General features: G+C 58.6%; 63 protein-coding genes (2 of these 63 only partly in view). 40 read left to right on the top strand and 23 right to left on the bottom strand.

The features are described from left to right. The 6 genes from B30_RS08065 to B30_RS08040 all read left to right on the top strand — a co-directional run. Positions 1 to 75, top strand: partial view of a LysR family transcriptional regulator gene (locus B30_RS08065; protein ID WP_009571553.1) — the end only. 828 nt of this gene lie to the left of the window's left edge; only the last 75 of its 903 coding nucleotides appear in the window; its start codon lies off the left edge, out of view; the stop codon is at positions 73 to 75. A gap of 90 nt (positions 76 to 165) precedes the next feature. Beyond that, on the top strand, positions 166 to 660 hold the full coding sequence (locus tag B30_RS08060; RefSeq protein WP_009571552.1) for a formate dehydrogenase subunit gamma: 495 nt from the start codon (positions 166 to 168) through the stop codon (positions 658 to 660). Then, positions 657 to 2,174 (top strand): formate dehydrogenase beta subunit, encoded by a 1,518-nt coding sequence (locus tag B30_RS08055; protein ID WP_009571551.1) that lies wholly within the window; start codon positions 657 to 659, stop codon positions 2,172 to 2,174. The genes B30_RS08060 and B30_RS08055 overlap by 4 nt, the downstream gene beginning before the upstream one ends. Continuing rightward, the gene (gene fdhF / locus B30_RS08050) at positions 2,171 to 5,104 is read left to right on the top strand and encodes a formate dehydrogenase subunit alpha (protein WP_009571550.1); all 2,934 of its coding nucleotides are present in this window, start codon (positions 2,171 to 2,173) and stop codon (positions 5,102 to 5,104) included. Before B30_RS08055 ends, fdhF begins: the two co-directional genes overlap by 4 nt. Beyond that, positions 5,101 to 5,874 (top strand): formate dehydrogenase accessory sulfurtransferase FdhD, encoded by a 774-nt coding sequence (fdhD, locus tag B30_RS08045; protein ID WP_009571549.1) that lies wholly within the window; start codon positions 5,101 to 5,103, stop codon positions 5,872 to 5,874. Before fdhF ends, fdhD begins: the two co-directional genes overlap by 4 nt. Next, complete coding sequence (locus tag B30_RS08040) at positions 5,871 to 6,074, top strand: formate dehydrogenase subunit delta (protein WP_009571548.1); 204 nt, start codon at positions 5,871 to 5,873, stop codon at positions 6,072 to 6,074. The genes fdhD and B30_RS08040 overlap by 4 nt, the downstream gene beginning before the upstream one ends. Before the next feature lie 15 nt (positions 6,075 to 6,089). On the opposite strand, the gene fghA is transcribed toward B30_RS08040, so the two are convergent. Both fghA and B30_RS08030 read right to left on the bottom strand, forming a co-directional pair. Next, positions 6,090 to 6,929: an S-formylglutathione hydrolase gene (fghA, locus tag B30_RS08035; RefSeq protein WP_009571547.1), complete on the bottom strand. Its 840-nt coding sequence runs from the start codon at positions 6,927 to 6,929 to the stop codon at positions 6,090 to 6,092. After that, complete coding sequence (locus B30_RS08030; RefSeq protein WP_009571546.1) at positions 6,929 to 8,038, bottom strand: S-(hydroxymethyl)glutathione dehydrogenase/class III alcohol dehydrogenase; 1,110 nt, start codon at positions 8,036 to 8,038, stop codon at positions 6,929 to 6,931. The genes fghA and B30_RS08030 overlap by 1 nt, the downstream gene beginning before the upstream one ends. A 294-nt stretch (positions 8,039 to 8,332) precedes the next feature. Between B30_RS08030 and mnmH the strand changes: the two genes are divergently transcribed. Further along, entirely contained in the window at positions 8,333 to 9,382 is a 1,050-nt protein-coding gene (gene mnmH / locus B30_RS08025; protein ID WP_009571545.1) for a tRNA 2-selenouridine(34) synthase MnmH, read from the top strand. Between the two features lie 5 nt (positions 9,383 to 9,387). On the opposite strand, the gene selD is transcribed toward mnmH, so the two are convergent. Beyond that, positions 9,388 to 11,583, bottom strand: a complete 2,196-nt coding sequence (gene selD / locus B30_RS08020) for a selenide, water dikinase SelD (RefSeq protein ID WP_009571544.1) — start codon at positions 11,581 to 11,583, stop codon at positions 9,388 to 9,390. Between the two features lie 154 nt (positions 11,584 to 11,737). Here selD and B30_RS08015 point away from each other — a divergent pair, with 154 nt between their 5' ends. Both B30_RS08015 and B30_RS08010 read left to right on the top strand, forming a co-directional pair. Next, positions 11,738 to 13,036, top strand: a complete 1,299-nt coding sequence (locus tag B30_RS08015; RefSeq protein ID WP_009571543.1) for a glycerate kinase type-2 family protein — start codon at positions 11,738 to 11,740, stop codon at positions 13,034 to 13,036. 163 nt (positions 13,037 to 13,199) lie between these two features. Continuing rightward, complete coding sequence (locus B30_RS08010; protein ID WP_009571542.1) at positions 13,200 to 13,826, top strand: YdeI/OmpD-associated family protein; 627 nt, start codon at positions 13,200 to 13,202, stop codon at positions 13,824 to 13,826. A gap of 129 nt (positions 13,827 to 13,955) precedes the next feature. Here B30_RS08010 and B30_RS08005 read toward each other — a convergent pair whose 3' ends face one another. From B30_RS08005 to B30_RS07990, 4 genes are read right to left on the bottom strand one after another with little or no spacing between them, the layout of a single operon-like run. Beyond that, a complete protein-coding gene (locus B30_RS08005; RefSeq protein WP_009571541.1) occupies positions 13,956 to 15,008 on the bottom strand; it encodes a YeeE/YedE family protein in 1,053 nt (350 codons plus the stop codon). A 35-nt stretch (positions 15,009 to 15,043) separates the two neighbouring features. Continuing rightward, on the bottom strand, positions 15,044 to 15,373 hold the full coding sequence (locus tag B30_RS08000; RefSeq protein WP_040402083.1) for an ArsR/SmtB family transcription factor: 330 nt from the start codon (positions 15,371 to 15,373) through the stop codon (positions 15,044 to 15,046). A gap of 54 nt (positions 15,374 to 15,427) precedes the next feature. Next, positions 15,428 to 15,934: a GlcG/HbpS family heme-binding protein gene (locus B30_RS07995; protein ID WP_009571539.1), complete on the bottom strand. Its 507-nt coding sequence runs from the start codon at positions 15,932 to 15,934 to the stop codon at positions 15,428 to 15,430. A gap of 19 nt (positions 15,935 to 15,953) precedes the next feature. Beyond that, positions 15,954 to 16,346 carry a regulatory protein gene (locus B30_RS07990; RefSeq protein WP_009571538.1) on the bottom strand — a complete coding sequence of 131 codons (393 nt, stop codon included), beginning with the start codon at positions 16,344 to 16,346 and terminating at the stop codon, positions 15,954 to 15,956. Between the two features lie 158 nt (positions 16,347 to 16,504). Between B30_RS07990 and B30_RS07985 the strand changes: the two genes are divergently transcribed. The 11 genes from B30_RS07985 to B30_RS07935 all read left to right on the top strand — a co-directional run bounded on the left by B30_RS07985 (position 16,505) and on the right by B30_RS07935 (position 25,678). Further along, entirely contained in the window at positions 16,505 to 17,260 is a 756-nt protein-coding gene (locus B30_RS07985; protein ID WP_009571537.1) for a cytochrome c biogenesis CcdA family protein, read from the top strand. A gap of 5 nt (positions 17,261 to 17,265) precedes the next feature. Next, the gene (locus tag B30_RS07980; protein WP_414632328.1) at positions 17,266 to 17,862 is read left to right on the top strand and encodes a thioredoxin family protein; all 597 of its coding nucleotides are present in this window, start codon (positions 17,266 to 17,268) and stop codon (positions 17,860 to 17,862) included. Between the two features lie 159 nt (positions 17,863 to 18,021). After that, positions 18,022 to 18,495, top strand: coding sequence for a sulfur oxidation c-type cytochrome SoxX (soxX, locus tag B30_RS07975; protein ID WP_009571535.1), 474 nt, complete (start codon positions 18,022 to 18,024; stop codon positions 18,493 to 18,495). A gap of 37 nt (positions 18,496 to 18,532) precedes the next feature. Continuing rightward, positions 18,533 to 18,949, top strand: coding sequence for a thiosulfate oxidation carrier protein SoxY (gene soxY / locus B30_RS07970; protein WP_009571534.1), 417 nt, complete (start codon positions 18,533 to 18,535; stop codon positions 18,947 to 18,949). A 27-nt stretch (positions 18,950 to 18,976) separates the two neighbouring features. Continuing rightward, on the top strand, positions 18,977 to 19,306 hold the full coding sequence (gene soxZ, locus B30_RS07965) for a thiosulfate oxidation carrier complex protein SoxZ (protein ID WP_009571533.1): 330 nt from the start codon (positions 18,977 to 18,979) through the stop codon (positions 19,304 to 19,306). 67 nt (positions 19,307 to 19,373) lie between these two features. Next, positions 19,374 to 20,240 carry a sulfur oxidation c-type cytochrome SoxA gene (gene soxA, locus B30_RS07960; protein ID WP_009571532.1) on the top strand — a complete coding sequence of 289 codons (867 nt, stop codon included), beginning with the start codon at positions 19,374 to 19,376 and terminating at the stop codon, positions 20,238 to 20,240. Between the two features lie 121 nt (positions 20,241 to 20,361). Beyond that, positions 20,362 to 22,059: a thiosulfohydrolase SoxB gene (gene soxB, locus B30_RS07955; protein WP_009571531.1), complete on the top strand. Its 1,698-nt coding sequence runs from the start codon at positions 20,362 to 20,364 to the stop codon at positions 22,057 to 22,059. A gap of 75 nt (positions 22,060 to 22,134) precedes the next feature. Next, positions 22,135 to 23,421, top strand: coding sequence for a sulfite dehydrogenase (soxC, locus tag B30_RS07950; protein ID WP_009571530.1), 1,287 nt, complete (start codon positions 22,135 to 22,137; stop codon positions 23,419 to 23,421). Then, on the top strand, positions 23,402 to 24,475 hold the full coding sequence (locus B30_RS07945) for a c-type cytochrome (protein ID WP_040402008.1): 1,074 nt from the start codon (positions 23,402 to 23,404) through the stop codon (positions 24,473 to 24,475). The genes soxC and B30_RS07945 overlap by 20 nt, the downstream gene beginning before the upstream one ends. A 77-nt stretch (positions 24,476 to 24,552) precedes the next feature. Beyond that, positions 24,553 to 24,990 (top strand): DUF302 domain-containing protein, encoded by a 438-nt coding sequence (locus B30_RS07940; RefSeq protein ID WP_009571528.1) that lies wholly within the window; start codon positions 24,553 to 24,555, stop codon positions 24,988 to 24,990. 31 nt (positions 24,991 to 25,021) lie between these two features. After that, positions 25,022 to 25,678: a Crp/Fnr family transcriptional regulator gene (locus tag B30_RS07935; protein WP_009571527.1), complete on the top strand. Its 657-nt coding sequence runs from the start codon at positions 25,022 to 25,024 to the stop codon at positions 25,676 to 25,678. Positions 25,679 to 25,682: 4 nt separating this feature from the next. Here B30_RS07935 and B30_RS07930 read toward each other — a convergent pair whose 3' ends face one another. Continuing rightward, positions 25,683 to 25,886 (bottom strand): YgaP family membrane protein, encoded by a 204-nt coding sequence (locus B30_RS07930; RefSeq protein WP_009571526.1) that lies wholly within the window; start codon positions 25,884 to 25,886, stop codon positions 25,683 to 25,685. A gap of 183 nt (positions 25,887 to 26,069) precedes the next feature. Then, entirely contained in the window at positions 26,070 to 27,569 is a 1,500-nt protein-coding gene (locus B30_RS07925; RefSeq protein WP_009571525.1) for a CoA-acylating methylmalonate-semialdehyde dehydrogenase, read from the bottom strand. Positions 27,570 to 27,749: 180 nt separating this feature from the next. On the opposite strand from B30_RS07925, the gene B30_RS07920 reads away from it, so the two are divergent. The 3 genes from B30_RS07920 to coaD all read left to right on the top strand — a co-directional run bounded on the left by B30_RS07920 (position 27,750) and on the right by coaD (position 29,760). After that, on the top strand, positions 27,750 to 28,643 hold the full coding sequence (locus B30_RS07920) for a LysR family transcriptional regulator (RefSeq protein ID WP_040402080.1): 894 nt from the start codon (positions 27,750 to 27,752) through the stop codon (positions 28,641 to 28,643). Between the two features lie 70 nt (positions 28,644 to 28,713). Then, positions 28,714 to 29,148: a CBS domain-containing protein gene (locus B30_RS07915; RefSeq protein ID WP_009571523.1), complete on the top strand. Its 435-nt coding sequence runs from the start codon at positions 28,714 to 28,716 to the stop codon at positions 29,146 to 29,148. 117 nt (positions 29,149 to 29,265) lie between these two features. Further along, complete coding sequence (gene coaD / locus B30_RS07910) at positions 29,266 to 29,760, top strand: pantetheine-phosphate adenylyltransferase (protein WP_009571522.1); 495 nt, start codon at positions 29,266 to 29,268, stop codon at positions 29,758 to 29,760. A gap of 108 nt (positions 29,761 to 29,868) precedes the next feature. Here coaD and B30_RS22365 read toward each other — a convergent pair whose 3' ends face one another. The 7 genes from B30_RS22365 to tkt form a co-directional block, all read right to left on the bottom strand. After that, positions 29,869 to 30,027, bottom strand: coding sequence for a hypothetical protein (locus B30_RS22365; protein WP_193217567.1), 159 nt, complete (start codon positions 30,025 to 30,027; stop codon positions 29,869 to 29,871). Positions 30,028 to 30,184: 157 nt separating this feature from the next. Further along, positions 30,185 to 30,835 (bottom strand): MarC family protein, encoded by a 651-nt coding sequence (locus B30_RS07905; protein ID WP_009571521.1) that lies wholly within the window; start codon positions 30,833 to 30,835, stop codon positions 30,185 to 30,187. Positions 30,836 to 31,001: 166 nt separating this feature from the next. After that, a complete protein-coding gene (gene gap / locus B30_RS07900) occupies positions 31,002 to 32,003 on the bottom strand; it encodes a type I glyceraldehyde-3-phosphate dehydrogenase (protein WP_009571520.1) in 1,002 nt (333 codons plus the stop codon). 173 nt (positions 32,004 to 32,176) lie between these two features. Further along, complete coding sequence (locus B30_RS22360; protein ID WP_040402006.1) at positions 32,177 to 32,320, bottom strand: hypothetical protein; 144 nt, start codon at positions 32,318 to 32,320, stop codon at positions 32,177 to 32,179. Between the two features lie 139 nt (positions 32,321 to 32,459). Next, positions 32,460 to 33,458 carry a type I glyceraldehyde-3-phosphate dehydrogenase gene (gene gap / locus B30_RS07890; protein ID WP_009571519.1) on the bottom strand — a complete coding sequence of 333 codons (999 nt, stop codon included), beginning with the start codon at positions 33,456 to 33,458 and terminating at the stop codon, positions 32,460 to 32,462. Between the two features lie 238 nt (positions 33,459 to 33,696). Further along, on the bottom strand, positions 33,697 to 34,239 hold the full coding sequence (locus B30_RS07885; RefSeq protein ID WP_009571518.1) for an NADPH-dependent FMN reductase: 543 nt from the start codon (positions 34,237 to 34,239) through the stop codon (positions 33,697 to 33,699). 108 nt (positions 34,240 to 34,347) lie between these two features. Beyond that, positions 34,348 to 36,369, bottom strand: coding sequence for a transketolase (tkt, locus tag B30_RS07880; protein ID WP_009571517.1), 2,022 nt, complete (start codon positions 36,367 to 36,369; stop codon positions 34,348 to 34,350). 361 nt (positions 36,370 to 36,730) lie between these two features. On the opposite strand from tkt, the gene B30_RS07875 reads away from it, so the two are divergent. From B30_RS07875 to B30_RS07865, 3 genes are read left to right on the top strand one after another with little or no spacing between them, the layout of a single operon-like run. Continuing rightward, complete coding sequence (locus B30_RS07875; RefSeq protein WP_009571516.1) at positions 36,731 to 37,288, top strand: hypothetical protein; 558 nt, start codon at positions 36,731 to 36,733, stop codon at positions 37,286 to 37,288. Position 37,289: 1 nt separating this feature from the next. Further along, positions 37,290 to 37,697, top strand: coding sequence for a cell division protein ZapA (locus B30_RS07870; protein ID WP_009571515.1), 408 nt, complete (start codon positions 37,290 to 37,292; stop codon positions 37,695 to 37,697). After that, positions 37,687 to 38,049 carry an MliC family protein gene (locus tag B30_RS07865; protein ID WP_009571514.1) on the top strand — a complete coding sequence of 121 codons (363 nt, stop codon included), beginning with the start codon at positions 37,687 to 37,689 and terminating at the stop codon, positions 38,047 to 38,049. Before B30_RS07870 ends, B30_RS07865 begins: the two co-directional genes overlap by 11 nt. A 95-nt stretch (positions 38,050 to 38,144) precedes the next feature. Here the strand turns inward: B30_RS07865 and grxD are convergent, their stop codons facing one another. From grxD to B30_RS07840, 5 genes are all read right to left on the bottom strand, one after another. Then, a complete protein-coding gene (gene grxD, locus B30_RS07860; RefSeq protein ID WP_009571513.1) occupies positions 38,145 to 38,504 on the bottom strand; it encodes a Grx4 family monothiol glutaredoxin in 360 nt (119 codons plus the stop codon). Positions 38,505 to 38,551: 47 nt separating this feature from the next. Then, on the bottom strand, positions 38,552 to 38,782 hold the full coding sequence (locus tag B30_RS07855) for a BolA/IbaG family iron-sulfur metabolism protein (protein WP_009571512.1): 231 nt from the start codon (positions 38,780 to 38,782) through the stop codon (positions 38,552 to 38,554). 77 nt (positions 38,783 to 38,859) lie between these two features. Then, complete coding sequence (locus B30_RS07850; protein ID WP_009571511.1) at positions 38,860 to 39,342, bottom strand: hypothetical protein; 483 nt, start codon at positions 39,340 to 39,342, stop codon at positions 38,860 to 38,862. A gap of 70 nt (positions 39,343 to 39,412) precedes the next feature. Then, positions 39,413 to 41,572 (bottom strand): phosphoribosylformylglycinamidine synthase subunit PurL, encoded by a 2,160-nt coding sequence (gene purL / locus B30_RS07845; protein ID WP_009571510.1) that lies wholly within the window; start codon positions 41,570 to 41,572, stop codon positions 39,413 to 39,415. Between the two features lie 456 nt (positions 41,573 to 42,028). Further along, the gene (locus tag B30_RS07840; protein WP_009571509.1) at positions 42,029 to 42,937 is read right to left on the bottom strand and encodes a LysR family transcriptional regulator; all 909 of its coding nucleotides are present in this window, start codon (positions 42,935 to 42,937) and stop codon (positions 42,029 to 42,031) included. A 267-nt stretch (positions 42,938 to 43,204) separates the two neighbouring features. Here B30_RS07840 and B30_RS07835 point away from each other — a divergent pair, with 267 nt between their 5' ends. From B30_RS07835 to B30_RS07785, 13 genes are all read left to right on the top strand, one after another. Next, on the top strand, positions 43,205 to 44,161 hold the full coding sequence (locus tag B30_RS07835; protein WP_009571508.1) for a lysophospholipid acyltransferase family protein: 957 nt from the start codon (positions 43,205 to 43,207) through the stop codon (positions 44,159 to 44,161). 28 nt (positions 44,162 to 44,189) lie between these two features. After that, complete coding sequence (locus B30_RS07830) at positions 44,190 to 45,002, top strand: glutamate racemase (RefSeq protein ID WP_009571507.1); 813 nt, start codon at positions 44,190 to 44,192, stop codon at positions 45,000 to 45,002. A 123-nt stretch (positions 45,003 to 45,125) separates the two neighbouring features. Further along, positions 45,126 to 46,154, top strand: coding sequence for an N-acetyl-gamma-glutamyl-phosphate reductase (gene argC, locus B30_RS07825; RefSeq protein ID WP_009571506.1), 1,029 nt, complete (start codon positions 45,126 to 45,128; stop codon positions 46,152 to 46,154). Between the two features lie 31 nt (positions 46,155 to 46,185). After that, entirely contained in the window at positions 46,186 to 46,629 is a 444-nt protein-coding gene (gene ccmE, locus B30_RS07820) for a cytochrome c maturation protein CcmE (protein ID WP_009571505.1), read from the top strand. Positions 46,630 to 46,731: 102 nt separating this feature from the next. Beyond that, entirely contained in the window at positions 46,732 to 47,343 is a 612-nt protein-coding gene (locus tag B30_RS07815) for a holin-associated N-acetylmuramidase (RefSeq protein ID WP_009571504.1), read from the top strand. Next, positions 47,334 to 47,930, top strand: a complete 597-nt coding sequence (locus tag B30_RS07810) for a holin family protein (protein WP_009571503.1) — start codon at positions 47,334 to 47,336, stop codon at positions 47,928 to 47,930. The genes B30_RS07815 and B30_RS07810 overlap by 10 nt, the downstream gene beginning before the upstream one ends. After that, a complete protein-coding gene (locus B30_RS22355) occupies positions 47,923 to 48,099 on the top strand; it encodes a hypothetical protein (RefSeq protein WP_176832808.1) in 177 nt (58 codons plus the stop codon). Before B30_RS07810 ends, B30_RS22355 begins: the two co-directional genes overlap by 8 nt. A gap of 4 nt (positions 48,100 to 48,103) precedes the next feature. Further along, positions 48,104 to 48,241, top strand: a complete 138-nt coding sequence (locus B30_RS22130) for a hypothetical protein (protein ID WP_157789798.1) — start codon at positions 48,104 to 48,106, stop codon at positions 48,239 to 48,241. Beyond that, a complete protein-coding gene (locus B30_RS07805) occupies positions 48,238 to 48,660 on the top strand; it encodes a hypothetical protein (protein ID WP_009571502.1) in 423 nt (140 codons plus the stop codon). Before B30_RS22130 ends, B30_RS07805 begins: the two co-directional genes overlap by 4 nt. 157 nt (positions 48,661 to 48,817) lie before the next feature. Continuing rightward, positions 48,818 to 50,794 carry a heme lyase CcmF/NrfE family subunit gene (locus B30_RS07800; protein WP_009571501.1) on the top strand — a complete coding sequence of 659 codons (1,977 nt, stop codon included), beginning with the start codon at positions 48,818 to 48,820 and terminating at the stop codon, positions 50,792 to 50,794. Continuing rightward, positions 50,791 to 51,240, top strand: a complete 450-nt coding sequence (locus B30_RS07795; protein WP_009571500.1) for a cytochrome c-type biogenesis protein — start codon at positions 50,791 to 50,793, stop codon at positions 51,238 to 51,240. Before B30_RS07800 ends, B30_RS07795 begins: the two co-directional genes overlap by 4 nt. Before the next feature lie 232 nt (positions 51,241 to 51,472). Next, complete coding sequence (locus B30_RS07790) at positions 51,473 to 52,033, top strand: DUF2087 domain-containing protein (RefSeq protein WP_009571499.1); 561 nt, start codon at positions 51,473 to 51,475, stop codon at positions 52,031 to 52,033. Between the two features lie 102 nt (positions 52,034 to 52,135). Beyond that, on the top strand, positions 52,136 to 52,912 hold the full coding sequence (locus tag B30_RS07785; protein WP_009571498.1) for an enoyl-CoA hydratase-related protein: 777 nt from the start codon (positions 52,136 to 52,138) through the stop codon (positions 52,910 to 52,912). On the opposite strand, the gene B30_RS07780 is transcribed toward B30_RS07785, so the two are convergent. Further along, positions 52,909 to 53,349, bottom strand: a complete 441-nt coding sequence (locus B30_RS07780) for a MarR family winged helix-turn-helix transcriptional regulator (protein ID WP_009571497.1) — start codon at positions 53,347 to 53,349, stop codon at positions 52,909 to 52,911. The two genes, B30_RS07785 and B30_RS07780, sit on opposite strands and share 4 nt — an antisense overlap. A 70-nt stretch (positions 53,350 to 53,419) precedes the next feature. On the opposite strand from B30_RS07780, the gene B30_RS07775 reads away from it, so the two are divergent. Then, positions 53,420 to 53,863: a hypothetical protein gene (locus B30_RS07775; protein WP_009571496.1), complete on the top strand. Its 444-nt coding sequence runs from the start codon at positions 53,420 to 53,422 to the stop codon at positions 53,861 to 53,863. A gap of 86 nt (positions 53,864 to 53,949) precedes the next feature. On the opposite strand, the gene gltA is transcribed toward B30_RS07775, so the two are convergent. Further along, a protein-coding gene (gene gltA, locus B30_RS07770) for a citrate synthase (RefSeq protein WP_009571495.1) crosses the window boundary here: on the bottom strand, positions 53,950 to 54,058 show its 3' end. The gene runs 1,187 nt beyond the window's last position; only the last 109 of its 1,296 coding nucleotides appear in the window; its start codon lies off the right edge, out of view; its stop codon occupies positions 53,950 to 53,952.

The raw sequence follows: 54,058 nt of genomic DNA, 5'->3' as shown, positions 1-54,058 counted from the left end.
GCGCCCCACACACCAGTGATCGAGGCACTTTTGGCCGAGGCGCGGCGGATGCGGGGGGAAACAGGGGCACGTTGATAGGAAGTTTCTATCAGTTAACGGAATAGCGATATTGACCTTTTGTGTGTCGCTCGGGTTTTGTGGTGGAAATGACCAAAGAGGCCAGCCATGCGCACCCGAATGCCAGCCCAGTCCGATCTGACGCCGCCTGACGTGACAGACATCGAAGCCGTGATCCGCCCGTTTTTGGCGCTCGAAGGCCCGCTCTTGCCAATGCTGCACGCGCTGCAAGAGGCCTATGGTTATGTCCCCGAGAGCGCTTACGCGCCGCTCTGTGCCGCGCTGAACATCACCCGCGCCGAACTCAAAGGCGTGCTGTCGTTTTACCATGATTTTCGCACCCGCCCGTCGGGCAAACATGTGTTGAAAATCTGCCGTGCCGAGGCCTGTCAGGCGATGGGCGCGACGGCCATGGCGGATCGGTTGTTGAAAAAACTGGGTCTGGAGTGGCACGGCACCACCGCCAATGGCGCGGTCACCGTTGAGCCGGTCTATTGCCTTGGTCTTTGCGCCTGCGCCCCCGCCGCGATGGTGGACGGCAAGGTGATCGGTCGGGTCGGTGACGCGCGTTTGGATACGGTTTTGGCGGAGGTTGGTGCATGAAAATCTATGTCCCCATGGACAGCGCCGCCAAGGCGCTGGGTGCCGATGACGTGGCCGGGGTGTTGGCTGCCGAGGCGCAAAAGCGCGGCCTTGAGGTCGAGATCATCCGCAACGGTACGCGCGGCATGATCTGGCTTGAACCGCTTGTTGAGATTGAGAAAGACGGCGTGCGTCAGGCCTATGGTCCGATTGCCCCCACCGATGTGGGCGCGCTTTTGGACGGTCGCGTTGACACGCATGGCTCGGTTGAAGACATCCCGTTTTTCGCCCGCCAAACCCGCCTGACCTTTGCTCGCTGCGGCCTCACCGATCCGCTTTCCATCGCGGATTATGAGGCCCATGGGGGGCTTGAAGGTCTCAAACGTGCGATTGCCATGTCGCAAGACGCGATCATTGATGAGGTCAAACTCTCCGGTCTGCGCGGACGTGGCGGCGCGGGCTTTCCGACCGGGATCAAATGGGACACCGTGCGCTTGGCCCATGCGCCGCAAAAATACATCGTCTGCAATGCGGACGAGGGCGACAGCGGCACCTTTGCCGACCGGATGATCATGGAAGGCGACCCGTTCACCCTGATCGAAGGCATGACCATCGCCGGGATCGGCTGTGGCGCCACCAAAGGTTATATCTACATTCGCTCCGAATACCCGGACGCCATCGCCGTCATGTCCCGTGCGGTCGAGATTGCGCGCGCCGCGGGCGTTTTGGGCGTGGACATTCTGGGGTCGGGCAAGGCGTTTGACATGGAGGTCCGCACCGGGGCCGGAGCCTATGTGTGCGGCGAAGAGACCTCGTTGCTCAACTCGCTCGAAGGCAAACGCGGCGTGGTCCGCGCCAAGCCGCCTTTGCCCGCGTTGGAGGGGTTCCTCGGTCGCCCCACTGTGGTGAACAACGTAATTTCTCTGGCAACTGTGCCAGTGATCTTTGCCAAGGGCGCGGAGCATTACGCGAGCTTCGGTCTGGGGCGCTCAAAAGGCACGATGCCGATCCAGATTGCAGGAAATGTGAAATTTGGTGGCCTGTTTGAGACCGCTTTCGGCATGCCGTTGGGCGAATTGGTCAACACAGTCGCGGGCGGCACCGCCACTGGGCGGCCTGTCAAAGCGGTGCAAGTTGGCGGACCTTTGGGGGCCTATCTGCACCCGGATCAGTTTGACACGCCCTTTGGCTATGAAGAATTCGACGGGCAAAAGGCGCTCATCGGTCATGCCGGGATTGTGGTGTTTGATGACAGCGCCGACATGTTGTCGATGGCACGGTTTGCGATGGAATTTTGTGCGGTGGAAAGCTGTGGCAAATGCACGCCCTGCCGGATCGGTGCGGTGCGCGGTGTTGAGACGATTGACCGAATTGCCGAAGGCGACACAGGCGCAATCGAATTGCTCACCGATCTTTGCGAGGTGATGACCGATGGCTCGCTGTGCGCCTTGGGCGGGTTCACGCCCTTTCCGGTGATGTCGGCACTGCGACATTTCCCCGAAGATTTCGCCCCGCAAAAGGAGGCCGCAGAATGAAAGATTTCATCATCCCCGGACAGAATGACGCGTGGGGCAATGGCATTCAGGATGAGACAGATCGCGGCACTCCGGCGCACACCGGCGCGCCCGTGACGCTGACCATCGACGGTATGGAGATCACCGTGCCTGCGGGCACATCGGTGATGCGCGCGGCCTCCGAACTGGGCATCCAAGTGCCGAAACTTTGCGCCACCGACAGTCTTGAGGCCTTTGGCTCCTGCCGTCTTTGCGCGGTCGAAATCGAAGGGCGTCGCGGCACACCCGCGTCGTGCACCACACCGGTTCACGCCGGGATGACGGTCCACACTCAGACCCCGAAACTGCGCAAGCTGCGTAAGGGGGTGATGGAGCTTTACATCTCGGATCACCCGCTCGATTGCCTGACCTGTGCCGCCAACAATGATTGCGAATTGCAGGATATGGCCGGGGCCGTGGGCCTGCGCGATGTGCGCTATAAAGCACCGGAAAGCGCGCCACTGGCCAACCATTTCGAAGCGCGCGACACCTCAGGCGCGGCCAATCCCGAATGGTTGCCGAAAGACGACAGCAACCCGTATTTCACCTATGACGCCTCCAAATGTATCGTCTGCAACCGCTGTGTGCGGGCCTGCGAAGAGGTTCAGGGGACATTTGCCCTGACCATCGAAGGGCGCGGCTTTGACAGCCGCGTTGCGGTCGGGGCGGAAAATTTCATGGCCTCCGATTGCGTGTCCTGTGGCGCCTGTGTTCAGGCCTGCCCAACCGCGACCTTGCAGGAAAAATCCGTCATTGAACTCGGCACGCCGGATCGGTCCGTTGTCACCACCTGCGCCTATTGTGGTGTTGGCTGTAGCTTTAAGGCGGAGATGCAGGGCGATCAATTGGTTCGCATGGTGCCCTATAAACATGGCAAGGCGAACCGGGGTCATTCCTGTGTCAAAGGCCGGTTTGCCTATGGCTATGCCTCGCATTCGGACCGCATCCTCAACCCGATGATCCGCGACAGCGTCGATCAGCCGTGGAAAGAGGTGTCTTGGGAGGAGGCGCTTGACTTTGCCGCCAAGAAACTCGTCGGGCTTCAGGCCAAATACGGCCAAAAGAGCATTGGCGTGATCACCTCGTCGCGCTGCACCAATGAGGAAACCTATCTGGTGCAAAAACTCACCCGCGCGGTGTTTGGCAACAACAACACCGACACCTGCGCGCGCGTCTGCCATTCACCGACAGGCTATGGGTTAGGCCAAACATTCGGCACCTCCGCCGGGACACAGGATTTTGATTCCGTTGAGAAATCCGATGTGATCATCGTCATTGGCGCGAACCCGACGGATGGCCACCCGGTTTTTGCCTCGCGCCTGCGCAAACGCTTGCGTCAAGGGGCGAAACTGATCGTGGTGGACCCACGCCGGATCGACCTTTTGCACACGCCACATATGGGCGAGGGCCATCATTTGCCACTCAAACCCGGCACCAATGTTGCCGTGGTCTCGGCCCTCTCGCATGTCATCGTGACCGAAGGGCTGATGGATGAGGCGTTTATCAAAGCGCGCTGTGATCTCGACGCGTGGGAGGATTACAAAGCCTTTATCAGTGAAGATCGACACGCACCCGAAGCCACAGAGGCGCTCACCGGCGTGCCGGCCGCGACCCTGCGGGATGCGGCGCGGGCCTTTGCGACGGGGGGCAATGGCGCGATCTATTATGGGCTTGGCGTTACCGAACACTCTCAGGGTTCGACCACAGTGATGGCCATCGCCAACCTTGCGATGATGACCGGCAACATTGGCCGCGAGGGCGTGGGCGTGAACCCGCTGCGCGGTCAAAACAACGTCCAGGGGTCATGTGATATGGGCTCTTTCCCGCATGAATTTCCGGGCTACCGCCATGTGCACGGCGATGAGGTGCGGCAGATGTTTGAACAGGTCTGGGGGGTGTCTTTGGACGCGGAACCGGGCTTGCGCATTCCGAATATGTTGGACGCGGCGGTCGATGGCACCTTTAAGGGTCTGTATTGTCAGGGCGAAGACATCCTGCAATCCGACCCCGACACCAAACATGTGGCGGCTGGTCTGGCGGCGATGGACTGTGTCATCGTGCACGATCTGTTCCTCAATGAGACCGCCAATTACGCCCATGTGTTCTTGCCGGGATCGACGTTCTTGGAAAAAGACGGCACATTCACCAACGCCGAACGCCGGATCAACCGGGTGCGCAAAGTCATGGCACCGAAAAACGGCTATGCCGATTGGGAAGTCACCCAAATGCTGGCCAATGCCGTGTTAAAAGAAACCGGCGGCGCGCGCTGGACCTACACCCATCCGGCGGAAATCATGGATGAGATCGCCGACACAACACCGTCTTTTGCCGGTGTGGACTATGCGCTTTTGGAGGCCGAAGGCTCGGTGCAATGGCCCTGTAACGAGGAGCATCCGATTGGGACGCCCCTGATGCATGTGGATGGGTTCATGCGCGGCAAGGGGCGGTTCATCGTCACCGAATATATCCCGACCGACGAGAAAACCGGACCGCGCTTTCCGCTGTTGCTGACCACCGGGCGGATTCTGAGCCAATATAACGTTGGCGCGCAAACCCGGCGGACGGAGAATTCGCTTTGGCATGACCAAGACCTGTTGGAAATCCATCCGCATGACGCCGAAAATCGTGGACTCAAGGATGGCGATTGGGTGCGCTTGGCGTCGCGGTCGGGCGAAACGTCGCTGCGCGCCAAAGTGACGGATCGGGTTAGCCCCGGCGTGGTCTATACCACCTTCCACCACCCCGACACACAGGCCAATGTCATCACCACGGAGTATTCCGATTGGGCGACCAATTGCCCGGAATACAAGGTGACGGCGGTGCAGGTCGCGGCGTCCAACGGACCGAGCGACTGGCAGCAAACCTATTCGGCTCAGGCGGAAAAATCCCGTCGGATTGCGGCGGCTGAATGAGCGAAGTCACCATCTCCAAGTCCGGGGCCGCCATGGCCGTAGACGCCCTGCCGGAGGAGCAACCCGTGGCGCTGGTGTTCAATGGCTCGACGGCGGCGGTGATGATGGCATCGCCCTTTGATCTGCCGGATTTTCTGCGCGGATTTGCCCGTTCTGAAGGCATCGTGAAAGGGGCGGGTGAGGTCACGGAGGTGGTGGCCCTCCGCCATGAGACGGGCTTTGAGGTCCGTGGGCGCATCCCTGAAGATCGCTCCGAGGCGATGGATGCGCGCCGTCGTGCGGCGGTTGGTCCCGTTGGCTGCGGCCTGTGCGGCATCGACAGTCTGGCGCAGGCGAGTGCCTTTCCCGGACAAGTCGCACCGATGGAACCGGGGCTGATGGATCACGCCCGCGCGGCGCTTACGGCGTTGACTGCCGGACAGAAACGGCGCGAAGACGTGGGCGCGATGCATGCGGCGGGGTTTTTTGATGCCTCGGGATTGGTGGCGCTGCGCGAAGATGTTGGGCGGCACAATGCTTTGGACAAACTGATCGGTGCGCTTGAAACCCGCGATCTCACCAAAGGCGCGGTGTTGATCACCTCGCGGCTTTCGGTCGATTTGGTGCAAAAATGCGCGCGCGTCGGCGTGCCCGGATTGTTCAGCCTCTCAAGCCCGACCCGCGCAGCGGTCAATTTGGCCGGGCGTTGTGGCATGACGCTTTGCGTGATCCGGCGCGAGGCGATTGTGACCTATTCCACTGCGCAGACAGGAAAGGAAACCGTGCTGTGACCAATGATAAAATGATCTTGATGGCCAATCAAATTGCTGCGTTTTTCAACACCCAACCGGGGGCGGATCAGTCCAAAGGCGTGGCGCAGCACATCAAAGATTTTTGGGAGCCGCGGATGATTGCGCAACTGCGCGCTTATCTGGCCGAGGGCGGGCAGGGGCTTGATCCGTTGGTGATTGAGGCCGCAACACAGGTGTGATGCGGCCCCCAAATATTACATCCGCGCGGCGTGCCAGGCGACGTGATCGGCCAGAAAGGTGGAGATAAAATAGTAGCTGTGATCATAGCCCTCCTGCATCCGCAGGGTGAGCTTTTGACCTTTCGCGTCACAGATCGCTTGCAGCAACTCGGGCTTCAACTGGCCTTCCAGGAAATTATCCCCGGTACCTTGATCGACCAAAATATCCGGCACAGAGGCACCATCTTCGATCATAGCGCAGGCATCATACTGACGCCAAGTGTTCCGGTCCGCACCGATATAGCCGGTCAACGCCTTTTCACCCCACGGGCAATTCAGCGGCGAGACGATCGGCGAAAAGGCCGAGACGGATTTGAACCGATCCGGGTTGCGCAGCGCGATGGTCAGCGCGCCGTGCCCGCCCATCGAGTGACCCGTGATGCCCTGACGCGCCATGTCGGCGGGGAAATGCGCCGCGATCAGATCGGGCAATTCACTTTCGATATAGGCCTGCATCCGGTAGTTTTTTGCGAAAGGCTCCTCGGTCGCATTGACATAAAACCCCGCGCCCAGACCAAAATCATAGGCCCCATCGGCATCGTCCGGCACCCCCTCGCCACGAGGCGAGGTGTCGGGGGCGACGAAAATCACGCGATGTTCGGCACAAGCCGCACGAAACTCGCCTTTTTCGGTAACATTGGCATGGGTGCAGGTCAGGCCCGACAGGTACCAAAGCACCGGGAGTTTTTCTCCCGGCGCGTGATCTGGCACGAAAACGGAAAAGGTCATTTCCGTTCCGGTCTCGGTGGACGGGTGGGTGTAAACCCCCTGCGTGCCACCGAAGGCCTTGTTGGTTGAAACGGTTCCAAGCGTCATCAGAACACCACGACGGAACGGATCGACTTGCCCGCATGCATCAGATCAAAGCCTTTATTGATCTCATCCAAGGTCAGAACATGGGTGATCATCGGGTCGATTTCGATCTTGCCGTTCATGTACCAATCGACGATTTTCGGTACATCGGTCCGGCCTTTCGCGCCACCGAAGGCGGAGCCTTGCCACACACGACCGGTGACCAATTGGAACGGGCGGGTTGAGATTTCCTTGCCTGCTTCCGCCACGCCGATCACGGTCGACACGCCCCAACCCCGGTGACAGGCCTCAAGCGCTTGGCGCATCACGGTGGTGTTGCCGGTGCAGTCAAAGGTGTAATCCGCGCCGCCGTCGGTCAGCTCAACAAGGTGTTGAACGATGTCGCCTTCGACTTTGAGCGGGTTGACGAAATGGGTCATGCCAAAGCGTTTGCCCCATTCCTCTTTGTCGTCATTGATGTCGACGCCGATGATTTTATCTGCGCCAACCATCCGCGCCGCTTGCAACACGTTCAGGCCGATACCGCCCAAACCGAACACGATCACGTTCGATCCGACTTCGACCTTGGCCGAATTGGTCACAGCGCCGACACCCGTGGTCACGCCGCAGCCGATGTAACAGGCTTTGTCAAACGGGGCGTCTTCGCGGATTTTCGCCAGCGCGATTTCCGGCAGAACGGTGAAGTTCGAAAACGTCGAACAGCCCATGTAGTGATACAGCGTTTCGCCTTTGTAGCTGAACCGCGAGGTGCCGTCGGGCATCAGGCCTTTGCCTTGGGTGGCGCGGATCGAGGTACAGAGGTTGGTTTTGCCTGAGAGGCAAGATTTACATTCGCGACACTCGGGCGTGTAGAGCGGGATGACGTGATCGCCGGGCTTTACGGACTTAACCCCCGCGCCGACTTCGCGCACAATGCCCGCGCCTTCGTGACCCAAAACGCAAGGGAACAATCCCTCGCTGTCCAGCCCGTCGAGGGTGTAGGCGTCGGTGTGGCAAATGCCGGTCGCCATGATTTCAACCAAAACCTCGCCGGCCTTCGGGCCTTCAAGGTCAAGTTCTACGATTTCCAACGGTTTTTTGGCCTCAAAGGCCACGGCTGCGCGCGTTTTCATGGGGTCTCCTTACGGGGCGAAGTGTCTATCGCGTTATATCACAAGGGCACGATGCGTGAGCTTTGGCCCGCACATCGGAAATGAGAAGATTTCCCCATATTTCATGGGAAAATCGTCCTGTTTACGTTGCGGCAAAAAGCCTCTGAGGTCAAACGCTTGGGGGTCATTTTTTGCACAAAAGGGGTGTGTTTTTTCACCCCTATTTCGGCCTTGACCCCAGGTGATCCGGTAGAGGTCAAAAGCCGCGCGATCTTGTTGCTGTTCTCGGCTTTGATCTGGCGTTAAAAGAGGGGGATGAATGACCCATTTTCCAGTCTCAAGACGCTTTTGGACACGCCGTTTGACACGATCATCGACGTGCGCGCGCCCTTGGAATTTGCCGAGGATCATATCCCCGGTGCGATCAATTTGCCCGTTTTGAACGACCGTGAACGCGCCGAAGTGGGCACGATTTACAAACAAAAATCGCCGTTTTTGGCCCGCAAACTTGGTGCTGCCATGGTCGCGCGCAATGCCGCCACTCATATCGAAGGGCCGCTTGCGGACAAGAATGGCGGCTGGCAACCGCTGGTTTATTGTTGGCGCGGCGGGCAAAGATCGAACTCGTTTGCCTCGATTTTAAAGCAAATCGGCTGGCGGGTTGAGGTGTTGGAGGGTGGCTATAAAACATGGCGCAGGCTGGTGGTGGAGGCGCTTTATGATCACGCTCTGCCCTATCGGATCGTCTTGTTGGATGGCAATACGGGGACTGCAAAAACGGATATTCTTCAAAGGGTTGCCTCAAAGGGTGGGCAGGTTTTAGACCTCGAAGGACTGGCCCGTCATCGCGGGTCTATTTTTGGCGCGATGGGCACGCAGCCGTCGCAAAAAGGCTTTGAAACCGCGCTGGCCACTGCGCTCGCTGCGCTTGACCCGAGCCGCCCGGTTTTGGTCGAGGCGGAAAGTTCACGCATCGGGGCGCGCAACCTGCCCTCCATGCTTTGGGCCGCCATGTGTGATGCCCCGCGGATCGAGGTAAACGCCACGCTGGCCGCGCGGGCCGGGTATCTGGCCGAAGCCTACGCCGACCTTGTCGCGGATCGCGATCAGATGGATCAGCGCCTGGATCAGCTTGTGCCGTTGCAGGGCTATGAGCGCATTGATGCGTGGCGGGCGATGGCGCAGACCGGGGCCTTTGTCGATTTGGCGGAGGCGTTGATGGCGCATCATTACGATCCGCGCTACGAAAAAGCCCGTGCCCGCTATGCCCATGAGGTTTTGGAGCAGGTCGATCTTTTGGACATGAGCGAGACCGCACGGCAGGCGGCGGCCGAGCGGATCATCGCGAGGCTCAATACGCTCTGAACGGCTCACTCTGTCACAGACAGCAGCCCCGAAGTCTCTGTGATTTCTCCAATGATCGCTGAGGGATAGCCTGCATCGCGCAATGCACTGAGGAGTTTCTCGGCCCGCATTGGCGACACGGTGGCCAACAGTCCGCCCGCCGTTTGCGGATCAAACAACAGATCGGCGCGGGCGGTTTCTGGCCCTTGATATTCTGCGGCATAGGCGCGGTTGGCGGGAAAAATGGTCGAGCGCATCCCGGATTTCGCCAGCGTCAAAGCCCCCGGCAATAGCGGTACATCCACGAGGCGCAAATGCGCGCCAACCTGTGAGGCGCGGCAGATCCCAAGCAAATGCCCAGCCAATCCAAATCCGGTCACATCGGTCATCGCATGGGCCGCATTTAAAATCCGCGAGGCGGCGCCCGAGCTTTGCACCATCGAGGCATAGGCCCGTTCCATGTCGCGGCCATGGGCCTGCATCGCCATGTCCGCCGCCAACATCACACCCGTGCCAATCGGTTTGGTCAGAATGATCTGATCGCCCGGACGCGCGCCTTTGAGGGTAATAGGACGATCCAAAAGCCCGGTGACGGTAAAGCCCATCGACAGTTCCGCCCCCATAGATGTATGCCCGCCGATAATCTGCGCACCCTCTGCGGTAAAGACGTCCTGCGCCGCCTGCATGATCTCAGTGAGCCAACGTTCCTGTAACGCGGCGCTCAGAGGCGGTAGGGTGATCGTCGCCAAAACCGCCTGAGGTGCTGCCCCCATCGCCCAGATGTCACCCAGTGCATGGGTGGCGGTGATCCGGGTCATCAACACCGGATCGGTGACAAAGCTGCGCAGGTGATCGACCGAGGCCACTTGCCAGGTGTCGCCATGGGTCAAAATCGCGGCATCATCGCCGGGCAAATGCAGAACGTCACCGCGATCTGGGTGCGGGTCTGTGCCGTCCGAGGCGTGCAAAACGCGGGTCAAAATATCGCCCCCGACCTTGGCACCGCACGCGCCGCACATCGGCTTTTTGCCCTCCACCTCATCGCGCAGTCCCAAGGCCACGCTGTCTGGCAAAGGCTTTGCGGTCATCGGATCTAAGTCTTTGAGTTTCGACATGAATGCGAGATCAATATGGTTCTTCCACCGCCACATCACTGGTCCAGACATACGGATGCCAGCCTTATCGGCAAGCGCCGATTTCGACCCCAATGAGATCAGTTTGAGATAGTCGTTTTGCGGATGATAGGTGTGCAGATCGGCGCGCTCGGCGGGCTCCGATAAAAGTGCGCGCAGGTTGTAGAACAACACCGGGGCCTGCCGCACGGCGAACACCCCGGCTTTGGGACGTGGCGCATGGGCCATATGGGCGCAATCGCCCGCTGCTAAGATCATAGGGTCGGAGCTTTGCAAGCTCGGGCCAACGGTGACAAAGCCCTCGCTCAGATCAAGCCCGGTCTGTGCCAACCAATCATAAGGCCGCGCACCCGCCGCCCCCAAGGTAAAGTGGGAAGGCAGGGTGGACCCATCGCCAAGGATGATCGTCTCCGGGCCAATTTTGTCCACCTCGCACTGCGGGCGCAGGACGACGCCGGATGTCGCCAATGCCTCCAAGAGGGCGCGGCGGGTGCTGCGGCGCAACTCTGACAGGATCTCGCTGCGGTCGATCAGGGTGACTTTGGCCGAAGGGACCGCGCGCAAGGCATGGGCCATCGCCATGGCCAATTCCGCGCCTGCCACGCCGCCACCGATCACCGCCACCTCAGGCACCACCTCGCCGCGCAATGCGCGGGCGCGAAACGCGTGCCACCGGCTGGCGAAGGCCTCAAGTGGCTTGGCGGCGATGCCATGATCAGCAAAGCCCGGCAGATCGGGCATGGCGGAGGTGATGCCGATGTCGATGGAGGCGACATCATAGGCGATGGGGGGGCGGCCATCGACATGGATCAGCCTGGCCGCGCGATCAATGCCACTGGCGCGCCCCAAAACCGCCCGCGCCCCGGCAAACCGCGCTAAACGCAACAGGTCAAGTTCCAAATCCTGCCGTTGATAATGACCGGCGACAAACCCCGGCAACATGCCGGAATAGGCGGCAATCGCGCCGGGGTTGATCACCGTGACGCGCACACCGGGCAGGGGCTTCATGCCCCACCGTTTGAGGATCAACGCATGGGTGTGGCCGCCACCAATCAGGACCAAATCACGAGTGAGGGGAAGCTCTTGCATGGCGGAGTCCGTTCTGTTCGTTTGGGGGAATCTGGTCTGATCCGGGCGTCTTGGCAAGGGTGCTGGACGCCGCAGTCTGATCGTGACACCATCCGGCTATGCAGATGCAGCACAGACAGTCCCGAACAGACAATCCCAAACAGAGACCCCAGCCATGACACAACTGGACCAGATGCGCCGGCAAGCCCGCGAGATTTTCCTCACAGGTGTCGCGAGCGCCGATCCCGCCCATGCCGTTGAAGACGCCCTCAAGGGACGGAGGTTCAACGCGCCTTTGATCATCGCGGTTGGCAAGGCGGCGCGCAGCATGGCCGAGGCGGCGATGCGTCAGGTCGATGCGGCGCGGGTGATCGTGGTGACCAATTACGAGAATGCGAGGCCGCTGGAGGGGGCCGAGATGCGCGCGGCGGCACATCCGGTGCCTGATTTTGAAGGCGCGCGGGCGGCGCTTTTGATCGAGGATGCGCTGGCCCATGCCAAGGGCGACGTTTTGGCGTTGATTTCGGGCGGCGGATCGGCGCTTTTGCCCGCCCCCGTGCCCGGCGTCTCACTTGAGGATAAGGCGGAGGTCAATCGGCTTTTGCTGGGTTCGGGCGCGGATATTGTGGCGATGAATCTGGTGCGCCAACAGTTATCTCGACTCAAAGGCGGCGGTTTTTTGCGCGCCGCGGCGCCCTCGAAAGTGACGGCGCTGTTGCTGTCGGACGTGGTCTCTGATGATCTGCGTGCCATTGCCTCGGGGCCGACGGTTTCGCCCATTGGCACCCGCGAAGACGCGGTCGAGATGCTGCAAGGGCTTGATCTGTGGGACAAATTGCCCACCGCCGTGGTGGAGTATCTGGCGCGGCCACGTCCCGATCTTGGGCCTTTGCCCGAGAGTGAGGTGGCGTTGATTGGGTCGAATAAAATATCAGTGGCGGCCATGGCCCGCGCGGCGGGGGGCGGCGCGGCACAGGGCGTTCATGTCTTTCCTGTCCCGCTTGAGGGCGATGTCGCAGAGGCGGCGCGCACCATTGTTGAGAGCGCGATCGAGCCGGGGATTTTCCTGTTTGGTGGCGAAACCACGGTGAAACTGACCGGAGACGGCATGGGCGGGCGCAACCAGGAACTGGCGCTGCGCGTGGCGGTTTTGGCCGAAGAACAGGGGCTGAAAGACTATGTGTTTCTCTCTGGCGGCACGGATGGGCGCGATGGTCCGACAGATGCGGCGGGCGGTATCGTTGACCCCGGCACGCTGGATCGGATGCGGGCCTCTGGGCTTGATCCGCAAGATGTTCTGGCCCGCAATGACAGCTATCACGGGCTAGAGGCCGCAGGGGATTTGTTGCAAATCGGGGCGACCGGAACGAATGTGGCCGACCTTCAGGTGTTGATCCGGGGGGGAGGGGGCTCAGATGTCGCTGATGTGGAGTACATGCGGAAGAGGAAAAGCGACCATTTGTTTGGTGCATAACATACGATGGCTTTGAGTCATTTTGGTTAATCCAGCGCGACGTGAGAATTGGTGCGAAGCACTCAAACCTGCGCTTCGGCTGTGATTGTCTTAGGTTTCAGGATAGGGTTATCATGAGGTCATTCTACTATAGGGTGGCTCGGGTACGACAAGGATGGCGGCCATGGCGATGATTGCCGACGCGGATGATTTCTTTACCAAGGGATGTGGTCGATGCGACCGTTTCGCGACACCGGAGTGTTCGATCCGGTTATGGATCGACGGGCTGAATGATCTGCGCCACATTTGCCGCGATGTGGGACTGAAAGAAACCGTGAAATGGGCGCATCCCACCTATATGCATGCTGGCCGCAACATCGCAATTTTAACCGCATTTAGGGGCGACTTCAGGCTGAGCTTCATGAACCCCGGCTTATTGGCAGACACCGAAGGCGTGCTGGAGCGGCAGGGACCGAACAGCCAAACGCCGGGAATGATCCGCTTTAGCGATGTCGCGCAGGTTCGCGCCATGGAGCCGGTGATACGAGCCTATCTGAGGCAGTTGATGGTTCATGCCGAGGCAGGCACGAAACCACCTAAAGTAGACCGCGAGATCGACATGCCGGATGAACTGACCGAGGCGCTGGATGCCGATCCTGAGCTGGCCGAGGCGTTTCATGCACTGACACCAGGCCGGCAGAAAAGCTATATGTTCAACCTCAATCAGGCAAAGCAATCCGCGACCCGGATGGCCCGGATAGAGAAATTCCGTGATAAAATATTGGCAGGCAAGGGCGCGATGGACCGTTAAGGGCGGCACCCTTACGGAAATGGGTATGACAGAATTGCGCAAAAGCGGCACTTGCTGCCAGTGCAACGAAGGACCGGTTCGTTCGCAGACCGGACCTTTAGATAGACAGCAAAGACCGTTCGACCTGGCTCAACGGTCAAATGCAAAGCCATAGATCAATTGCCGCAACCCGATGGCCGCGCCGATGATGATGGCGATGATGGTCACGGGGGCGGAGAAGGCCAGAACGGAAAAGGCCGAAAGGCCTTGGCCGACGGTGCAGCCAAAGCCGACCACGGCACCGACGCCCATCAAAGCCGCACCGCCGATTTGGCGTTTCAATTCGCGCGGGTCTTCGCAGGCTTCCCAACGGAACTGGCCTTTGATCAGCGAACCGATGGCCGCGCCCAAAAGCACCCCGATGACCGAGCCGACACCAAAGCCGGGCGAGGAGGCCGACGAGGTCATCAGGTAAAACAACGTGTCACCAATGGGGGCGGAGAAGGTGTGGGAGGCGACGGGTTCGGCCTCGAAAGTGGCCAGAGAGAGCCAGCTTGTCCCAGCCCAACCAGAGACGATGGCCAGACCCACCGCGCTTCCCCAGAGGATCAAGCGCCGCTGTGCGCGAAAGGCACGAGACGAGAGGGCGAGGGTGAGGATGGCAAGACCTGCGACAATCCCCGTGGCCACGGTCGGCAGGCCAAACGCCCCTGAAACCGCATGGGCAAAGCCGGGCAGGGCGGAGGCCGGGCGGGGCGGAAACAGGGTGACACGCAATTCGGCCAGTGGGCCATTGAGCGCGACATATGTCGCCAGCCCCATGACCAAAACAATGACGAAATTGCGCAGATCGCCACCGCCCAAACGCGCCAAGGCGCCAAAGCCGCAATTGCCCGCCAGCGCCATGCCATAGCCAAACATCAGGCCTCCGGTGATTGAGGCCATGGGATACCATTTAAGGGCCAAATAGGGCGACATGGCGGGATCGAACAGGCCAAAGCCGATGAGGGTGAAGGTGCCAATCAAGGCCACACCAAGCGCCACGCCCCATTGCCGGGCGCGCAAATCGGAGCCTTGATACAGGGCGTCTTCAATGGCGCCCATGGAGCAAAACCGCCCCAAACGCGCGGCCAGCCCCAAGACGAGGCCACCGGCACCACCGATCAGAGCTGCAAGCAGCCCCGGGTCTAACAGATCGAACATGTCGTCTCCCTCCCTACGGGAGCGTGAAGGGGGCTTTAGCCGCGCTTCATTTTCCCGCCATCCACCGAACAGAACATGTCGTAGATGACTTCAAGGATGCGTTTGGGACGATCATCCGTCAAGGAATAGTAAATCGCTTTGCCGTCGCGCCGGGGCGTGACCAGACCTTCGAGACGCAGCCGGGCGAGTTGTTGGCTCACGGCGGCTTGGCGGGCGGACAGGAGGTCTTCCAACTCGGTGACGGATTTCTCGCCGGTGACCAGATGACACAAGATCATCAGGCGACCTTCATGCGAGAGCGCTTTCAAAAGCTGAGACGCGTCACAGGCAGAGGCCATCATGACGTCCATGTCATCTTCTGACATGTTCTCAGAAATTACCGGCAAAGGCGAATTCACTGTGTCCACCTCATTTGTCCTCTAGAAGGCGATGTCATCCATAATCGCGTCAATGCCCGCTTGGGCGCATTCCGCATCGAGATCTGGGCCTGGGGCACCAGAAACACCGATGCCAGCTACTATAGAGCCTGCTGCTTCAATCACAAGACCTCCCCCCAAAGCAAGCGGTTCTGTCAATTCGCGAATCCCGGCCATCATTTGTCCGGGTTCGGTCAGGCCACTGAGAGACATCGTATCGGTGCGAAAGGACACGGCGGTCCAGGCCTTGCGCCGGGCGGTTTCAAAGACGTGCAGCCCGGCATAGCGGTCGCGCAGATAGACCTGTGGACTGCCAAACCGATCCACCACCATGACGCCGACCTGATAGCCCGCCTCGCGACAGCTTTGCATCGCGGCCAAGGCGGCGGTTTGGGCGACCTCGGGTTTGAGCACTTTGAAGGTGACGAAGGCGTCGTCGCTGTCTTGAGCAAGGATTGGGGTTGCGAGGGTGCAAGTGGCTGTTATAGCTGCGAAAATAAAGTGTTTCATGGATCTCCTCCCGAGAGATTTAGGGCTTTGGTGCCTGTGTGGCGTGAACGGCCTCAACATCAAACTCACTGTGGTCGCGTAGGGTGATAGTCAACATCGCCCAAAACATTTCGTCACCGGCATAGCCTTCGATCCGCCCCTGTTCGATCCCGTCCTCCACGAGAACGAAAGTGGGCGTAAAGATCACCGGGCCTTTGAAGGTCAGGTCCTCTGGCAGTGGCGCGTGCAGATCGACCCGACGCAGAGGGGCGAATTTGCCCTCAGGCGTTTTGGGATAAATCTCAGAAATTTCCGCATCCCAGCGGGCGCAATAGGCACATCCGTCTTGCTCCACCATAACCAGTTCGGTGGCAAAGGCGGGGAGAATCGATACGATCAGGGCGGCGATTGACGCCAGAATTTTTGTCAACATATGTATACCAATTGACGGGTGCGACATAAACAACCTAATTTGAATATGTGAATGACACAAGTCACGGATCACTCATGAGCGGAGGAGGAGCTCCGCCATGCAGCCGCTCAAAGAGCCGATCTGGCAGTGGAGTCTTCATTCACATTAGGGAGGACTGAATGTTCGACGTTAATTTTATCTCGGCCCTTTTGGGCGGGTTGGTGGTGTTTTTCTCACCCTGTATCCTGCCGATCGTGCCGTTCTACCTGTCTTATATGGCGGGGGCTTCGATGGGGGAAATCAACGCCGAGGGCGATTTGGCCCCGGGCGTGCGCCGCCGGGCCGTGTTATCAAGTGTGATGTTTTCGCTCGGAATCATCACGGTCTTTGTGCTTTTGGGCGCGGCCGCTTTTTCTCTGTCGCAGGCGTTTCGCAGCCATCAGGACATCTTTCGCTTTGCCTCTGCCGCAATTGTCTTTGTCATGGGGCTGCATTTTTTAGGCATCATCCGAATCGGTTTTCTCAACCGCCAGTTCCAAATGCAGGCGGGAGATACCAAAAACATGAACATCTGGTCGTCCTATGTGGTCGGCCTTGCCTTTGCCGCCGGGTGGACGCCCTGTGTCGGGGGCGTTTTGGTCGGTGTGGTGATGATGGCGTCGAATGAATCGACGGCGATGCGCGGGCTGATCATGATGGTGGTGTTTGGGATCGGGATGACCGCGCCCTTTGTGGTGGCGGCGTTTTTCATTAAACCGTTTCTCAAATTCGCCGCAAAATTCCGCCGCCATTTGCCGAAAGTGGAAAAGGTGATGGGGCTGTTCCTGATCCTGTTCGCTCTGCTGATCGTCACAAATTCGGTCAATGTGATCGCGGCATGGCTTTTGGAAGCCTTCCCGAGCTTTGCTAAAATCGGATCAAAAGGGAGTCTTTAAAAATGATGAAAATCGCACGACGTACATTGATGGCCGCCACCCTCTCTGTACTCGCCTTTTCTCCCGCTCTGGCGTTTGAAATGGGTGACGACGGTCTGCATAAAACCCCGTGGCAGCGCGACACGTTCAAAGATCTGCGCGATGATTTGGCCGAAGCCAATGCGGAAGGAAAGCGGCTTTTGGTGATGATCGAACAGCGCGGCTGTATCTATTGCACCAAAATGCACGAAGAGGTTTACCCCGATCCCGAGATCACCAAGATGATCGAAGACAACTTTTTTGTCATTCAAATCAACATGTTTGGCGACGTCGATGTGACCGATTTTGATGGTGAGTCTTTGCCGGAAAAGGACATGGTGCAAAAATGGGGGGCGCTGTTCACGCCAACGAATCTCTATTTCCCCGAAGAGGTGCCCGAAGGCGTCTCCGCCAAGGATGCGGCGGTGGTGACCGTGCCCGGCGCCTTTGGCAAATACACCACGTTCAACATGATGGGTTGGGTGTTGGAACATGGCTATGAGGGCGATGAGCCGTTCCAAAAATACCATGCGCGTCAAGTGGTTCTCCAGCAAGAGGCGGGTCATTTGAATCTGACAGAATAGAGGGTATGATAGCGCTATACCTGCCGCAGCGCAGAAAAATTCGATTTTTTGAATTTGTTCTTGCCCTGCGACAAAATGGTGCGCTACGGTATCCAAAACCAGTACCGCAGATATGCGGAAGGTCGCACAGTTTAGGACATAAGTCTTTTGGGAGGAGACATGAAACGTATCGCAACTTGTTTTGTTGTGCTGGGCCTCACGGCAAGCGCAGCGATGGCCGAAGTGGCCCCGGGTAGCATTCAGTTTGAGGAAGGCGCAGTGGCGCAGTCTCTGACCGGCACCTCAGGCAACCCGGCCGAAGGCCGCACGATCATGACCACGAAATCCGTCGGCAACTGCGTGTCTTGCCACGCCGCCACAGACTATGCCGATGTGCCCTTTGCGGGCGAAGTCGGCCCGCTGTTGGACGGGGCAGGGTCGCGCTGGGACGAGGCGCAATTGCGCGGTCTGGTGGTCAATCCGAAAATGACGTTCGAAGGCACTGTGATGCCTGCCTTTTATAAGGTCGACGGGTTCAACCGTCCGGGCGACGCCTTTACGGGCAAAGCCGCACCTGCTGATCTGCCGCCGCTCTTGTCGGCGCAACAGGTCGAAGATGTGGTGGCCTATTTGATGACGCTGAAAGACGAGTGATCGCCTTTTCGGCCCCTGAATTTATGAGGAGCAAACCATGAATCTCACACGACGTGACGCTCTGGCTCTTGGCCTTGGTGCGACGGCTGCGGCATTTTTGCCCTGGCGCGCAACGGCCGCAGCCGAGGACGAAATGGCCACCTTTACCGGTGGTGCAGAGGCGGGCAGCGGGGACATCACCCTGACCGCGCCGGAAATCGCCGAAAACGGCAACACTGTGCCAGTCTCGGTCAATGCACCGGGTGCGGTCGCCATCGCGGTGTTTGCCACGGGCAACCCGACTCCGGGCGTGGCCACGTTCAACTTCGGCCCCCTGGCCGGATCGCAATCCGCCTCGACCCGCATTCGCCTTGCAGGCACGCAGGATGTGGTGGCCATCGCCAAACTGGCGGACGGCTCCTTTATCAAAGCGGCGTCGACCGTGAAAGTGACCATCGGCGGCTGCGGCGGCTAAATCGACTTATTCTAGGAGACAAAGACAATGGCATCTGGTGTCAAACCCCGCGTGAAGGTCCCCAAGTCGGCTGCTGCTGGCGAGGTGATCACGATCAAAACCCTGATTTCGCATCCAATGGAATCGGGTCAGCGCAAAGACGGTGATGGCAACATCATCCCGCGCTCGATCATCAATCGCTTTACCTGTGAGTTCAACGGTCAGTCGGTGATCGACGTGACCATGGAACCGGCGATTTCCACCAACCCGTATTTCGAATTCGATGCGCAGGTCCCCGAAGCAGGTGAATTTAAATTCACCTGGTACGATGACGATGGCTCCGTCTACGAAGACGTGAAACCGATCGCAATCGGTTGACCAAGGTCAGCCTATGCGCCCCGGACGATCGGGGCGCATAGGGCACACCCAGGGAGGAGAGAAACGCATGAACATTAAAAATACGCTCACCACCAAGCTCTGCACGGCTGCGGTCCTGACCGCTTTTGCCGTTGCGGCCCCGGCATTCGCCGATGAGGATGCCGAACTGGTGATCAACGGCGAGATTGAGATCGTCACCAAGACGACGGCGCCCGCGCATCTTGAGGGGCACCTCACAGAGATCATGTCGGGTTGGCGCTTCCGCTCTGATGACACGCAGGCGATGGAAATGGACGATTTCGACAACCCCGGCATGTTGGGGGCCGAAGAAGGGCTTGCCCAATTCGACACCGTGATGGGGTCTGAAGGCAAAGCCTGTGCCGATTGTCACGATGGTGTGGAAAGCCTGGCCTCTGTACGGCCGACCTATCCAAAATGGAATGACGCCAAAGAGGCGGTTTACACCATTCAGATGCAGATCAACGATTGTCTGACCGAACGGATGGGTGCGGAAGCTGAGAAATACGACAGCAAGAAAATGCTGAACTTCGAAGCTGTTCTGGCCTCTGTGGCGCGCGGCACTCCGATGAACGTGGCCATTGACGGTCCGGCTCAATCGACATGGGAGCAGGGCAAAGAGATGTATTACACACGCTTTGGCCAACTCGATCTGTCCTGTGCCAACTGTCATGAGCAGAACTACGGCAACATGATCCGCGCTGACCACCTGTCGCAGGGCCAGACCAATGGGTTCCCGGTGTATCGGATCAAAGACAACAAGCTGACGGGCGCACATAGCCGGTTCAAAGGCTGTATCCGTGACACCCGCGCCGAGACGTTTGCGCCGGGTTCACCGGAGTTCGTAGCACTTGAGCTTTATGTCGCGTCGCGTGGCAACGGCCTGTCGGTCGAAGGCCCGTCTGTCCGCAACTGATCTGTCAAAGCCCCGCCGGCTGTGCTGTGCGGGGCTTTGTTTTCCTCAATATATTCAATTTTACGCATGAAACTTGGCCGCAAATGCGCCGGTTTTGGCAAAATGCAACGGAGCAACACGCATGATCTCTCGTCGTGACTTCCTTCAGGTCTCCATGGCCGCCTCCGCTTTGGTGGGAGCGTCTGGCTTTGGCAATTGGTCCCGTTTGGCGGCGCAACAGGCGCTGACCCAAGATCAGCTTTTGGACTTTGACACCTTTGGCAATGTCTCCCTGATCCACGTCACCGACATCCATGCCCAGCTCAAGCCGATCTATTTCCGCGAACCGTCGATCAACATCGGGGTGGGCGGCAACAAAGGGCAGGTGCCCCATGTCACCGGCGCGGATTTCCGCAAACTCTATGGGATCGAAGAAAACTCGCCCTCGCATTACGCGCTCTCGGCGGGGGATTTTTCCGCACTGGGTCGGGCATACGGCAAAGTCGGGGGCCTTGACCGCGTGGCCACAGTGATCAATTCGATCCGCGCCGCCCGTCCTGATGCGTTGCTCTTGGATGGGGGCGACACATGGCACGGCTCCTACACTTGTTATCACACCGAAGGCCAAGACATGGTCAATGTGATGAACGCGCTCAAACCCGATGCGATGACCTTCCATTGGGAATTCACGCTGGGTTCTGAGCGGGTGCGTGAGATCGTCGGCGATCTGCCCTTTGCCGCGCTTGGGGCCAATATTTTTGATGCCGAGTGGGACGAACCCTCCGAGGATTTCGCGCCCTACCAATTCTTTGAACGTGGTGGTGTGAAGATCGCCGTGATCGGTCAGGCCTTTCCCTATATGCCCATTGCCAACCCCGGCTGGATGTTCCCGGAATACTCTTTCGGCATTCGCACCGAGCGGATGCAAGAGGTGGTGGACGAGGTCAAAGCCATGGGCGCAGAGCTGGTCGTGCTTTTGTCGCACAACGGTTTTGACGTCGATAAAAAGATGGCAGGTCTGGTCAGCGGCATCGACGTGATCCTGACGGGTCACACCCATGACGCACTGCCCGAACCTGTGCTGGTGGGCGAGACGATCCTGATTGCCTCTGGCTCCAACGGCAAATTCGTGTCCCGCGTTGATCTCGATGTGCGCGATGGCCGGATGATGGGCTTCCGTCACAAATTGATCCCGATCTTCTCCGATGTGATCGAGCCGGACAAAGAGGTCGCCGCGTTGATTGACGAACAACGCGCCCCCTATGAGGCCGATATGTCCGAGGTGATCGGCCAGACAGACAGCCTGCTGTATCGTCGCGGCAACTTTAACGGCACATGGGATGACCTGATCTGTGATGCGCTGATCTCTGAGCGCGAGGCGGATATTGCCATGTCTCCGGGCGTGCGTTGGGGCCCCTCGCTGCTTCCGGGCGATGACATCACCCGTGAAGACATTTGGAACGCCACCTCGATGACCTATGGCAAGGCGTACCGGAGCGAGATGACCGGTGAGTTCATCCATACGATCATGGAAGACGTGGCCGATAACATCTTTAACCCCGATCCCTATTACCAACAGGGCGGTGACATGGTGCGGATGGGCGGCCTTGGCTACCGCATTGACATCACCAAACCGCAGGGAGAGCGGATTTCCGAGCTGACGCTGTTGAAAACCGGCGAAAAACTCGACCCGGCGAAAAACTACGTCGTTGCTGGCTGGGCTTCGGTCAATGAGGCCACCGAAGGGCCGCAGATTTGGGACGTGGTCGAAGATCACATCCGCAAACAGGGCACGATCACCTTGCAACCGAACACCTCGGTTCAGGTCATCGGCGCCTGATCGCATTTGAACATGTCGCCCAGGCTGCACAGTGGCCGGGCGGAAACGTCACAACCTCAAAAGGGAGCACACACCATGAGTGACACCCAAAAGGACATAAGCCCCTCGCGCCGCGCGTTTTTGCGCGGAGCGGCGGCAACGGGGGTCGGTTTGGCCGCAGGGTCAGCCTCGGCACAAGGCACACCCGATCCGTTGATCACGGAGAAACAAGATTGGGCCATGACCACCGGCGCGGGCGTTGATGAAACGCCTTATGGCTTGCCGATCAAATACGAGGGCGACGTGATCCGGCGCAATGTACCGTGGCTCACCGCCGATCCGATTTCCTCGATCAACTTCACGCCGATCCATGCTCTCGATGGGACGATCACGCCGCAGGGCTGTGCCTTCGAGCGCCATCACTCCGGTGCGATTGAGTTGAAAAAAGAAGATTACCGTTTGATGATCAATGGCTTGGTCGATCAACCTCTGGTCTTTACCTATGCCGATCTGGAGCGTTTCCCGCGTGAAAACCGCACGTTCTTCTTGGAGTGCGCCGCCAATACCGGGATGGAATGGGCGGGGGCGCAATTGAACGGGGCGCAATTCACCCATGGCATGATCCACAATATGGAATATTCGGGCGTTTCCCTGCGCACGCTGCTCGAAGAGGCGGGGCTGACGGCTGCCGGCGATTTGTCGGACAAATGGGTCTATGTCGAAGGTGCGGACGCGTCGTCAAACGGTCGCTCCATTCCGATGGAAAAGGCGCTTGATGACGTCATGGTGGCGTTTAAGGCCAATGGCGAAGCGCTGCGCATGGAGCATGGCTATCCGGTGCGCTTGGTTGTACCCGGTTGGGAAGGCAACATGTGGGTCAAATGGCTGCGTCGCATCGAAGTGACCGCACAGGCCGTTGAGGGCCGCGAAGAGACCTCGAAATACACCGACACTTTGGCGGATGGCACGTCGCGCAAATGGACATGGGTGATGGATGCGAAATCCGTCGTCACCTCGCCCAGCCCGCAAAGCCCGATTGCGCATGGCACCGGGCCTTTGGTGATCACCGGTCTGGCGTGGTCCGGGCGCGGCGCCATCACCGGCGTCGATGTGTCGAAAGACGGAGGCAAGACCTGGGAAAAGGCGCGTTTGGCCAAGCCCGGCGAGAAAATGGCGCTCACCCGCTTTTATCTCGATACCGATTGGGACGGCTCGGAGATGTTGCTGCAAAGCCGGGCGCATGATGAAACCGGCTATGTTCAACCGACCAAAGCGCAGCTGCGCGAGGTCCGCGGCGAGAACTCGGTCTATCACAACAACTGTATTCAGACATGGCATGTCAAAGCCAACGGGGAGGCAGAGAATGTCGAAGTTTCTTCCTAAACTCATGACGGCAACGGCGCTGGCCGCCACGCTTTCCATCCCGGCTTTTGCCGAGGGCTTCGGTCTGGGCCGCCCGGCTTTGCCCGAAGAAATCACCGCATGGAACCTTGATATTTCCCCCAATGGCGATGGGCTCCCGGTGGGGTCCGGCTCGGTGGAAGATGGCGAAATGATCTTTTCGGAAAACTGCGCGGTGTGTCACGGCGAGTTTGCCGAGGGCGTGGACAATTGGCCGAAACTGGCGGGCGGCGACGGCACTTTGGCGGACAAAGATCCGCTTAAGACTGTCGGTTCCTATTGGCCGTATCTCTCGACTGTCTATGACTACGTCCGCCGCTCCATGCCCTTTGGCAATGCGCAGACCATGTCGGATGATGATGTCTACGCGATCACCGCCTATATCCTCTATTCGAACTACATCGTTGAGGATGATTTCGTGCTCTCCAACGAGAACTTCCTCGATGTGGACATGCCCAATGCCGATGGGTTTATCGTCGATGATCGTCCTTCGAGTGAATACACGATCTTCACTGAAGAAAACGCCTGTTACGAAAATTGCAAAGACAACGTTGAGATCACCAAACGGGCGACTGTTTTGGATGTGACCCCCGAAGAAGAGGGTACGGACCAAGCCGCCGCCGAGCCTGTGGCCGAGGCCGCGCCTGTTGAGGTCGCCGTGGCGGAAGAGGCGCCGGTTGAAGCCCCGACCGATGTCGTGAGTGCGGCATTTGATGCCGATCTCGCGGCCAAAGGCGAAACGGTCTTTAAAAAGTGCAAAGCCTGTCATCAGACCGGCGAGGGCGCGACCAACAAAACAGGTCCGGTGCTCAACGGTGTGTTCATGGCCAAAGTTGCCCATGTCGATGGATTCAAATACTCCAATGATATGCTGGGCGCGCACGAGGCTGGAGCGGTTTGGGATGAGGCGCATCTGGCGGAATTCCTGGCCAAGCCCAAGAGCGTCTATGCCAAGACCAAAATGACCTTTGCGGGGCTGAAAAAAGACAGCGAAATCGCGGCAGTGATTGAATATCTCAAATCAGTGTCGCAGTAATTGAACAGAGTTAGAAAGGGCGGCCTAGGGGTCGCCCTTTTTCTGTGGTAGACTGAGATCAAAGGGAGGAAAATCACATGAAAACAATGATAAAGGCAATTGCGGTCGGTCTCATTTGCGCATCCCCGGCCTCTGCCGAAGATCCGGCCATCACCTTTGACTATGACGGCACATTCGAGGATGCGACCTTCGCGGTCGAGGATGCTATCGTCTCGAAAGGGTTGGTCATCGACTACCGCTCACGCACTGGCGACATGTTGGAACGCACCCGCGCGGATGTTGGCTCTGACGTCACGATATTTGATGCGGCCGACGTGTTTCTGTTCTGCTCGGCGGTGGTGTCGCGTCAGGTGATGGAGGCCGATCCGGCGAATATCGTCTATTGCCCCTATTCGATCTATGTCGCCGACCAAGCCGGAAAAGTCACCATCGGCTTTCCCAATTACCCCGATGGCCCGATGCAAGCGGTCGAAGATTTGCTGACAGAGATTGTCGAAGAGGCCACAAGCTTCTAAATGTAGCCTCTGAACCAAAGGGATGAGGCCTATGGACTGGATCGACCGATTTGCGGGGTTATCATCCCTTGAGCCGCGCGTGCGCGAACGGCTTGTGGCGCAATCGCAGATCGTCCATTTGCCTCTGGGTACGGTGCTGTTTGGACCGGGGAAAAGCCCGGAGAACCTGTTGTTGTTGCTCGAAGGCACGGTGCGGGTGCAACAAACCACCGAAGGCGGACGCGAGATTGTGCTTTACCGCGTTCACGCCGGTGAAAGCTGCGTTTTGACCACAGCGTGCCTCTTGGCTTATGAGGACTATTCCGCCGAAGGCATCGCGGAGACCGAGGTGGAAGCCGTGGCTATTCCGCGCCGGGTGTTTGACGATCTGGTGGCGAACTCTCAGAGCTTTCGCACCTTTGTCTTTTCCGCCTATTCGCGCCGGATCACCGATCTGTTTCATGTGATCGAAGAGATTGCCTTTCAAAAGGTCGATATTCGTTTGGCGCAAAAGCTGTTGGAATTGTCGAAAGGGGCGGGCAGGTTGAAAGCCACCCATGCGCAACTGGCCGCCGAATTGGGCACCGCGCGGGAAGTGATTTCGCGTCAGTTGCAGGAATTTCAACGCCGTGGCTGGGTTGAAACCGCGCGCGGCGAGGTGACGTTGGTCAACCCCGCCGCACTGAGAAACCTGTCAGAAGCGGCGTAACGCCTTACTTCTTCATTGGGCAGGTCGAGATCCCAAAGATGGAATAGAGCGGGCAGCTCGACATCAGGCCCGTGACCAAGGGAATGATCCCGAGCAGGTAAAGCCAGCGCATCGACGCATCCGGGTTCATGAAAAATCCGAGGATAAGGGCCGCGCCGACGACGATCCGCAAAATGCGGTCGATCTTGCCGATGTTCTGTTTGAGCATGGGAGTCTCCCTTTGTGACACTGATTTAACCATAGGCGGTTTTCGCCGCTCTGTCTGTGACAAACTCACAAGCGGCGCGGGACGGGTTTGATCCGCGTGAAACACGAAGGCTGTTCGGCATCTGCAAATGAAAACGGGGAACCCGAAGGCCCCCCGTCTCAATTGGTTCAATGTAGTGAAGTTTTAGTCCATCGCTTTGAAGTTCAAAGCCGCACCGTCTTTGATGCCGGAGAACCAGCGTGCGGTGACGGTTTTGGTTTTTGTGTAGAATTTGAACGCGTCCGGCCCGTATTGGTTCAAATCGCCAAAGGCCGATTTTTTCCAGCCGCCAAAGGAATAATAGGACAACGGCACCGGGATCGGGAAGTTGATGCCGACCATGCCGACATTGACGCGCGCGGCAAAATCGCGCGCCGTGTCGCCATCTGCAGTGTAGATCGCGGTGCCATTGCCGTAATCATTGGCGATGATCAGTTGCAACGCCTCTTCGTAGCTGTCCATCCGCACGGTGGAGAGCACCGGGCCAAAGATTTCCTCTTTATAGATGTCCATGTCGGGAGTCACATCGTCGAACAGCGAGGCCCCGGTGAAAAAGCCGTTTTCATAGCCTTGAATGCTCAGACCACGACCATCGACCAAAAGTTTGGCACCCTGCTCGACACCGGAGGCGATCAGGCCCTCGACGCGGGTTTTGGAGGCGGCGGTGATCAGCGGGCCGAAATCGACATCCGCACCCGCGGTGTAGGGGCCGACTTTGAGGGCTTCGATTTTGGGGATCAGTTTAGCGATCAAACGATCTGCGGTCTCTTTGCCCACCGGCACAGCCACGGAAATCGCCATGCAGCGTTCGCCTGCGGCACCATAGCCCGCGCCAACCAGCGCATCGGCAGCCATGTCCAGATCAGCGTCCGGCATGATGATCATGTGGTTTTTCGCCCCGCCAAAACACTGTGCGCGTTTGCCATTGGTTGCGGCGCGGCCATAAATATATTGCGCGATCGGGGTGGAGCCGACAAAGCCCACGGCCTGAATGGTGTCATGGTCCAAAATGGCGTCCACCACCTCTTTGTCACCATGGACAACCTGCAACACACCCTCGGGCAGACCCGCCTCGGTGAACAGCTCGGCCAGCATCAAAGAGGTCATCGGTGTGCGTTCAGAGGGTTTGAGGATCATCGCATTGCCCGCCGAAATCGCCGGGGCCATTTTCCACAGCGGGATCATCGCCGGGAAGTTGAACGGCGTGATGCCCGCAACAACACCCAGCGGTTGACGCATCGCGTAAAGGTCGATGCCGGGACCCGCGTCGCCGGTATATTCGCCCTTGAGCATCGCAGGCGCGCCCATGCAGACCTCAACCACCTCGAGCCCGCGTTGCACGTCGCCTTTGGCATCGGGCAGGGTCTTGCCATGCTCGCGCGACAGGCATTCGGCCAGCTTGTCCATGTTGTCGTTGATCAACTGACCAAAGCGCATCATCACCCTTGCGCGGCGCTGTGGGTTGACCTTGGCCCACGCCTGTTGCGCCACGGCGGCTTTTTGCACCGCTGCGTCCAATTCAGCAGGCGTGGCCAGCGGCACGCGTGCGATCACCTCGCCGGTGGAGGGGTTCAGCACATCTGAAAACCGACCGGAGGTTCCGGCGACCAAAGCACCGTTGATGTAATGTTGCAGCTCTTGCATGGGGGGGCTCCTTTTCATTTGCGCCACGGTAGCCTTGCGAAAATGAGTTAAAAAGAGGGAAGATTTCAAAAACATTTTGCAGTATTGCAAAGGGCGCGTGGTGAGACATCGGCGCGCTGGTATCCTGTACAGGTCACGAGGTTCGACAACTCTCATCAAGGGAAAGACACGCCTATGAGCATGAATTGGGACGATCTAAAGGTGTTTTTGGCGGTGGCGCGCACCGAAAGCCTGTCGGGGGCAGGGCGTCAGTTGAAAATTGATCCAGCGACGGTGGGGCGGCGGATCGCGCGGCTCGAAGAGGGGCTTGGTGTGGCGTTGTTTGCCAAATCGCCCCAGGGCTATGAGCTGACCCGCGACGGTGGACGGCTGTTGAGCCATGCGGAGGCGGCGGAACAGGCGGTGGCCTTTGGCGCCGAGGACATGAGCGGCGAGGGAGATCGGGGCCTGAAGGGCGTGATCCGGGTCGGTGCGCCGGATGGCTGTGCCAATTACGTGTTGCCGCGTGTGATTGCGCGAATCGCAGAGGCGCACCCGGACCTTGAGGTGCAAATCGTGGCCCAACCGCGCCTGTTCAACCTGTCCAAACGCGAAGTCGATTTTGTGGTGAGCGTCTCCGCGCCGACCTCCGGGCGGCTTTTGGTACAGAAGATCACCGACTATCACCTCTCGCTCGCCGGGATGAAATGGTACATGCGCCAACATGGCGAGGTGAGCAGGCTAGAGGATCTGTCGACCCATAAGATGGTCGGCTATGTGCCCGATCTGATTTTCGACAAGGAACTCGATTATCTTGAGGAAATCGGGGTTTCAAAGGTCGATTATACGTCAAATTCGGTCTCGGTTCAGCTCAACATGATCCGGGCCGGACTTGGATTGGGGGTCGTGCATGATTTTTGCCTGCCCTATGTGCCGCGTTTGACACGGCTTTTGCCCGATCAAATCCGCCTTAAACGGGCGTTTTATTTGGTCCGCCATGCCGACGATCGCAAGGTCGAGCGGCTGTCGCGTTTTGCCGATATGTTGGCGGTGGACATGCGCGCTGTGGTTGAAAGTCTTGAAGCCGAGACTTGACAGATACGGCCCGCTCAGTGGACGCTGAGGACAGGGAGACGATTGAACTCAAACACATAAGGGAGGGCCTATGCTTGTAGGACAAATTCTGAAATCGAAAGTCATTGGCGAAGCCATCACGATTCGCCCGGACATGACCGTGGGCGATGCGGCCGCACTTTTGTCGTCTCGCAAAATCGGTGCGGTGATTGTGGCCACAGACCCTGAGCGCCCCGAAGGCATCCTGTCCGAGCGCGATATTGTGCGCGAATTGGGCAAGACTGGCGGCGAGATTCTTGGGCATCAAGTCAGTGATTTCATGACCCGCAAACTGGTGAGCTGTGAGCCGACCGATACCGCGCTTGTTGTGCTTGAGCGGATGAGCCAGGGGCGGTTTCGCCACATGCCGGTGATGGAAGGCGACAAGATGATCGGCATCGTCTCGATTGGCGATGTGGTGAAAGCGCGTCTTGATGAATTGGCGATGGAAAACAACGCCCTTGAAGGGATGATCATGGGGCATTGAGCCCTCTCATCGCGGTTTGGTGTGATTATGACGGGGTGACGGGGCGTTCGCGCCCCAATCCCCTTGATTTTGCACCCGCAATATAGTTGCGTGCACCGCAGAAAGAGGAGGACCCCCATGCGCATCGGACTCTATCCCGGTACATTTGACCCTGTGACCCATGGCCACGGCGATATTATTCGCCGGGCCTGTGCTTTGGTCGATCGTTTGGTCATTGGCGTGGCAATCAACCGCGACAAGGGGCCGTTGTTCACGCTCGAAGAGCGGGTGGAGATGCTGAAACAGTACACAAGCCGTATTGCCGATGAGACAGGCTGTGAGATTGTGGTGCATCCGTTTGAAAACCTGTTGATCCAATGCGCCCGCGATGTGAATGCGTCGATCATTATCCGAGGTCTGCGGGCTGTGGCGGATTTTGAATACGAATATCAAATGGTTGGCATGAACCGCGCCCTTGATAGCAATATCGAGACCGTGTTTTTGATGGCAGATGCCAAACATCAGGCGATTGCGTCGAAACTGGTCAAAGAGATCGCCCGTCTTGATGGGGATATTTCCAAATTCGTGGCCCCCGACGTGGCAGACCGGCTTTTGGCAAAATTCAAGCGGTGATCACTTCTGCCGTCGAAAGGCGGCACTGCGAGATTATAAAAATCAGAGATGATAAAAGCCCCGCCGGGAAAACCCGCGGGGCTTTTTCATGAGAAACTGTTGGGGCGCTCAGCCGTAAATGGCTTGGCGGGCAAGGTCGCAGGCGCGGCTATGGTCCATGGCGAGATCAGTTTTGACCTTTTGCGGCAGGGCGTCCAATTCGGCGAGGGTGCGACGATAAGCGGCCCGTTTTTGAGCGGCGTTTTTCAGGTTGGCGAAAAGTTTCATGGTGCCGATCCTTTCTGGGCTATGATGAATTTCTGCCTCCTATATGCGCCTGAATTAGCGCTAACACCAATGCCGGTTCGCCAAAGGCGTCATGCGATTTTCGCATGGGTGAGGGTAAAACTGCATGGCTTTTGAGGGTGGGCTGTGCAGCACGCGCTCAGAAACTTGGGATGACGCCAATGGCCACAAAGCCTTTGAGAACGGTGTCCACCGCCACAGCCGCCAAAATCATCCCCATCACCCGGCTGACCACGGCCGCGCCGGTTTCGCGCAGTACCTTGAGGATGGGGGCGGCGGCCAAGAGGATCAGCAGAGTGATCAACAGGACAACGGTCATGATCGAGGCGGTCATCGCCTGATGCGCCATGGAAAACCGATCATTGTCGGTGAGCATGACCACGGCCAGCATTGCACCGGGGGAGGCGATGGAGGGCATCGCCAGCGGAAAGACGGCCACGCGGCGGGCCTGCACATGTTGGTCGGAGAGCGGTTTTTCGACCTGTGCGACCTCATGCGAGGGTTTGCCATCGCCAAAGATCATGGTGAGAGCAAAGAGGAAAAGCACCAGCCCGCCGGCGATTTGGAATGAGGGTAGGCCAAGGCCCAAAGCGTCCAAAATCACCTGACCAAACAGGATGAAGAGCAACAGGATGAGAAAGGCCGTCAACACCGCGCGTGCCGCAACCATGCGGGCCAATCGCGGCTCCAGACTGGCGGTTGCACCGATGAACACGGGCAGGGTGCCGATGGGATCAATGACGACCCACAGGGTGATGAATTCGCTCAGGAGGGTGGAGAGGTTGAACATGGGCACGCGCGTTTGGAGGGTTTGTTCTGAAATAGCCGCAGGGCAGGAGAACGCAAGAGGAGGTGGATCCGATTCGACCGCAAAGCGAAAAAAAGCGCCCCGAACCCAAAGGCTCGGAGCGCCCACTTCCCGTTCGCGCGGGATAGCTGCGTTTGTAACCGCTCGCTTACAGGAATTTGCCCATAGCGACGGCGGTGTCGGCCATACGGTTTGAAAAGCCCCATTCGTTGTCATACCACGTCAGAATGCGCACCATGGTGCCCTCCATGACTTTGGTCTGATCGCAATGGAAGGTCGAGCTGTGCGGATCGTGGTTGAAGTCCGAGGACACCAGTTTGCGGTCCGTGTAGCCGAGGATGCCTTTGAGCGGGCCGTTTGCAGCGGTGCGGATCAGCTCGTTGATCTCTTCGACCGTTGTGTCGCGCGCGGCTTCAAAGGTCAGATCGACGACAGAGACATTCGGGGTCGGCACGCGGATGGCAACGCCATCGAGTTTCCCATTGAGTTCCGGCAAAACCAGACCCACGGCTTTGGCAGCCCCGGTTGAGGTCGGGATCATCGACAAAGCGGCGGCACGGGCGCGGTAGAGGTCTTTGTGCATCGTGTCCAACGTCGGCTGATCGCCGGTGTAGGAGTGGATCGTGGTCATAAAGCCTTTGACGATGCCGATATTGTCGTTGAGCACTTTGACCACCGGCGCGAGACAGTTGGTGGTGCAAGAGGCGTTCGAGACGACGATGTCATCGGCGCTCAGTTGGTCATGATTCACACCGTAAACGATGGTCTTGTCGGCATTGGTGCCGGGGGCCGAAATCAACACGCGCGAGGCGCCGTTTTCGAGGTGCGCTTGGCATTTTTCTTTCGAGGTGAAAATGCCGGTGCATTCGAGCACAACGTCAATATGCGACCAGGGCAGGTCTGCCGGGTTGCGGATGGCGGTCACTGCGATGGGGCCACGGCCAACGTCGATGGAGTCTTCGGTAAAGGTGACTTCCACCGGGAAACGGCCATGCACCGAGTCGTATTGGAGCAGGTGAGCGTTGGTCTCGACCGGGCCCAAATCGTTGATCGCGACCACTTCGATGTCGGTGCGACCCGACTCAATGATCGCGCGCAAAATATTACGCCCAATTCGTCCAAATCCGTTGATTGCAACTTTTACGGCCATATCAGCACCTCCTATGACGCTTTGGCAGGAAAGAGGGCGATGGGAGAGGGCCCTCTCAGATGAGATCCATGATGGTGCGCTGTGGCAAATCCCGCCATGGAGAAATTCGTGAGCAATTCGTTGTTATCGCTAACATCACGATCCGAGCGAAAAGGTCAACCGGAATGCGACTTTCATCGCCAGAAGGCGACCAATTGCAGCAATTCAAGAAACTTACGGGTCAGAAAAAGAGAGCCGTGCCCCCCGTTCAGCCCAAAATCAAGACCGAGCGCGATCAAAATCACAATGGCGAGCCCGACGGCAATTTGGTTGGTCATGTGTAGCGCTAACTGTTTCTTTGACCGAACAATGCGTCAGGGAGGTAAAGAAAAAAAGGGTTCAGATCAAAAAAACAAAAAAAGGCCCGGCAAAGTGATGCCGGACCTCAAAACCTGTGGGGGCGTGCGCCCAGTGAGCTTAGTGCAGGCGGCCCATCGCAGCGGCGACATCGGCCATCCGCGCCGAAAAGCCCCATTCGTTGTCATACCAAGCGAGAACGCGCACGGTGCGACCGACGACTTTGGTCTGATCGGGCGCAAAGATCGAGGATTCGGTGGTGTGGTTAAAGTCGATCGACACTTTCGGCTCCGGATCATAGCCCAGCACCGCGCCCATGTGACCGGCGGCGGCTTGGCGCACGACTTCGTTCACATCCGCAACGGTGACGTCCTTGCTGGCCTGAAAGGTCAGATCGACGGCGGAGACGTTCGGGGTCGGGACGCGGATCGAGGTGCCGTCCAATTTGCCCGCAAGTTCCGGCAACACCAGACCCAGCGCTTTGGCCGCCCCGGTCGAGGTCGGGATCAAGGCCATGCTGGCGGCACGCGCCCGGTAGAGGTCTTTGTGGCGACGGTCATGGGTGGATTGATCGCCGGTGTAGCTATGGATCGTGGTCATGATCCCGCTTTCAATGCCGATGGCGTCGTTCAACACTTTGGCCAAGGGCGCGAGGCAGTTGGTGGTGCAAGAGCCGTTGGAAATGATCCGGTCTTCCGCCAAAATATCGCGGTGGTTCACGCCGAAAACCACGGTGCGCGCGACATTGGTGGCAGGCGCCGAGATCAACACTTTGCGCGCGCCGCGCTCAAGGTGAACGGCGGATTTCAGGCCGTCGTTGAATTTGCCAGTGCATTCGAGCACAACGTCAACGCCCTCCCAATCCAACTCCTGCGGATCGTAGGTGGACATGACTTTGATCGGGCCGTGGCCCAGATCCATCGTGTCGCCCTCAACGCGCACGGTGCCGCCAAAGCGGCCATGGACAGAATCGTATTTGAGCAAATGCGCGTTGGTTTCGATCGGGCCGGTGGCGTTGATTTTCACCACTTCAACCTCATTGAGGCCGGCCTCGGCAATATGTGCCAAGGTGCAGCGACCGATGCGGCCAAAACCGTTGATCCCAAGTCTGATGGTCATTCTTGCGTCTCCCGAGCTCTCTGTTGGCGGGGCATTGCCCGCCGTCCGTGCGGTTTCTGTGCGGTCTTTAGAGCGGTGTTTTGTGCGGCGAGTGGCAGGGGCCGCGGTTCGCAGACCGGCAGGATGTTGAGCGTGGTATACGGGCGTATGCTGCATAGGAAAAGTCTTTAGCGCCAACATGTTAGCGAAAACATAAAGGTTAGCGCAAACACTGCACAGTGATTTGGCGTCGATGGGGTTAACGGGAGGGGGCGAGGCTATGTGCCCACTCGGAAAAGCGGATCAAAAAGGCGCGGGCGTCTTGGGCTGTGTCTGGGTGGGTCACCAGCGCATGAATGTCCTCAGGCGATGATTTCATCACCGGGACGCGCAGAAAAATATCCGCCGCAAAGCCGGTGGACAGGGTCGAGAGCACCCGACGCAAGTCGGTCAGCATATCCTCACCACGATGAGAAGCATGGGCCAAAGCGATGGGCTTGCCAATTAACTCCTCGCCGGAGACCAACCAATCCAGAGCATTTTTCAATCCGCCGGGCAGGGCGCGGACATATTCGGGGCTGGCGATGATCACCCCGTCGGCGGCTTTGATCTGGGCGATGAAATCCGACACGGCTTTGGGGCGATCAGGCCCCTCAAGATCAGGCGAAAAGATCGGCAACTGCCCCAGCCCGTCACATATGGTGATCTTCATGCCCTCAGGCGCAACAGCAGACAGGGCATTGAGCAAGGCGGTGTTGGTGGAGGCGCGGCGAGTGCTGCCTGAAAGGGCAAGAATATGCATGGGCGTATGAACATCACTGTGCGCCAAAACGTCAATTCACAGAGGCGTCAGACCATGAAAAAGCCCGCGCATGTGGCGCGGGCTTTTGTGATCTTGATGTGGGGCGGTTTAGCCCAACAGCGCCTTGACTTGAGCTACGACATTTTCCGCGCTGAGGCCGAATTTGGCGTAAAGCTCTTCGGCCGGGGCGGACGCGCCAAAGCGGGTCATGCCGACAAACGCCTGTTTCGCTTCGCGGCCACGTTCGCCCAAAAGCCAACGATCCCAACCGCCATCGCGCACAGCCGCCTCAATGCCAACACGCACCGGACCTGCGGGCAGGACCTTGCGGCGGTAGGTTTCGTCTTGCTCGGCAAACAGCTCCATGCAGGGCATGGAAACGACACGGGTGCCAATGCCGTTGTCTTGCAGGATTTTGCGGGCCTCCATGGCGATCTCAACCTCAGAGCCGGTGGCGATGAGGATCGCGTCGCGTTTGCCTTCCGCTTCGGCCAGCACATAGGCGCCTTTGGCCACGAGGTTGGAGGTTTTATGCTCGACACGTTGCGTTGGCAGGTTTTGACGGGTCAGCACCAAGACAGACGGCGTTTTCTGCGAGGTCAGCGCGATTTCCCACGCTTCCGCCGTCTCGACCGTGTCACAGGGACGGATGGTCAAGGTGTTCGGCGTGGCGCGGCAAATGGCGAGATGTTCGACCGGCTGGTGGGTCGGACCGTCTTCGCCAAGGCCGATGGAGTCATGGGTCATGACGTAAGTCACCGGGATCTGCATCAACGCCGACAGGCGCATCGCGGGGCGGGCGTAGTCGGTGAAACAGAAGAAGGTGCCGCCATAGGGACGGATGCCACCATGCAACGCCATGCCGTTCATCGCGGCGGCCATGCCGTGTTCACGGATGCCGTAATAGACATAGCGACCCTTGCGGTTGGTCTCGTCAAACACGCCCATATCCGCCGTCAGCGTATTGTTGGAGCCGGTGAGATCGGCCGAACCGCCAATGGTTTCCGGCATGATCGGGTTGATCACCTCAAGCACCTTTTGCGACGAGGCGCGGGTGGCAAGGCTCGGTTGCGACTCGGAGATTTGTTTTTTGAACGCTTTGATCGTGGCGGAGAGCTTTTTCGGCACCTCGCCTGCAAACACCCGGTTGAATTCGATCTGACGGCGTTCGGATTGCTCGTCAAAACGGGCTTTCCATGCGGCGTGATCTTCGTGACCACGGGCACCAATGGCTTCCCATTCGGCTTTCACATCGGCGGCCACTTCGAACGGACCCCAAGTGACGCCGTAAGCGGCTTTGGCGGCGGCCAATTGATCGGCATTGGTCAATGCGCCGTGGCCTTTCGAGGTGTCTTGCGCCGCGTGACCCAGAGCGATGTGGGTTTTGCAGGCGATCATCGACGGTTTTTTGGACTTCTTCGCGGCCTCGATGGCGGCGTCGATTTGTTCCGGGTCATGGCCATCAATGGACTGTACATGCCAACCCGCCGCTTTGAAGCGCATCACCTGATCGGTGCGGTCGGACAGATCGACGGTGCCGTCGATGGTGATGTTGTTGTTGTCCCAGAACACGATGAGCTTGCCGAGTTTCTGGCGACCGGCCAGCGCAATGGCCTCGTGGCTCACGCCTTCCATCAAACAACCGTCACCGGCCATACAATAGGTGTAGTGGTTCTGAAGTTTCGAGCCGAACCGTGCGCGCAGGGATTCTTCGGCCATGGCAAAGCCGACAGCATTGGAAATGCCCTGACCCAACGGGCCGGTGGTGGTCTCAACGCCCTCAAGCAGGAAGTTTTCCGGGTGACCGGCGGTTTTCGCGCCCATCTGACGGAAATTTTTGATCTCCTCAATCGGCATCTCTTTGTAGCCGGTGAGATAGAGCAGGGAATAGATCAACATCGAGCCGTGGCCCGCAGACAAGATGAACCGATCCCGGTCCGGCCATGTCGGGGCGGAGGCGTCGAATTTCAGGTGTTTGCCAAACAAAACAGTGGCGACATCGGCCATGCCCATCGGCATCCCGGAGTGACCGGAATTGGCGGCGGCAACGGCATCGAGGGTCAACGTGCGGATGGCGGTGGCGCGCATCCAATGGTCGGGGTGCGCCTCGCGCAGGGTTGCGATGTCCATAAGCGGATCTCCTTGCTCTCCCAAAACAACCAAGTCGCGCGCGTAAGCCCCGCATTCCTTGGCTTTTCCGGCTTCGTGATAACGATGTGACAGCAAAGTGCAAGGCGGCGCGGGCGTTTGAGCGGGACATCTGCCCCTTTTCGCCGGTGTTTGGGGCTAACTTGGTCAGACATATTGGTAAAGCCTGCCCCATGCGCTAGGCTCTCGAATCAAGTGCGATAGGATGAGGCCCGTGCGCTTCGCCTTTGATGCCAAAGGAAGTTTCTGGTTTTGGCACCAAAGCGGGGCGGGGAAAGGTCCAGCCTGTCACTTGGACCAAACAGAGCAGAGACAAAGAAAGTCAAAGTGTGAGTGAACGGCGATGAATGATATTTCTGAATTCGAAGCCCGGATCACCGCGGCGCTGGAACGCATTGGGCGGGCTGTGGCTGTGGCCGAGGAGCGTGCTGAGGCGACGACGGGGGGAATCGCTTCTGAAGCGATGGAACTGGAACTGGGCCGGTTGACCGAGGCGTTGGAGGTGGAAAAAGCCGCCAACACCCAGCTCGAAGAGCGGGTCCGGGCGATCCATGATCGGCAAGAACACCATGTGGCGGCGCTCGAAGAAGAGGTCGAGACGCTACGGCGGCAACTGATGGACCATGACCGCGAGATGCAAAAACTGCGGTTGGTGAACACGCAATTGCGCGAAAACAATGCCGGGCTTCGGGCCGCCAATGCGCAAGGGCTTGGTGATGCGGCGCTGATTGATGCCGGGATGCGCACCGAACTTGAGGCGCTCAAAGTGGCGCGCGAGGCGGATGTGACCGAAATGGATGCGATCCTGACCGAGCTGCGCGCAGTTATGGCGCGTGTGGCCAATGGGGCCGCGCCAACCGACGTGCCTGCGCCGTCTGACCTGTCCAACGAGGAGGTGTGATATGCCCGAAGTGAAAATCTCGATCGGTGGACGTGAGTTTGAGGTCGCCTGCCAAGCGGGTGAGGAGCATTTTCTCAAATCCGCCGCCCAGCTTTTGGACAATGAGGCCTCGGTGTTGTCGAGCCAAATCGGGCGTTTGCCCGCCGAGCGGATGCTATTGATGGCGGGCTTGATGTTGGCGGATAAGACCGCAGGGCTTGAAGAACAGATGCGCGCGCTTGAGGCCAAACTTGGGGCACAAGAAGCCTTGATCGAAGAAATGCGCGCCCGTCCCACCCCGGCACCCGAGCGGGTCGAAGTGCCCGTGGTGCCCATCGAGGTGACCGATACTTTGGCCGAAATGGCGGCGCGGGCGGAAAGCATGGCGGCGGCGTTTGAAGAGCGGTTGGGCGTAAAAGATGCGATTTAAGGATTTGATCCTGTCGGCGGCCCTTGTGCCGTGTGCGGGGGTGGCGATGGCGGATGAGATGCCACAGATGGCCGCCGCGCCGGAGGTCTTTCACTACGTCTGTGAACGCGGCGTTGGTATTGATGCGGTTTACACCGGCACGGATGACGCCCCCGCTGCGGTGATCTATGCCGAAGGGCGGCTGATCTCCTTGTCACAGGCGGTATCGGCCTCAGGCGCGCGCTATGCAGAAGCCGTAGGGGCCTCTGGCTATGAGTGGTGGACCAAGGGCGACACGGCAACGCTGAGTTACTTTGACGCCAACTACGGCGAGTCCGTGACGCTTTTTGCCTTTTGCAACGTGGCTGAATAGCGCGAACGATACGGCCCTCAGCGGCATGAAAACCGGTATGAAAAAAGGCGCGCGGGATGAACCCATCGCGCCTTTTTCTTTGGGGCTTGCGTGGCTTAGACGTTGGCCGCGCGGATTTGTTCAGCTTTGTCTTGATCAAACACAACGCCTTTGTCCGCGAACATCTGATCCAACTCGCCTGACAAGGTCATTTCGATCACGATGTCACAGCCGCCGACAAATTCGCCTTTGACGTAAAGCTGCGGGATGGTCGGCCAGTCGGAGAACTCTTTGATGCCCTGGCGAATATCGGCATCGGCCAGCACGTCGATATCGGCATAGTCCACACCCATGAAATTGAGAATGCCCGCAACTTTTGACGAAAAGCCACATTGCGGCATCATTTTCGTGCCCTTCATAAACAGCACAACGTCATTATGGGTCACGGTCTTTTGGATGGTGTCTTGGGCAGTCATTGGAGTATCCTTTCAGCTGTCGCTCAGCACGGATGTGGGTGAGGGACTTATTCGGGGGCGCGGGTGGTCAAGGCGAGGGCGTGCAATTCACCGCTGTCGAGTTTTTCACGGATCGCGGCAGTGACGGCACGCTGTTGTTGCACCCGGTTCATCCCCGCAAACGATGCATCGACCACTTCGGCGGCGAAATGTTGCCCGTCGTCGCCTTGCACAACGATATGGGCGTCGGGAAAGGCCTCGCGGATCAGGTGTTCGATGTCGGTGGCAGTGATGGCCATGAATGGCGCTCCTTGATCTTTGGTGTTGGGCCAAATGTAAGGGCGCGGGCGCGGCGCTGCAAGCGGGTTTGGTGAGATCACTCGAAGCCACCTTGACGCAGGGCGTCGATAAAGGTGTCAAACGCCGCCGCCATTTTGTCCGTGTCGGACCAGGCCCGCGATAGACGGGTCAAAAGTGCGAGGCGCTCAGTTTCAAGCGCGGGCGGGAGGGCGAGGTGTTGGGCGGCCACGAGTTGTGTCATGCGTTCGTGCAGCGGCCGCAGCCGTTCAAAATCACGGATCATGGCGGGCAAAAGTTCGGGGGCATCGCGCCAGCTTTCGCCGTTGAAGCGCATCTGTGTCACCCGTTGCCCGGCCCCGGCGCAATCATAAAGCACACAGCCGGGATTGCCGATGGCGTTCAGTTCAGAGTGAACCGAGCAAAGATGACCTTTGAGATTGGGGCAGGGTGTACCCGCCGGTTTGTCGAAGGCAAAAAGATCGCCTTTGTCGAGCGTCAGCCCAACACAGCACAGCGCCGCGCAGTTGGAGCAATCAGAGGCGAGATCGGGCAGGTCCATCCGGGGTCCTTATAACGGAACAGACCCGCGCGAACGCGGGCCTGATTGTGTGTGTCTCGCGGCGAAAGACTTAGCCGAAGATCTCGCCAAAGCTGGTGCGGTAGATCGTGGAAAGCTCCGCGAGAGGCGCGGAGGCACCACCCATGCTGACGGTATCGCCGCCGAATTTGCCAACCGTGGAGATGGCAACCCCGGCTTGACCTGCCGCGACCATGAGGGCTTCGGCTTGATCAAAGGTGCAGGCCACGAGGTAGCGGGCTTGGTCTTCGCCAAAGAGCGTGGCGGTGTCGTCGCTGTCCAGATGCACGCCAACGCCAGCCTCGTCGGCGAGTTCAAACGCCGCCAAAGCCAGCCCGCCATCGGAGAGATCGGTGACCGCGTTGATCAGTTTGCCATGGGTGCGCAGGAATTCGCCATTGCGTTTTTCCGTTGCCAAATCAACATGCGGCGCATCGCCATCTTCGCGGTGGAAGACTTCGGCCAAAAGCGCGGATTGGCCGAGGTGACCATGGGTTTCGCCAATCAAAACAGCCACATCGCCATTTTGCGCCAGACCGGAAATGAGATCGTCCTCGGAGGCGATCAGACCCACGGCACCGATGGTCGGGGTCGGCAGGATGCCCTCGCCGTCGGTTTCATTATACAGCGAGACGTTGCCCGACACGATCGGCATGTCGAGGAAGGACACCGCCTGACCGATGCCATCGAGCGCGCCGACAAACTGGCCCATGATCTCGGGCTTTTCCGGGTTGCCGAAGTTGAGGTTATCGGTGGTCGCCAAGGGGGTCGCGCCGACGGAGATCAGATTGCGATAGGCTTCGGCCACCGCCTGTTTGCCGCCCTCAACCGGATTGGCTTTGACGTAGCGCGGTGTCACATCGGAGGTGAAGGCCAGCATCTTGCCGGTGCCATGGACGCGGATCACGCCCGCACCAAGACCTGGCGCGCGCACGGTGTCGGCCATGACCTGAGTGTCGTATTGCTCGTAAACCCAGGCTTTGGACGAATAGTTCGGTGAGGAGATCAGACCCTTGAGACCATCAATCGGATCAATCTGCGGCACATCTGCGACCTGTTCGGCGGCAGGCGTCGGCACCCACGGACGATCATATTCGGGCGCAGAGGAGGCCAGAGTGGAGAGCGGCAAATCGCCTTTGCATTCGCCGTTGTGCATGATCAAGAAGCGGTCTTCGGCAATGGTTTCGCCGACGATGGCGAAATCGAGGTCCCATTTTTCAAACACCGCGCGGGCCTCGGCCTCTTTTTCGGGCTTGAGCACCATCAACATGCGCTCTTGGGATTCGGAGAGCATCATCTCGTAGGCGGTCATGTTGGGTTCGCGCTGTGGCACGTTTTCAAGGTCAAGGCGGATACCAAGGTGCCCCTTGTCGCCCATTTCAACCGCTGAACAGGTCAGACCCGCCGCGCCCATGTCCTGGATCGAGATCACAGCGCCCGTGACCATCAGCTCAAGCGTGGCTTCCATCAGGCATTTTTCGGTGAACGGATCGCCGACCTGAACGGTGGGGCGTTTGTCTTCGATCGTGTCATCGAATTCAGCCGAGGCCATGGTCGCGCCACCGACGCCATCACGGCCGGTTTTGGCCCCCAGATAGACCACGGGCATACCGACGCCCGAGGCGGCAGAATAAAAGATTTTGTCGGCATCGGCGAGACCGGCAGCAAAAGCGTTCACAAGGCAGTTGCCGTTATAAGCGGCATGAAAGCGGACTTCGCCGCCCACGGTGGGGACGCCGAAACAGTTGCCATAGCCGCCGACACCTTCGACGACGCCGTGGACCAACTGTTTGGTTTTCTTATGATCTTTGACACCAAAGGAGAGCGAATTCATCGCCGCAATCGGACGCGCGCCCATGGTGAACACATCGCGCAGAATACCGCCAACACCCGTGGCCGCGCCTTGGTAAGGCTCAATGTAGGAGGGGTGGTTGTGGCTTTCCATTTTGAACACCACGGCCTGACCGTCGCCAATATCGACGACACCGGCGTTTTCGCCCGGACCACAGATCACTTGCGGGCCGGTTGTGGGCAATCCGCGCAGGTGTTTTTTTGAGGACTTATAGGAACAATGTTCGTTCCACATCGCCGAGAAAATCCCAAGCTCAGTAAAGCTCGGCTCACGGTTCAGAATACGCAGGATTTGTGCGTATTCGTCCGGCTTGAGCCCGTGGGCGGCGATCAGGTCCTCGGTGATCATTGGCTCGGTCATAGTATGTCCCTCGGCGGCAGCTGTCTTTCCCGCGTTCTCTTAGGGCAAGTGGGGCCAATGGGGAAGGGGCTAAACGGCGCTGTGGGGTATCGGAGCTGTGCTTTGAGGGGAAGTGTTGGAGGAGGAGTGTTGGTGAGGCGCGCGCAGGCACATGTCAAATCCGCGAGAGACGCCGAGACAGAGCATGGCGACGGCCAAATAAAGTCGTGGGTCAAAAAATCGGGGGTCACATAAGGTGGCGGTCAAAAAAAAGGCCGAGCAAAAGCTCGGCCCAAGTCCAACAGGGAGGTAAAGCCGCTAGGAGTTGCCTCATTCGGCGGCTTCATTGATGCATTTAGGGGCGGTTTGTGAACGGTTCAAGGTATTTCCATCACATTTCACGCAATGCCGATATGCTGATTGCGCATAGCTCGCGTAACCTCGGCAAAACATTGACCAAAAAGTCAAAGATGCGGATCAGTGTGATCCTTCGTCGTCGCGCATGTTCTTGCGATGGGCGCTGATTTCTTCGGTGATGAAGTCGCGAAACACTTCGATCCGTTTGGAATGACGCAATTCTTCGGGGTAGGCGAGGAACACCGGCACTTCGCCACTTTCCAAATCGGGCAGTACACGCACAAGATCCGGCGCGCTTTCGACAAGGTAATCGGGTAAAACACCAATCCCCAAATGGTTGAGCACGGCCTGAAGCACGCCGAAATAATTGTTCACGAAAAGTTTCGAGCGGATGTCATGTTCATTCAACTCTTCGACCAACCGCGCGCCAGCGGCGACTTGATGGGCGTTCGGGTTTTGGCAGATCAACCGATGGGTGGAAAGATCGTCCATGGTGAGCGGTGTGCCGTGTTCGGCCAGATATTCCTTGGTGGCAAACAGGCGCATCCGGATGTTCATCAGCCGTTTGCGGATCAGATCGGCCTGAGACGGTTCTTTCATGCGGATCGCCACATCGGCCTCACGCATCGGCAGGTCCAACACGCGTTCTTCAAGCATCAGGTCGATTTTGAGCTCGGGATATTTGGCATAGAGTTTGGAGAGGCGCGGCGCGAGCCAGAGCGTGCCAAAGCCGGTGGCGGTGGTGACACGCAATTCGCCGTAAACCTCTTCTTCGCTGTCGCGAATGCGCGCGGCGGCGGCGTCCAGACGTTTGGCCATGGAGCGGGTGGCGTCAAACAGCAATTCGCCCTGTTCGGTCAGGATCAGCCCACGGGCATGTCGGTGAAACAGGGTGGTGCCGAGTGATTCTTCGAGCGAGCGTATCTGCCGCGACACGGCCGATTGGCTCAAATGCAGGGTATCCCCTGCATGAGTCAGCGATCCCGCGTCTGCCACGGCGTGAAAAATTCTAAGTTTGTCCCAGTCCATACCCGTCACCTGTTAAAAGACCACACATATTTAAGTCTCACACATCTACCCTACGCTAACATAATGTGGGTGTGAGGTCATTTGGGCGTTTCATTCGCGTTTTTCGCACAGATCGCAAGAGGAATGCATTGCGCTAACACAAATTGGCAGAGACGAGCGAAGGAAATGCAAGTTTTTAAGGCAGTGCATTGGCGGGTTCGTGCCGATTGGCCTTTGGGCGTGGACGCGATATAGTCGTGGACCGCGAACGGAAGGGACAGTAGGGCCATGCAAGAGCAACTGAGGCACAGTCCGACGGCCAAATGGCAAAAGGCCAAATGGAGCGAGCGGCAGGTGGCGCGCGATATTTCCTATGCCAGTTCTGCGGGCACGCGCACGGGGCGGGTTCTGATCCGGTTGATGGAGAATGCGACGGGGCGCTTGTCGCTGATCCGGCGGGCGAAGGGGTATAACCTTGATGTCGCCGAGGGGCGCGATTTCTGGGCGGTGATGGTTGAACGCTATGGGTTGGAGCTTGAGGTGATCAACGGTGCGTTGGATGCGATTCCAGCTACCGGACCTTTGATCATTGTAGCCAATCATCCTTATGGCATTTTGGACGGGTTGATGTTGGGGCATATCCTGTCCGTGGTTCGGGGTGATTTTCGGATTTTGGCCCATAGCGTGTTTAAACGTGCCGAAGACATTGACCGCGTGATCCTGCCAGTGTCGTTTGAAGAGACGAAAGAGGCAGTGGCGCTCAATCTGGCGACGCGCAAGGAGGCACTGTCCTATTTGGACGCAGGCGGATGCATCGGGATTTTTCCGGGTGGCACGGTGTCGACGGCGGCGCGCCCGATGGGACGGCCGATGGACCCGGGCTGGCGGGCCTTTACGGCAAAGATGGTGGCAAAATCCGGGGCGACGGTGGTGCCGCTCTATTTCGACGGGGCCAATTCGCGGCTGTTTCAATTGGCCAGCCACCTGCACACGACCCTGAGGATGGGGCTTTTGATCCGGGAATTCCGCGCCAAAATCGGCGCACCCGTGCGGGTGTCGGTGGGAGCACCGATCGGGCCGGAAAAATTGGCACAATTTAAGGGTGACCCGAAAAAGTTGATGGATTTTCTGCGCGCCGAGACCTATGCCTTATCCTCAACCCCGATGCCAAATCCGGCTTTGGGGTACGAGTTTGAAATCAAACACGGGGCCAAACCCCGCAAGGGTCTTAAAGACCGATATTAAACAAGGGTCTAAAGGACCGGTATTGAACATGGCAGTGGGTATTTTTGACAGCGGGTTGGGTGGTCTGACGGTTTTGGATGCAGTGTCCAAGCGGTTGCCAGACGTGCCTTTTGTGTATTTCGGCGACAATGCCCATGCCCCTTATGGCGTGCGCGACGCGGATGACCTCTACAATCTGACCACGGCGGCGGTGGAGCGGCTTTGGGCGGCGGGCTGCGATTTGGTGATTCTGGCCTGTAACACCGCGTCGGCTGCGGCGTTGCGGCGGATGCAGGAAAGCTGGATTCCTTCGGACAAGCGCGTGTTGGGCGTCTTTGTGCCGCTGATCGAGGCGTTGACCGAACGGCAATGGGGCGACAATTCGCCACCGCGCGAAGTCGAGGTCAAACATGTGGCGCTGTTTGCCACCCCCGCGACCGTGGCCTCACGCGCCTTTCAACGCGAATTGGCGTTTCGTGCCATTGGAGTCGATGTCGAGGCGCAGGCCTGTGGCGGTGTCGTGGATGCGATTGAGGACGGCGATATGATCCTGGCGGATGCTTTGGTGCGCTCGCATGTGGACGCGCTCAAACGCAAAATGCCGCATCCGGGCGCGGCGATTTTGGGCTGTACCCATTATCCGATCATGCAAGACGTGTTCCAAGATGCGTTGGGCGCGGAGGTGAAAGTCTATTCTCAGGCCAATCTGGTGGCCGCGAGCCTTGAGGATTACCTCAAACGCCACCCAAAGATGATTGGCACCGGCACCGAGTCGATGTTCCTGACCACGGGTGACCCGGCCAAGGTCTCCCGCGGGGCGACGCAGTTTTTGCGACGACCGGTCACGTTTCAAAAGGCGTGATCGCCAAAGAGTGACCCGTTTGATACCCCGCGCGGTCCTGTCGCAATTGCGGCGGGGCGCGTTCCTCCCTAGATTAGAGTTCAACCGAGCCTCTCAGAGGCTCGATGCACGAAAGAGACACCGATGACCCATAAAATCGCCATTCTGGGCGCGTCCGGCTATACAGGGGCCGAGCTTGTCCGTTTGATCGCCACCCATCCGTCGATGGAGATCGTGGCGCTGTCTGGTGATCGCAAGGCGGGCATGGCGATGGCCGATGTCTATCCGCATCTACGCCACATGGACCTTCCGGCGCTGTGCAAGATCGAGGATATTGATTTTGCAAATGTCGATCTGGCCTTTTGCGCGCTGCCCCATGCGACCTCCCAAGCGGTGATCAAAGAGCTGCCTGCGACGACGAAAGTGGTGGACCTGTCTGCCGATTTCCGGCTGCGTGACCCGGCTGAATATGAGAAATGGTACGGCAAACCGCACTCTGCGGTCGAGTTGCAAAAAGAGGCAGTGTACGGCCTGACCGAATTTTACCGCGATCAGATCAAGACCGCGCGGCTTGTGGCCGGGACCGGCTGTAACGCCGCGACCGGGCAATTCATCCTGCGGCCTTTGATTGGCGCCGGGGTGATCGACCTCGATCAGATCATTTTGGATCTCAAAGTGGCGGTCTCCGGCGCTGGGCGGGCGCTGAAAGAGCATCTTTTGTTCGGCGAGCTTGAAGACAACAGCTTTGGCTATTCGGTCGGCGGAAAACACCGGCATTTGGGCGAATTTGATCAGGAGTTCTCCCTGGTCGCGGGCCGCGATGTACGCATTCAATTCACCCCGCATCTGATCCCCGCCACCCGTGGCATCTTGGCCACTGCCTATGTTCAGGGCGAGGCGAGTGCGGTGCATTACGCGCTGGCTGATGCCTATATGAACGAGCCGTTTATCAAAGTGCTGCCACTAGGGCAGGTGCCGGCGATGAAACATGTGCGCGGCTCAAATTTCTGTCATATTGGCGTGGTGGAGGATCGTATCCAAGGCCGGACCATCGTGGTGGGGGTGATCGACAACCTGACCAAAGGCTCGTCTGGTCAAGCGATCCAAAACGCCAACCTGATGCTTGGGCTCGATGAGACCGCCGGTCTTATGAACGCACCGATGTATCCGTAACATTGTCTCACAGGAGGACGCCATGGCCGGTTTGAAGACCCTGAAAAAGACCCGTCGCATTCAAGTGATTGCGATTGCCGCCGTGGCCCTTGTGGTGGCCGTGTCGCTGATTGGCTATGCCTTTCGCGATGGCATCAATCTGTTTCGCTCGCCCACGCAAGTGGTCGAAGAACCACCGCGCGCGGGCGAGATTTTTCGCATCGGCGGGTTGGTCGAAGAGGGCAGTTTGGTGCGCGGTGAGGGCACCCATGTGACCTTTAGCGTGACAGACACCAATGAGACGATTCCGGTGCGCTTTGAGGGTGTTTTGCCGGATTTGTTTGACGAAAATCAGGGTATGATCGGCACCGGCAGCCTGCAAGACGGGGTGTTTGTGGCAACCGAAATCCTGGCCAAACACGACGAGTCTTATATGCCGAAAGAGGTTGTGGACGCATTGAAAGAGCAGGGGCTTTACAAAGAGCCGGAGAGCTAAGTCTTTCTGAATAAATCGTAAAATCGTGCCCGCGCGCTCAAGTCCACGAGCGTTAACCTTTTTGCGCAACCTTGATCCCATCAATTGGTGGGATTGAGGCATATGAAAACAGTACAACAGATCGCAGACGAGATCATTGCCCGTGAGGGCGGATACGTCAACGACCCCGACGATCCGGGCGGGGCAACCAAATATGGCGTCACCATCGGCACGATGCGCACGCTTGGCGTCGATGTGGATGGCGATGGGCGGGTGACGACATCCGACCTGCGCAAGTTGACGCGGGTTCAGGCGCGCGACATTTTTGTCGAACATTACTTTCACCGCCCCCGCATCGACGAATTGCCCCCGGTTTTGCAAGCCAGCGTGTTTGACATGTATGTCAACGCGGGCGGCACTGCCGTGCGGATTTTGCAGCGGCTTTTGACCGATATGGGTCAGAGGATTGCGGTGGATGGGGCGATTGGGCCGCAGACCATCGAGGCCGCGCATATTGCGCAATCTTTGGCCCCGCATCACTTGGCCGACGCTTACGGCATTGCCCGGCGCAATTACTATTACGCTCTGGCAGATCGCCGCCCGACCTCACGCAAATACGCGCGCACACGCAAGGGCGGCAAAGGCGGCTGGATCACCCGCGCGGAGGACTTTATCTCGCCGCGTTATCACCTGACAGATTCTGAGCATGCAGCGCGGGTGGCGTCATGGGGATAATCGGCAGGCTGTTCGCGGTGATCTTTGGCGACGGGCGCAATCTGGTCAAAGACACGGCCGAAGTGTTTTTCGAAAACAAAGAGGCGGGCGCGGTGCGCGAGGCCAATTACCGCAGTTCCGCGATGCAACAATTCGCCGCCGAATTTGCGGTGGAACGCAAAGGCGCGTTTGATCGGCTGATGGATGCGCTCAATCGCGTGCCTCGCCCGTTGATGGCCTTTGGCACCATCGGGCTGTGCGTTTCGGCCATGGTCGATCCGCTGTGGTTTGCCTCAAGGATGCAGGGAATCGCGCTGATCCCGGAGCCGCTGTGGTGGCTTTTGGGCACCATCGTGTCATTCTACTTTGGTGCCCGCTATCAGGTGAAATCGCAAGAGTTTCAACGCTCTGTCGCTGCCACTGTGGCGCAAGCCCCGATTGTGACCGCCAATATCGCGGCGCTCAAGGCGCTTGAAGCGGGGGCGCAGGGGCAGGGTGTTCCGCCTGTGGCATCTCACCCCTCTTGGGAGGCCAAGCCGATCTATGTGCCGGGGGCAGAGGCGGAGAATCCCGCCCTTGAGGCCTGGAAAGGGGGCCGGAATGAGTGATGCGTTGATTGCCGCTGTCTCTGAACACGGGCCTTGGGTGTTGATGGTGTTTTTCCTGCTCTATCGCGATGCGCAAAAGGATCAGGCGACCCGTGATGTGCTCAACAAAAACACGCAGATTTTGGTGGAAATGACCACGATGATCCGCGAACGGCTGCCGAGGGGATGACGTGATGACAGATCCCTTTCGCAAGATGTGGACCAAACTTCGCAGGCTCTGGTGGGGCGAAGCCCTTGCCACGGCGTTGCGCCAAAACCGCGAGGCCGCCGCCGCATTGGACGCGGTCGTCAAGGAGATGCTTGAACAATGAAACAGGTCGCAATTCTTTACGCCGTGGTTGTCGTAGCGGCGTTTTTGGCGGTGCAGACCGTCGGATATGAACAGGCAATGTTGATCGCCTACGGGGCCATTGCCTTGATGGCGTTGCTGATTTCGGTGACGTTTTTATGGCTCTGGCAGGTGCGCGCCACGCCTTTGGCGCTTGGCATGTCGCTGTCGTGGGCGGGGTCTGGATTGACCATCGGCTGGTGGTGGTTGATGCAAATCGCTGACAATCCGGCATGGGGAGCCGAAGCGGCGGCGTTGTTTTTGTTCCTCTCACTGCTGATCTCCGGGGCGGTGCTTCACTTTTCGGTGATCCAAGGCTCCTTTGGTCTGCGCGGCCTCGCCTTTCTTTGGCCGGTGTTTGGCGCGTTGTTTGTCTCTCTTGGGGTCCTTTTGTTGCTTTAGCGACAAGGGGGTGGGGTGAGACGGAAAAGGGGCCGCTTTGGCCCCTTTTTCTTGTGCTTTGGTCGCGGGTCTCGTTGCATCCGCTTGCGACATGCGCGCGCAGCCCATTGGCGGGTCGCCCACAACCGGGTAGAACAGTCGCAAAAGGGAGACGCACATGCTCGTAGAACTAGGACATTTTGCCCTCGTCATGGCCTTTGTCGTGGCAATCGCTCAAACCGTTTTGCCGCTCTGGGGCGCGCAAATGGGCAAACGAGCCCTGATGGCCGTGGGCGAACCGGCGGCTTTGGTGCAACTTGTGTTGATTGCCTTCTCTTTTGGCGCGTTGACCTACGCCTTCGTCACCTCGGATTTCTCGCTCAAAGTGGTGGTGGCCAACTCGCACACGCTCAAACCGATGCTGTACAAAGTCTCCGGCGTTTGGGGCAACCACGAAGGCTCGATGTTGCTTTGGGTGCTGATTTTGGCCCTTTTCGGTGCAGCGGCGGCGCTGTTTGGCAGCAACCTGCCGGACACATTGCGGGCGCGGGTTTTGGGGGTTCAAGGCTCGATTGGTTTGGCGTTTCTGGCCTTTATCCTGTTCACGTCCAACCCGTTCACTCGTCTCGAATTCCCTCCAATGAATGGCGAAGACCTTAATCCGCTGTTGCAAGACCCGGGCCTCGCCTTTCACCCGCCGTTCCTCTATCTCGGCTATGTTGGTCTCTCGATGACCTTCTCCTTCGCCGTCGCCGCTTTGCTCGAAGGCCGGGTGGATGCCGCATGGGGCCGCTGGGTGCGTCCCTGGACCTTGGCGGCGTGGATTTTCCTCACCATCGGCATCGGCCTTGGCTCGTGGTGGGCGTATTATGAGCTTGGCTGGGGCGGCTTTTGGTTCTGGGATCCGGTCGAAAACGCGTCTTTCATGCCTTGGCTTTTTGCTGCCGCGCTGCTGCATTCCGCTATCGTTGTGGAAAAACGCGAGGCGCTCAAAAGCTGGACCATTTTGCTGGCCATTTTGGCCTTCGGCTTCTCGCTTATTGGCACGTTTCTCGTGCGCTCGGGCGTGATCACCTCGGTTCATGCTTTTGCCAATGATCCCGAACGCGGCATTTTCATCCTGATGATCTTGGCCTTTTTCATGGGCGGTGCGTTGCTCCTGTTCTCCTTGCGCGCCAATGTGATGAGCGCCAAGGGCGTGTTCTCCATGGTCTCGCGCGAAAGCGCTTTGGTGGTGAACAACATCCTGCTTGCCGTTGCGGCTCTGGTTGTCTTCACCGGCACAATCTGGCCCTTGGTGGCCGAAGCCTTCTGGGCGCGCAAACTCTCTGTCGGCGCGCCGTTTTTCAACGCCGCCTTCACGCCGTTTTTCACCATGCTGGCCGTGGTCTTGCCCATCGGCGCGATCCTGCCGTGGAAACGCGCGCGCCTTGGGGCGGCGCTGAAAAGGCTCATCCCGGCGCTGATCCTGACGCTTGCGGTCATGGGGCTGATCTGGTCGATGCAAACGCAAAAGACCCTCCTTGCGCCCATCGGTCTTGGCCTTGGCACTTGGGTCGTTGCGGGCGCCATCCAAGACATCGTTCTGAAGCTCGGTAAAAACCGCAATCTGTCGCGGCTGTTCCGTCTGCCGCGCGCCGATTGGGGGCGCTTGTTCGCTCATGGCGGCCTCGGCATCACCATCGCGGGCATCGCCGGGCTGACGGCCTGGACTGTCGAAGACATCCGTGTCGTGCAGATTGGTGAAACTTTTGATGTCGCGGGCTACACCATCACGCTTGATGCGGTCGAACGCAAACAGGGGCCGAATTACCTCACCACCATGGCCGCCATGTCGGTGTTTGAAGGCCCCCAAAAAGTCGCCACGTTGCACCCCGAAAAACGTTCCTACCCGGTGGCGCAAATGCCGACCACCGAGGCCGGGATCGACAACGGCTTTTTGCGCGATGTCTATCTGGTGATCGGGGATGTGCAATCCAACGGTGGCTGGGCCGTGCGCACCTATATCAAACCGCTGGCCAACTGGATTTGGGGCGGCACGTTGATCATGGCCTTTGGCGGCGTTCTCTCCCTCACGGATCGCCGTTACCGGGTCGCGGCGGGCGCGCGCAAAAAATCGCTGGCCTCTGCCCCAAAAGGAGTGCCCGCCGAATGAAACGCCTGATCCTTGCCCTCGCGCTGCTCCTCGCCACGCCACTTTACGCGGTGCAACCCGACGAGGTTCTGCCCGATCCGGTGATGGAATCGCGCGCCCGTGAGATTTCTCAAGGGCTGCGCTGTCTTGTGTGTCGCAATGAAAACATCGACGAGAGCAACGCGACTCTGGCCAAAGACCTGAGGCTTTTGGTCCGCGAACGCCTTGTCGCGGGCGACAGCAATGAGGAAACCGTGGCCTATATCGTCGATCGTTATGGTGAATATGTGCTGTTGAAGCCGACCCTGACCGGGGCCAATAAACTCCTGTGGATCGCAGGCCCCGCCATGTTGATCATCGCGCTTGGCATCGGTTTTGGTTTTTTGCGTCGTCGGCAATCGGAACCCGAACAATCCGAGCTGACCGATGACGAAGAAAAGCGGCTACAGGCGCTTTTGAACGATTAAATCCCGCGTCTTTTATCGTGATCCAAATACTCAAACCCCCGCCGCTTGCCATCGCAGGGCGGGGTTTTGTATACCCGTGCCACGGTCCGCAGTTCACCGAGTCGCTGTCGTTTCCACATGGAAATACGCTGAACCTGTTTAAGCCTTTGAACACTCCCGGTTTCCGCGCGTCTTGAGCGTGGCAAGGACAGCTCCCGCACGATGTAACAGACGCGATCAACGGAGAGAACCGATGACTCGTGACGTGATTTCACTCACCCTTCCCGACGTGTCCGCCTTTGCGCGTGCGCTCAAATCCGATCTGGGCGACACGGCCCCGCCGCATCAATCGCTGTTGAATGCGATTGCCCGCGCCGGGGGCTATCGCAATTTTCAACATCTCAAAGCCACTCAAATCGGCGTCGAACCGATCATGGCCGCCGAAGGACGGGCCGTGTCACGCGCTTTGGCGAGGTTTGATGAGACTGGGCGTTTGACCTCATGGTCGACCAAACGCAAGGTTCGTCAACACGGGCTTTGGGCGCTCTGGGCTCAGGTGCCGCCGCGCCACGTGTTCTCTGAGCGCGAGATTTCCGATCTGTTCGACACCATGACCACCTTTCGCGATGCCGCCCAAATCCGCCGTTCTTTGATTGAGGACGGGCTTTTGGAACGCAACCGCGATGGCTCGCGCTACATCCGCCTTGAGGCGCGCCCCGATGAAACCGCCTTGGCGGTGATCCGCGCCGTGATGCGCAGACGGCAGGCCAACCCCGATGTGCCTGACCGAAGTTCCGCGCTGTTTGGTCTTTGATGAGACGTCAGTCATGAAACTTGCACGATGACGGAGCGTCTCTCTTCCTTTTGGCGCCGCGATGCCTATCTTTGGGGCAACCAATCAGGGAGAGAGACGTCCATGCAGTACGACACAATTCGCTTTGAGCAGGCGGACGACATTGCCGTCGTCACCCTCAATCGCCCCGAGGTGATGAATGCGCTCAACACCCAGATGCGCGCGGAAATCACCCATGCGGTGCGCGACGCCGCCAAATCGGCGCGGGTGGTTGTGTTGACCGGCGAGGGCCGCGCGTTTTGTTCCGGTCAGGATTTGGGCGATGGGGTGAATGCCGCCACCGCCGATCTGGAACGTACGCTGCGCGATGAATATGAGCCGATGCTCCACGCCATTCATGACAGTCCGGTGCCCACCATCGCCGCTGTCAATGGCGCTGCGGCAGGGGCAGGGGCCTCTTTGGCGCTGGCCTGTGACGTGGTGATCGCCAGCCAATCCGCGGTCTTCGTTCAAGCCTTTTCGCGCATCGGCCTGATCCCGGATGCGGGTGGCACCTATGTTTTACCACGTTTGGTCGGGCTGGCGCGTGCCATGGGGGCGTCGCTGTTTGCCGATGAAATTTCGGCGGCTCAGGCGATGCAATGGGGTATGATTTACGAGGCCGTGCCTGACGCCGATTTCGACGCTCATTGGCGCGCGCGGGCCGGGTATCTGGCCAAGGGCCCGACCGTGTCCTATCGCCACCTCAAAGAGGCCATGCATGCCTCCTATGACAACACTCTGGCCCAGCAATTGACCCTTGAGGCGAAGTTGCAAAACCACTGCGGCCAAACCCGCGATTTCAAAGAGGGTGTCATCGCCTTTTTGGAAAAGCGCAAACCCAAATATGAAGGTCGTTAAGTCTCAGACAGGTTTGCGACGACCTTTGCCATCAGCGCGGTGAAATCGGCGCGCTCCTGATCGCTCATGCCTTGGGTCGCCAGATCATTGACCTCAGTCGCCTCCTCGATCGCAGGGTCTCTGAGCCCCCGCGCGCGTTCCGTCAGCCAGACGGTCTGCACCCGTGCATCCGCCTCATGCGCGCGCCGGATCACCAAACCGTCCCGCTCCATCCGCGACAGCGTGTTGGCCATGGTCGCCTGTTCGACGCCCAGCTCCCGCACCAGCTCGCGCTGCGTTTGGCCCTCTTTCTCCCAAAGCGCCAGCATCACGGGGAAGGTGCCGGTGGACAGGCCCAGTGGTTTGATCCGGTCCTGAATGGCACGGATGAAGAGCCGGGCCATGTGGTTCACCTGATAGCCTTCGGAGTGCGCGCGGGAAAATTTAGTCTGTGTCATGAGGCTTGTTTTTCACAATATAGCTTGCTATGCAAATATATATAGCAAGCTATTAATGTGGAGACTCACCATGCTGCCCAAATTCCATGCTGCCTTCGGGGCGGCGGCCCTCCTGATCATTGCGACCTTCTGGGCTGCCACGGTCACGATGATTGTAATCGGGGATAAATACCTCATCGTCATGGCAAAAACCGGTATCGCCTGGGGTCTTTGGGCGCTCATTCCGATGCTGATCCTGACAGGTTTATCCGGCAATCGCCTCGGCCAGAACCTGCGCGGGCCGCTGATCGGCGCCAAACAAAAGCGGATGAAGATCATCGCTTTCAACGGGATCATTTTCCTCGTGCCCTCTGCGCTCATCCTCTTGCCTCTCGCGATGCAAGGGCAGGGCGGGCTGCCTTATTGGGGCATCCAGACGGTGGAGCCGTTGGCTGGCGCCGCCACCATCACGCTTTTGAGCTTCAACATGCGTGACGGATTGCGGCTCTCGCGTCGCCGCGCGGGTTCGGCGTGATCCGTTTCCATAGTTGCCAAAAAACTCAAAGAAAAACCCGCCTCTTTTGAAGCGGGTTTCGCATTTTTCAGAAAATCGACAGGATCTTAGCGGTCTTCGACATTCACATAGGGGCGTTCGGTTGCGCCGGTGTAAAGTTGACGCGGACGACCGATTTTCATCGCCGGATCTTCGATCATCTCTTTCCACTGCGAA

It is taken from the genome of Celeribacter baekdonensis B30 (assembly GCF_000299875.1).
Lineage (GTDB): Bacteria > Pseudomonadota > Alphaproteobacteria > Rhodobacterales > Rhodobacteraceae > Celeribacter > Celeribacter baekdonensis_A.
This window is presented reverse-complemented; position numbering and strand designations above follow the sequence as displayed.

What these genes read in the sequence shown, in the direction of transcription:
- B30_RS07805 (WP_009571502.1), top strand. Translation starts at nt 48,238, where the DNA reads ATGAAACAGGTCGCAATTCTTTACGCCGTGGTTGTCGTAGCGGCGTTT.
- B30_RS22130 (WP_157789798.1), top strand. Translation starts at nt 48,104, where the DNA reads ATGACAGATCCCTTTCGCAAGATGTGGACCAAACTTCGCAGGCTCTGG.
- B30_RS08030 (WP_009571546.1), bottom strand. Translation starts at nt 8,038, where the DNA reads ATGAAAACGCGCGCAGCCGTGGCCTTTGAGGCCAAAAAACCGTTGGAA.
- selD (WP_009571544.1), bottom strand. Translation starts at nt 11,583, where the DNA reads ATGCAAGAGCTTCCCCTCACTCGTGATTTGGTCCTGATTGGTGGCGGC.
- mnmH (WP_009571545.1), top strand. Translation starts at nt 8,333, where the DNA reads ATGAATGACCCATTTTCCAGTCTCAAGACGCTTTTGGACACGCCGTTT.
- B30_RS07790 (WP_009571499.1), top strand. Translation starts at nt 51,473, where the DNA reads ATGACTCGTGACGTGATTTCACTCACCCTTCCCGACGTGTCCGCCTTT.
- B30_RS07835 (WP_009571508.1), top strand. Translation starts at nt 43,205, where the DNA reads ATGCAAGAGCAACTGAGGCACAGTCCGACGGCCAAATGGCAAAAGGCC.
- B30_RS22365 (WP_193217567.1), bottom strand. Translation starts at nt 30,027, where the DNA reads ATGAAACTTTTCGCCAACCTGAAAAACGCCGCTCAAAAACGGGCCGCT.
- soxC (WP_009571530.1), top strand. Translation starts at nt 22,135, where the DNA reads ATGAGTGACACCCAAAAGGACATAAGCCCCTCGCGCCGCGCGTTTTTG.
- B30_RS07905 (WP_009571521.1), bottom strand. Translation starts at nt 30,835, where the DNA reads ATGTTCAACCTCTCCACCCTCCTGAGCGAATTCATCACCCTGTGGGTC.
- B30_RS22360 (WP_040402006.1), bottom strand. Translation starts at nt 32,320, where the DNA reads ATGACCAACCAAATTGCCGTCGGGCTCGCCATTGTGATTTTGATCGCG.
- B30_RS07800 (WP_009571501.1), top strand. Translation starts at nt 48,818, where the DNA reads ATGCTCGTAGAACTAGGACATTTTGCCCTCGTCATGGCCTTTGTCGTG.
- B30_RS07885 (WP_009571518.1), bottom strand. Translation starts at nt 34,239, where the DNA reads ATGCATATTCTTGCCCTTTCAGGCAGCACTCGCCGCGCCTCCACCAAC.
- B30_RS07925 (WP_009571525.1), bottom strand. Translation starts at nt 27,569, where the DNA reads ATGCAAGAGCTGCAACATTACATCAACGGTGCTTTGGTCGCCGGAACC.
- gap (WP_009571520.1), bottom strand. Translation starts at nt 32,003, where the DNA reads ATGGCCGTAAAAGTTGCAATCAACGGATTTGGACGAATTGGGCGTAAT.
- grxD (WP_009571513.1), bottom strand. Translation starts at nt 38,504, where the DNA reads ATGACTGCCCAAGACACCATCCAAAAGACCGTGACCCATAATGACGTT.
- B30_RS07865 (WP_009571514.1), top strand. Translation starts at nt 37,687, where the DNA reads ATGCGATTTAAGGATTTGATCCTGTCGGCGGCCCTTGTGCCGTGTGCG.
- fghA (WP_009571547.1), bottom strand. Translation starts at nt 6,929, where the DNA reads ATGACGCTTGGAACCGTTTCAACCAACAAGGCCTTCGGTGGCACGCAG.
- B30_RS07850 (WP_009571511.1), bottom strand. Translation starts at nt 39,342, where the DNA reads ATGGACCTGCCCGATCTCGCCTCTGATTGCTCCAACTGCGCGGCGCTG.
- B30_RS08010 (WP_009571542.1), top strand. Translation starts at nt 13,200, where the DNA reads ATGGCGATGATTGCCGACGCGGATGATTTCTTTACCAAGGGATGTGGT.
- B30_RS07920 (WP_040402080.1), top strand. Translation starts at nt 27,750, where the DNA reads ATGAATTGGGACGATCTAAAGGTGTTTTTGGCGGTGGCGCGCACCGAA.
- B30_RS07995 (WP_009571539.1), bottom strand. Translation starts at nt 15,934, where the DNA reads ATGAAACACTTTATTTTCGCAGCTATAACAGCCACTTGCACCCTCGCA.
- B30_RS08060 (WP_009571552.1), top strand. Translation starts at nt 166, where the DNA reads ATGCGCACCCGAATGCCAGCCCAGTCCGATCTGACGCCGCCTGACGTG.
- B30_RS07870 (WP_009571515.1), top strand. Translation starts at nt 37,290, where the DNA reads ATGCCCGAAGTGAAAATCTCGATCGGTGGACGTGAGTTTGAGGTCGCC.
- soxX (WP_009571535.1), top strand. Translation starts at nt 18,022, where the DNA reads ATGAAACGTATCGCAACTTGTTTTGTTGTGCTGGGCCTCACGGCAAGC.
- soxB (WP_009571531.1), top strand. Translation starts at nt 20,362, where the DNA reads ATGATCTCTCGTCGTGACTTCCTTCAGGTCTCCATGGCCGCCTCCGCT.
- fdhF (WP_009571550.1), top strand. Translation starts at nt 2,171, where the DNA reads ATGAAAGATTTCATCATCCCCGGACAGAATGACGCGTGGGGCAATGGC.
- B30_RS07810 (WP_009571503.1), top strand. Translation starts at nt 47,334, where the DNA reads ATGGGGATAATCGGCAGGCTGTTCGCGGTGATCTTTGGCGACGGGCGC.
- B30_RS07855 (WP_009571512.1), bottom strand. Translation starts at nt 38,782, where the DNA reads ATGGCCATCACTGCCACCGACATCGAACACCTGATCCGCGAGGCCTTT.
- B30_RS07935 (WP_009571527.1), top strand. Translation starts at nt 25,022, where the DNA reads ATGGACTGGATCGACCGATTTGCGGGGTTATCATCCCTTGAGCCGCGC.
- B30_RS08005 (WP_009571541.1), bottom strand. Translation starts at nt 15,008, where the DNA reads ATGTTCGATCTGTTAGACCCGGGGCTGCTTGCAGCTCTGATCGGTGGT.
- B30_RS08055 (WP_009571551.1), top strand. Translation starts at nt 657, where the DNA reads ATGAAAATCTATGTCCCCATGGACAGCGCCGCCAAGGCGCTGGGTGCC.
- B30_RS07815 (WP_009571504.1), top strand. Translation starts at nt 46,732, where the DNA reads ATGAAAACAGTACAACAGATCGCAGACGAGATCATTGCCCGTGAGGGC.
- B30_RS07990 (WP_009571538.1), bottom strand. Translation starts at nt 16,346, where the DNA reads ATGTTGACAAAAATTCTGGCGTCAATCGCCGCCCTGATCGTATCGATT.
- B30_RS07775 (WP_009571496.1), top strand. Translation starts at nt 53,420, where the DNA reads ATGCTGCCCAAATTCCATGCTGCCTTCGGGGCGGCGGCCCTCCTGATC.
- B30_RS07980 (WP_414632328.1), top strand. Translation starts at nt 17,266, where the DNA reads ATGAAAATCGCACGACGTACATTGATGGCCGCCACCCTCTCTGTACTC.
- coaD (WP_009571522.1), top strand. Translation starts at nt 29,266, where the DNA reads ATGCGCATCGGACTCTATCCCGGTACATTTGACCCTGTGACCCATGGC.
- fdhD (WP_009571549.1), top strand. Translation starts at nt 5,101, where the DNA reads ATGAGCGAAGTCACCATCTCCAAGTCCGGGGCCGCCATGGCCGTAGAC.
- B30_RS07830 (WP_009571507.1), top strand. Translation starts at nt 44,190, where the DNA reads ATGGCAGTGGGTATTTTTGACAGCGGGTTGGGTGGTCTGACGGTTTTG.
- B30_RS07840 (WP_009571509.1), bottom strand. Translation starts at nt 42,937, where the DNA reads ATGGACTGGGACAAACTTAGAATTTTTCACGCCGTGGCAGACGCGGGA.
- B30_RS08000 (WP_040402083.1), bottom strand. Translation starts at nt 15,373, where the DNA reads ATGTCAGAAGATGACATGGACGTCATGATGGCCTCTGCCTGTGACGCG.
- B30_RS07780 (WP_009571497.1), bottom strand. Translation starts at nt 53,349, where the DNA reads ATGACACAGACTAAATTTTCCCGCGCGCACTCCGAAGGCTATCAGGTG.
- B30_RS22355 (WP_176832808.1), top strand. Translation starts at nt 47,923, where the DNA reads ATGAGTGATGCGTTGATTGCCGCTGTCTCTGAACACGGGCCTTGGGTG.
- B30_RS07915 (WP_009571523.1), top strand. Translation starts at nt 28,714, where the DNA reads ATGCTTGTAGGACAAATTCTGAAATCGAAAGTCATTGGCGAAGCCATC.
- argC (WP_009571506.1), top strand. Translation starts at nt 45,126, where the DNA reads ATGACCCATAAAATCGCCATTCTGGGCGCGTCCGGCTATACAGGGGCC.
- purL (WP_009571510.1), bottom strand. Translation starts at nt 41,572, where the DNA reads ATGACCGAGCCAATGATCACCGAGGACCTGATCGCCGCCCACGGGCTC.
- B30_RS07930 (WP_009571526.1), bottom strand. Translation starts at nt 25,886, where the DNA reads ATGCTCAAACAGAACATCGGCAAGATCGACCGCATTTTGCGGATCGTC.
- B30_RS07945 (WP_040402008.1), top strand. Translation starts at nt 23,402, where the DNA reads ATGTCGAAGTTTCTTCCTAAACTCATGACGGCAACGGCGCTGGCCGCC.
- soxA (WP_009571532.1), top strand. Translation starts at nt 19,374, where the DNA reads ATGAACATTAAAAATACGCTCACCACCAAGCTCTGCACGGCTGCGGTC.
- tkt (WP_009571517.1), bottom strand. Translation starts at nt 36,369, where the DNA reads ATGGACATCGCAACCCTGCGCGAGGCGCACCCCGACCATTGGATGCGC.
- B30_RS07985 (WP_009571537.1), top strand. Translation starts at nt 16,505, where the DNA reads ATGTTCGACGTTAATTTTATCTCGGCCCTTTTGGGCGGGTTGGTGGTG.
- soxY (WP_009571534.1), top strand. Translation starts at nt 18,533, where the DNA reads ATGAATCTCACACGACGTGACGCTCTGGCTCTTGGCCTTGGTGCGACG.
- B30_RS08015 (WP_009571543.1), top strand. Translation starts at nt 11,738, where the DNA reads ATGACACAACTGGACCAGATGCGCCGGCAAGCCCGCGAGATTTTCCTC.
- B30_RS07940 (WP_009571528.1), top strand. Translation starts at nt 24,553, where the DNA reads ATGAAAACAATGATAAAGGCAATTGCGGTCGGTCTCATTTGCGCATCC.
- B30_RS07785 (WP_009571498.1), top strand. Translation starts at nt 52,136, where the DNA reads ATGCAGTACGACACAATTCGCTTTGAGCAGGCGGACGACATTGCCGTC.
- gap (WP_009571519.1), bottom strand. Translation starts at nt 33,458, where the DNA reads ATGACCATCAGACTTGGGATCAACGGTTTTGGCCGCATCGGTCGCTGC.
- soxZ (WP_009571533.1), top strand. Translation starts at nt 18,977, where the DNA reads ATGGCATCTGGTGTCAAACCCCGCGTGAAGGTCCCCAAGTCGGCTGCT.
- B30_RS07795 (WP_009571500.1), top strand. Translation starts at nt 50,791, where the DNA reads ATGAAACGCCTGATCCTTGCCCTCGCGCTGCTCCTCGCCACGCCACTT.
- B30_RS07875 (WP_009571516.1), top strand. Translation starts at nt 36,731, where the DNA reads ATGAATGATATTTCTGAATTCGAAGCCCGGATCACCGCGGCGCTGGAA.